The sequence below is a fragment of the Micromonospora thermarum genome (assembly GCF_012034245.1).
Classification (GTDB): domain Bacteria; phylum Actinomycetota; class Actinomycetes; order Mycobacteriales; family Micromonosporaceae; genus Micromonospora; species Micromonospora thermarum.
Genome location: NZ_JAATEO010000022.1, coordinates 1 through 56344, shown reverse-complemented (window position 1 = coordinate 56344; position 56344 = coordinate 1). Strand labels below are relative to the sequence as shown.

Here is a 56344-nt window from a genome sequence, read left to right as displayed (position 1 = left end):
CGGATCGGAGGGGCGCAGGAGGCGGCTCACCACCCCGCCCAACCAGGGGGCGTACGCGTACGGGTCGACGTCGAGATCGGCCTCCAGCTCGACGGGGTCCACCCAGCGCAACTCGGCGACCTCGTCCGGGTCCGGCCGCAGTGGGGTGTCCGGCGGGAGGACACCGCGCAGGACGTGGTCGTACTCGAACTCGACCCGGCCGGTGACCGGATCCTCGGCGTAGTAGACGTACACCCCGATCTCGGTCAGCTCGACCGGGCCGACGCCCAACTCCTCGGCGAGCCGGCGGTTGGCGGCCACGCTCAGCGACTCGCCCGGCCCCGGGTGGCCGCAGCAGGAGTTGCCCCACCGCAGGGGGAAGCGGGTCTTCACCGCCGCACGGCGCTGGAGCAGCACCCGGCCCGCCGGGTCGACCAGCAGCACCGAGAACGCCCGGTGCAGCTTCCCCGGCGGTTGGTGCGCGGCGGACACGGTGGTCTGGCCGGTCGTCCGGCCGGCGTCGTCCACCAGTTCGACCTGGTGGGCTTCGCGGGCGGTCACCGGCGGCCCTCCGTCACGCGGGCGGCAGCGAGCTTGCCGGAGATCAGCACCATCGGCACGCCGACGCCGGGTTGGGTGCCGGAGCCGACGAAGACCACGTTCCCCAGGCCACGGTGCAGGTTGGACGGGCGGAACGGGCCGGTCTGGAAGAGGCTGTGCGCGGAGGCGAACGGCGTGCCGGCCGCCATGCCCTGCTCCGCCCATTCGGCGGGTGTGATCGTCCGTAGCACCTCGATGCCGTCCGCGAAGCCCACGTAGCCGCGCTCCTCCAGCGTCTCCACCAGCCGGCCGGCGTATCGGTCGGCGAGGCCGCCCCGCCAGTCGTACGGCCCCCGGTCGAGGTTGGGCACCGGGGCCAGCACGTAGTAGGTGTGCCGCCCGGCCGGCGCCACCGACGGGTCGGTCCGGCTCGGGTTGGTGACCAGCAGCGACGGGTCGCTCATCAGGTCACCGCGCCGGATGACCTCGTCGAAGGTGCCCCGCCACGACCGCCCGAAATGGATGTTGTGGTGAGCGATCTTGCCATAACCCCGCGTCGAACCGACATGCAGAACCACGCAGGACGGCGAGTAGGTCAGCCGGCGTGGCCGGGCCGGCGGGAGCAGGTCCCGGTACGCGACCGGCAGGTCGGGGTTGAGCACCACCACGTCCGCCGGGACGAACTCGCCCTCCGCGGTCCGCACGCCGGTGGCGCGGTCACCGGCGGTCTCCACCCGGGTCACCGTGGTCCCGTACCGGATCTGCACGCCGTGCTTCTCGGCGGCGCCGGCCATCGCGCGCGAGACCGCGTGGACGCCGCCGCGCGGGAAGTACACGCCGGCCACGGAGTCGAGGTACGCGATGACCGCGTAGATGGCCAGCGCGTCGTGCGGGGCGAGCCCGGCGTACATGGCCTGGAAGGAGAAGATCCGTTGGGTGCGCGGATCCCGGAAGAACTGGTTGATCTTCGTCTGGAGCCGGCGGAACGCGCCGTTGGCGAGCAGCTTCAGCAGGTTGCCGGTGAGCAGGTCGGTCGGCGCGTCGAGGTTGCGCTCGATGAAGTCGGCCCGCTCCAGCCGCCACAGGTCGCGCGCGTAGTCCACGAAGCGCAGGTAGCCGTCGGCCTCGCGGGGCCCGCAGACCTTCGCGATCTCGACGGCCATCCGGGTTGTGTCGGTGATGACGTCGAGGGTCGAGCCGTCCGGGTAGTACGCCCGGTACGCGGGGTCGAGCGGTGTCAGGTCCAGCCAGTCGTCCAGTTCCTCACCGACCGCGCCGAGCGCCTCGGCGATCAGGTCGGGCATGGTGAGCACGGTGGGGCCGGTGTCGAACTCGTACCCGTCGACGCTGAGCCGACCGGCCCGGCCACCGGGCACCGGCTCGCGTTCCAGCACCGTCACCTGCCGGCCGCTGCCGGCCAGGTGCAGCGCGCAGGCCAGCCCGCCGAGCCCGGCCCCGACGACCACGACCCGGTCCGTACGCCCGTTCACGGTGCGCACGCGCGACCACCTCCTTGTGCGAAGTTGCCCATCATGCCCGCCGGTTCGTCGTGGCGACGGCGAGACCCGTCAGCGCGGTGCGCGCGGTCCCGTCGATCGACGGGGCGTCGAGGGCGGCCAGCGCCTCGGCCACCCGGTCGGAGATCATCCGTTCCACGCGGTCGACCGCACCGGTGTCGGCGACCAGCTCGGCCAGCCGCGCGATCTCCCGGTCGCCGGCGTCGGCGCCGATCCGGTCGAGCGCGCGGCGCTGCGCCGGGCCGGCCAGTTGACGGGCCAGCATGAGCAGCGCGGTCGGCTTTCCGGTGCGCAGGTCGTCGCCGGCCGGCTTCCCGGTGGTCGCCGGGTCGCCGTAGACGCCGAGCAGGTCGTCGCAGAGCTGGAACGCCTCGCCGACGGCCAGCCCGTAGCGGGTGTACGCGGCGACCAGCGGCCCGTCGACGTCGCCACCCGCCAAGGCGGCGCCGAAGAGCAGCGGCCGCTGGACCGTGTAGCTCGCGGTCTTGTACCGGGCGACGCGCAACGCCCGGTCCACCGACCAGTTCGCCGGGTCGTTCTCGCCGAGGACGTCCAGGTACTGCCCGGCGACCGTCTCCACCCGCATCTGGTCGTAGCAGCGCCGGACGTCGAGCAGGCGCGCCGGTGGCAGGGCGGTGTGGGAGAGCAGCCGGTCGGCCCAGACCATGCAGAGGTCGCCGATCAGCACCGCGACCGCCTCGCCGAACCGGCGGGAGTCGCCGCGGTGGCCGGCGGCGGCGTGCTGGGCGGCGGCCGCCACGTGCGCGGCGGGCCGGCCGCGCCGGGTCGCGGAGGCGTCCATCACGTCGTCGTGGACCAGCGCGAACGTGTGCAGCAGCTCCAGCGCGGCGAGCGGCGGCAGCACCGGTGCCATCGGCTCGGCGCCGCCGACCACGCCGCGCCAGCCCCAGTACGCGAACGTCGGACGTACCCGCTTGCCACCGGCCAGGACGCAGTCGCGCGCGGTCGCGGCGAACCCGCCCATCGCCGCGTCGATCTCGGTCAGCGTGTCGACCTCGGCGGCGAGGAAGGCGGTGAGCGTGTCGTCCACCCCCGTGACCAGGTCCTTCGTGTACGCGGCCAGGACCGCGCGGACCGGGTCGTCCCCGACCGCCGGGCGTGCCGGTGGTGCGCGGAGTGCGTCGCCCGCAACTGCGTCGTTGGCCATGTCGGCGAGCGTACCCTAGAGTTACGAGTTGCGTCGATTGGTGCGTCGATAAGAGGGAGGGCCGGTGGACACGGATCTCACCGCTGCCTATGACCGTTGCCGTGACCTGCACCGGCGTCACGGTCGTACCTACTATCTCGCCACCCGGTTGCTGCCCGCCTGGAAACGGCGGCACGTCCACGCCCTGTACGGATTCACGCGGTACGCGGACGAGATCGTCGACCGCACCGAGGACCTGCCCCCGGCCGAGCGGGCCGCCCGCCTCGACGACTGGGGCGGCCGGTTCGTCGCCGGCCTGCACGGCGAGCCGGTCGACGACCCGCTGCTCCCCGCCGTCCTGCACACGATCGCCGTCTTCGATCTCGACCGGGACGACTTCGCGTCGTTTCTGAAGAGCATGGCGATGGACCTGACCGTCCACTCGTACCGCACCTACGACCACCTGCTCGACTACATGGAGGGTTCGGCGGCGGTCATCGGCACGATGATGCTGCCGATCCTGGGCAGCTCCGACCCGCTGGCGGCCCGGGAGCCGGCCCGCCAGCTCGGGTTCGCCTTCCAGTTGACGAACTTCATCCGGGACGTCGCCGAGGATCTCGACCGCGGCCGCACGTACCTGCCCGACGAGGACATGGCGCGCTTCGGGGTCACCCGCGACAACCTGCTCGCCGCCCGCGCGGCCGGACGCTCCACCGGGGCGATCCGCGACCTCGTCCGGTACGAGGTCGCCCGCGCCCAGGCGCACTACGCCGCCGCCGCTGCGGGCGTCACGATGCTCGCGCCCGCCTCGCAGGCCTGCATACGCACCGCGTACGCGCTCTACGGCGGGATCCTCGGCGAGGTGGCCGCCCAGGACTTCGACGTCTTCGTCCGCCGGGCCGTCGTGCCGCAGCGACGCCGGATGGCGGTGGCCGCCCGCGCCCTGCTCACCCCGGCCGGCACCCCGGTCACGGTGCCCGGCCCGCCGGTCCGGTGAGTCTGTGAGTGACCCGAGTCCGGCTGCGCCGACCGCGTCACCCCGCCCAGACGGTGACCTTGAGGATCAGGCCGCCGTCGCCGACCGTGTTGACCGCCTGCACCCAGCCGGGGTGCCCCTCCGAGGTGGTGAAGCAGTACTGCTGGTTGCCGCCACCGATGTACTTGTGCGGGAAGGTGTCCCGCTCCGCCTCCCGGTACGTCCGGCAGCGGGCGTCGGCGCCCTCCTCCGGGCCCTGGTAGCTGTCGTCGTACATGGCGCTGTGCCGCGCGCTGGAGTAGAGGATGTAGCCCCAGTCCAGGTAGAGGTCGACGGTGGCGTCCTGGGCGTACCGCCGGACGGCCCGCCCGCCGTCCAGGTCGACCCCGGTCTTCTTGTCCAGCTGCACCACGTCGCTGAAGACGGTGCCGGCGGCCGTGGCCGCCGGGGTGCCGGACACGTCGACGGCGGGGTTGGTCGGCGCGGTCCCGGCCGAGGTCGGGCCGCCGGGCACCGGTGCGCCGCTCGTCGGGGCTCCGGACGACGGTACGGCGCCGGTCGCCGGGGCGTCGGACGGCGGCGCGACGCCGGTCGCACCGACCGCGGCCGGCGTTCCGCTCTGCCGATCCTCGGGGCGGGTGACGGCCAGCAGCACGCCACCCCCGCCGAGGAGCAGCAGCGCGGCGAGGCTCACCGCCGCCGCCCGCCACCGCCGCTGCCGCAGCCGGTACGCCAGCACGCCGGCGAGGGTCAGGCCGCCCGCCGCGACCCACAGTGGCCACCACGAGTCGGCCCGGAGGGCCTGGACCACACTGATGAGCCCCGCCGCGACGGTGAGCAGGTTGCCCATCAGCATGGACCGGTCCCGGAGGCGCTCCTGCGGGGCGGGCTCGCCGGTACCCGGTGTGTCGTTCTCCACGAGCACGAGAGCCTACGCAGCGCACGGCCCCGGTTACAGGTCCGCCACCGTCCGGTTTCCGTCAGCCGGGCCGCACTAACGTCAGCGGGGCCGCACAAATTACGGAAACGGGAATTCCCCTTGGGATGCTGGTTCGGCGGCAGCCGGTGCGGAATGCTGGCGGGATGGCGGAGCCGCAGATCGTGGACGTGGTCGTTGTCGGGCTCGGCGTCGGCGGGGAGGAAGTCGCCGGCCGGCTCGCCGAGGCCGGGCTGAGCGTCGTCGGCGTCGAGCGGAACCTGGTCGGCGGCGAGTGCCCGTACTGGGGGTGCATCCCCAGCAAGATGATGATCCGGGCGGCGAACGCGATCGCCGAAGCGCGGCGGATCGACGGCCTCGCCGGGACGGCGCAGGTCCGCCCCGACTGGGCGCCGGTGGCGAAGCGGATCCGCGAGGAGGCCACCGACACCTGGGACGACCGCGTGGCCGTGGATCGGCTCGTCGGCAAGGGCGGCCGGTTCGTCCGTGGCAGCGGGCGGTTCGACGGTCCGGGCCGGATCCGCGTCGACGACCAGGTCTTCCAGGCCCGGCACGGGATCGTGCTCGGCACCGGCACCCGCCCGTCCGTCCCACCGGTCGACGGGCTGGCGGACACCCCGTACTGGACGAACCACCAGGCGATCGAGGTCGAGGAGCTGCCCGAGTCGCTGCTGGTGCTCGGTGGCGGCGCGATCGGGCTGGAGTTGGCGCAGGTCTTCGCCCGGTTCGGCGTCCGCGTCACGGTCGTCGAGGCACTGGACCGGGTGCTCGCGGTCGAGGAGCCGGAGGCGTCCGAGGTGGCCGCCGCCGCGCTGCGGGCCGATGGCGTGGAGATCCACACCGGAGTGACCGCCGAACGCGTCGACCACGACGGGCGGCGGTTCACGCTGCACGCGGGCGGGACCGCGTACACCGCCGAGCGGCTGCTGGTGGTGACCGGCCGCCGGGCGCACCTCGACGAACTGGGCCTGGAGAGCGTCGGCGTCCGCGCCGACCAGCGCTACCTCCCGGTCGACGACCGCCTGCGGGTCACCGACGGGATCTGGGCGGTCGGCGACGTCACCGGCGAGGGCGCCTTCACCCACGTCGCCATGTACCAGGCCGGCATCGTCGTCGCCGACCTGCTCGACCACGTCCGGCGTGCCGGCAGCGGGCCGGACGCCAGCGGCACCGCCAGCGTGACGGGCGGTGCGATGGACGCGGCGAGCACCCTCGCCGTGAGCGGTTCGAGCGGCTCGGCCGGGACGGTCCCGCGAGCCGACTACCGGGCGCTGCCCCGGGTCACCTTCACCGACCCGGAGGTCGGCGCGGTCGGGCTCACCGAGCGGCAGGCCCGGCAGCGGGGGTTCAACGTCCAGGTCGGAACGGCGCAGCTCGGCTCGTCGACGCGCGGCTGGATCCACCGCGCCGACGGCTTCATCAAGCTGATCGCGGACGCGGACCAGGGCGTGCTGGTGGGCGGCACGTCGGTTGGGCCGGCCGGCGGTGAGGTGCTGTCCGGGCTGGCCGTCGCCGTGCACGCGGCGGTGCCGATCGCCCAGCTCCGCCACATGATCTACGCGTACCCGACCTTCCACCGCGCCATCTCCGAGGCGCTGCGCGGCCTCGGCTAGGGACTCGACGCCGGCCCTAGGCGGGTGCTCCGTGCCGGCCCGCTCCGGCGGCGAACCGGGCCGCCCCCGGCAGCGCGTCGGTGGCCAGCGAGTCCATGCCGTACCGCAGCTCGGCCGCCAGGGCTTTGGGCTCCGGAAGCGCCGCGGTGGCCAGCACCGACGCCCGGTCGTTTCGCAGGCAGGTCTGCGGGTGTCGGGCGATCTCCGCCGCGAGCCGCTCGGCCGCCGCCCGTGCCTCACCCGGCGCGACCAGCCGGTTCACCAACCCCATCGCGTACGCCTCGTCCGCCGGCACCGGTCGGCCGGTGAGGATCAGATCCATCGCCCGGCTCTCGCCGATCAGCCGCGGCAGCCGGACCGTGCCGCCGTCGATGAGCGGTACGCCCCACCGCCGGCAGAAGACACCGAGTACCGCGTCGGCCTCGGCGACCCGCAGGTCGCACCAGAGCGCCAGTTCGAGGCCGCCGGCGACCGCGTACCCGGAGATCGCCGCGATCACCGGCTTGGACAGCGCCATCCGGGTCGGGCCCATCGGGCCGTCGCCGTCCGGCTCGACGCGGTTGCCGCGCGGGGTGCCGATCGCCTTCAGGTCGGCCCCGGCGCAGAACGTGCCGCCGGCGCCCCACAGCACGGCCACCGCCGCCTCCGGGTCGGCGTCGAAGGCGCGGAACGCGTCGGCCAGGGCCCGCGCGGTGGGGCCGTCCACCGCGTTGCGCGCGTCCGGCCGGTCCAGAATCACCGTGGTCACCGCTCCGGCGTGCTCGACGCGTACACCCATCGGCACAGCATGCCCGCGGCGGTGCCGGCGCGCCAGACGGCGTCCTGGTGCATGATCTTGCGAAGTGTCCCGCGACCGCGGGCGAGCGTAGTGGAGCCTGCCCATGGACCTGTACGACGTCATCCACCGCCGCCGGGACGTGCGGGCGCAGTTCACCGGGGCTCCGGTGCCCGACGAGACGCTGCACCGCGTGCTCACGGCGGCGCACGCCGCGCCGAGCGTCGGCTACTCGCAGCCGTGGGACTTCGTCGTCGTGCGCGACCCGGAGCTGCGCCGGCGCTTCCACGAGCACGTCAGCGCCGAGCGGGAGGTGTTCGCGGCGATGCTGGACGGGGAGGCGGCCGAGCGGTTCGCCCGCATCAAGATCGACGGGGTGCTGGAGTCCAGCCTCTCGGTGGTGGTGACCTACGACCACTCGCGGGGTGGGCCGGCGGTGCTCGGCCGGCACGCCATCGCCGACACCGGGCTCTACTCGGCCTGCCTCGCCATCCAGAACCTGTGGCTCGCCGCGACCGCCGAAGGGCTCGGCGTCGGCTGGGTCTCGTTCTACCGGGAGGAGTGGCTCGCCGGCCTGCTCGGCATCCCGGCGGGGATCCGGCCGGTGGCCTGGCTCTGCCTCGGCCCGGTCACCCACTTCGAGACGGTGCCCGATTTGGAACGCCACGGCTGGCGGCGGAAGCGTCCCCTCGCCGAGGCCGTCCACACCGACCGCTGGCGCGCGACGGACGGCTGATAGCGACCGTCCTGCCCGGCGTCTGCCCGTTGCGGACCGAACGGCACCGGATCCGGGTTTGCGACCGCAATCGCCGGGAAGTCGGTACTCGTGCGAGCGCTACTGACCAAGATCGAGCAGGCGTCCCGGCTGGACCGGATCGGGGACCCGCTCCAGCGGGCGGTCCAGGCCACTCTCCGCCCGCAACGCGTCCGCGACTTCCTGCACGGCGTCTGGCTGGGCCACCCGCTGCACCCGGCGATGGTGCAGGTGCCGGTGGGTGCCTGGATCAGCACCGCCGTGCTGGACCTGATGCCCGGTCAGCGGCGCGCGGCCACCACGCTGTGTGCCGTCGGGACGGTCAGCGCCGTGCCGGCCGCCGTGGCCGGGCTCAACGACTGGGCGGCCCTCTCCCGGGACCAGCGGCGGATCGGCCTCGTGCACGCCGCCTCCAACACGATCGGTCTGGCCTGCTACGCCGGGTCGGTGGCGGCGCGGCTCGCCGGCAACCACCGCCTCGGCCGTACGCTCGGCTGGCTCGGCCTCACCGCGGCGAGCACCGGCGCGTACCTGGGCGGGCACCTCGCGTACAAGCAGGGTGCCCAGGTCAACCAGAGCATCTCCGAGCTGCACCGGATGAGCGAGGGCTGGCACTCGATCGCCGACATGGCCGCGCTGCCGCAGCGCAAGCTGGTGACCCGTGAGATCGACGACGTGTCGGTGATCCTGTACCGGCACGGTGACGACGTCACCGTGATGCTGGAGCGCTGCCCGCACCAGAGCGGCCCGCTCGGCAAGGGCGAGGTGCAGGAGATCGACGGCCACGCGTGCGTCGTGTGCCCCTGGCACGGCAGCACGTTCCGCCTCAACGGCGGCGAGGTCGTGCACGGCCCGTCCGGTAACGACCAGGTAGTCCTCCCCACCCGCGTCGTCGACGGCGTCCTGGAGGCCCGCCTCCCGTGAGCGCTGCTGCCGCCCGTGATCGGATACGCCTCAGCGACTCGACCCGCCGATCTGACCGTCCCTGAGCCGTATCTGATCTTGCGCTGCGCGGAGTGGACGCGGACGAGCGGTCCCGCCGGCGCCGTCAGTCCCGCCGGTGCCGTCCGCTGGGGAGCTCCCGCTGGTGTCGCGCGGCTGTCGCGCCCCGGCTCGTCCCGACCCGGACGGTGGCCGGGCGGCGGCGCAGGCCGAGGACCGCGCCGATCTGCGCGCCGACGATGCTCGACACGGCCAGGATCGCCGACACGGCGAGCGGCCGGTTCACCCGGTCGGGGTCGCCCGGTCGGGCCGCACCCACGGTCACGGCCGGCCCGCCCTTCGGGGTCGTCGCAGCCGACTCGTCCGGCATCGTCGGATCCGGGGCCGGCACTGGCGCCGCCGGTCGCTGCGGGACCGGCCGGGCCACCAGCCGGCCGGTGGCGTGCGGGCGGGCACCCCGGTCCTCGGCCTGGACGGGCAGTCGCAGCAGCTGCCCCGGGTGGATCCGGTCCGGGTCGGCCAGCCGGTTCATCCGGGCGAGCGTCCGGTACTCGCCGAAGCTGTCCAGGTACCGCTCGGCGATCGACCCGAGGTGGTCGCCCTTCGCCACCCGGTAGACCGGCGCGCGCCGGGCCGGGTCGGCGGGCGCGGTCCGGCCGGCGGTCGGCGTGGCTCCCGTCGACGACCCGCCGAGCGCCTCCCGGGTGATCCCCGTCGGCGTGACGCGTGTCGGGCCGGTGACCCCCGTCGCGGCCTGCGGCGCGCCGATTGCCGAGCTGGCGAGCGCAGCCGGGGCGGCGAGCGCTGGCCTGGCCGCTGCGCTCGGGGCGGCGAGCACCGGGCCGGTTGTCCCGTGGGGGGAGGCGAGCGCGGCGCTGTCGAGCCCGCCCGCGGTGCCGAGGGCGAGGCGGGCCGACCCGGTCGCGGGCTGAGTCAGGGCGGTGGCCGGTGAGCCGGCCGCGACCGCCGCCGCGCTCGCCGCCGCCGGGCTGGCGGCCAGGACCAGCGCGACGGACCCGACCAGCGCGGCGGCGGCCCGCTGCTGCCGGCTCATCCCGGGCAGCCGGGGCGCCGGCCGGCGCAGCGCCAGCGCGCCCAGCTCGACCAGGACCGACAGGGCGAAGGTGGCCCAGCCCGCCCAGCCGGCCAGCGCGAGCGCCCGCAGGAGCAGGTGCCCGTCGTCGCGGCTGGTCAGCACCGCGCCGACCTCGGCGAGCGTGGGCACCTGCTCCGGCAGCGGGTTGCCGGCCAGGGCGAGCAGCGCCACCGGCGCGCCGACCAGCAGCGCGCAGAGCAGGACGAGCGCCCCGAAGCCGGTGAGGACCCGTCCGACGGTACGAGCCGGTGTGGCCATGGCTGCCTTCCTTCCTACGGCGCGCCGGTGAGCGCCCGGGCGGTGGCCTCGCCGGAGACGGTGACGGTGTCGTCGAAGCCGACGAGGCCGAGCAGGGACCTCTGGTACGTGACGGTGACGCGGACCCGGACGACGGTCTCCCCGCCGACCACGGGGAAGCTGACCGTGTGGCTGGTGGCGCCGGCGGCGGCCAGGTAGGCGGCCACGGCACGCCGCGCCTGCGGCTGGTCGATGCGCTTCGGCCCGCCCTCGATCGCGGTGGCCCGGTCGATCGACTGCCCGCCGGCGCGCGCGGCCTCGGCGGCGAGGTTGTCGGCCCGCTGCAACGAGCGCAGCTGCCCGGCCCCGTCGAAGGCGAGCGCGACGACCGTCAGGACGCCGACCGCGGTCACCGCGAGGAACACGCTGACCCGGCCCGCGTCGTCCCGGAGGTGTCGTACGGCCGGGGCATGCTCGATGGCGCCGGTGGACGTCCGGTCCGCCGGAGGAAGGGGGGCGTCATGGCGTTCGGATACGTGGGCTCGATGCGGGCCAGGCCGGGACACCGCGCGGAGGTGGTGGCGATCCTGCTCGAGGCTGCCGACCAGATCGCCTCGGCCGGGTGCTCCCTGTACGTGGTGGGCGTCTCCGAGACCGACCCGGATCTGATCGTCGTCAGCGAGATCTGGCAGTCCCGGGAGCACCATGCCGCGTCCCTCCGGCTTCCGGAGACCCGCGCCGCCATCGAGCGGGCGATGCCGATGCTGACCGGTGAGTTCACCGGCCAGGAGCTGAGCTTGGTGGGCGGCCTCGGCGTCCCGGCGACCCTGTCCTGAGGCGGCGCTCATGCCCGGCTCCGGTAGCGGTCCAGCGGCGACGTGAAGCTCGCCGTCACCCGCTTGCCGGTGGGCATCCCGGGCACCACCGACAGCTGCAAATCGGACAGGTCGACGGTGCACGAGATCCGTACGGTGACCGAGGCGTCCTGGCCGACCGGGCTGCGGAACGCCGCGTCGAAGCTGGTCGGCCGACCGTTCACGGTGCCGCTGAAGGCGAGTGTGGGCGTACCGGCGCAGTTGAGCCGGCGCCAGTCGAGCAGCCGGACGGCCGCCTCCCGGGCCTCCCGCCGGGCGGTGCCGGCGTCCCGCGAGATGGACGCGGCGCGCGCGGCGTCATGGGCGGCGGCGTCGACGGCCTCGGCCGCCACGGCGGTACGCCCGGCGACGCCGGCCAGCACCAGCAGCGCGATGAAGGCCGGCGCGAGGATCGCCACCTCGACCGAGACGGAACCACGCTCACGGCTCACGGCGTCGTCCACCGTTCCACGGTTCCGTGCGCGCTCTGGCGCACCGGGAAATCCACGCCGGGGACGACGGAGAGCGAGCGGCCGCGGACGGTGCAGGTCACGTCGGCCGCGGTGGTCACGCAGCTCGGGCCGGGCGAGTCCCAGCCGACCAGCCAGCCGCCGGCCGCCGTCAGGAACCGCCGCGCGCGGGCCTCGCCGGCACCCGGTGGGGCCTGGTGCACGCGCTGCGCGTTGACCGCGCTCTGCGCGGCGTTCAGCGCGGTGGACCGGGCGACGAACCAGGCGGCGACCTGGATCGACCCGAAGAGCAGCACGAAGATCACGGGCATCACCACGGCCAGCTCGACCGGATTCGCGCCCCGGTCGGTGCCGCCGAGTCGCTCGCGCAGGCCGGGTGGCCGGACGGGCTCGCCCGCCCGGCGACCGGCGATCGGTCCCCGCTGCCGCATCAGGGCGCGGTCGGGACGGCGTTCATCCAGTTCTGCGCGCGGGCCGCGACCAGCGCGGTGACGGTGAGCGCGGCGGCGACCAGGCCAAAGATGATCACCGCAGTGGGGACCGGGCTGTCGCCCCGCTCGCCGTCCCGGCGCAGCTCGGCGAGCCGCGCGACCAGCGCGACGTGCAGGTACGTGATCAGAGTCATCGGTTGCTCCTTGTCGGGGTGGCCGTCAGAGACGGGCGATGAACGGGTAGGTCGCGAAACCGAGCAGGACGAAGACGAGCAGGGCGCCGGGGATGTCGAGCCGACTGGTCACCCCCTCCGCCCGGGCCAGGTTGTCGGTGCGGATCTGGTCGCGTAGGGAGTCGGCCCGGCTGCGCAGGGTCTCGTGCACCTGCGCGCCGTCGCTGCCGGAGGAGCGCATGATCGCGCCCACGTCGCCGAGTTCGAGGATGCCGATGCGGTCTGCGAGTTCCCGCAGCTCGTCCCAGGGGGAGTGCATCTGGAGCTGGGCGATCCGGAGCGACTCCCGGATCCGGTCGAAGACCCAGCCGTCGCACACCTCCGCCGCCCGCTCCAGGGACTGCACCGGGCCGTGCGCCGCGGAGAGCTGCAACGCCACCAGGTCGAGGTACGTGCAGACGGCCGCCCGGAACTCGTCGCGGGCCGCGTCGGCCTTCGCGAGCACCGCGCGGTGCGCGAGCAGCGCGCACACCAGGGCCAGGCCCAGGCTGCCCAGCACCGGTACGGCCACCGGCAGCCGTACGCCCAGGGTGGCGAGCGCGACGCTCAGCAGGCTCGGTGCGGCGAGCCCGATCAGGGCGGAGAGCAGCAGCGACAGGGCGTACTGCTCCGGTGTCCGGTCGAGCAGGGCGAGCTGCTGGTGCGGCGGCCGCAGCCAGCGGGCGAGACCGGACAGCCAGTCCAACTGCCGGTCGGCCGGCGTGACCACGCGGGCGCCGGGCGGCTGGTGCAGCCGCCGCAGCGCGGGCCCGAGCGCCGGGGTCGCCGGCACGAGTTCCCGGATCACCAGGAAGACGCCGAGCCCGACCGCCGCCCCGGCGGCCACCGCGACGACGAGCTGCCAGTTGCCGATCACGCGACCACCTCGTGCGGGTCGGGGGCGGGCAGGAAGCGGGCCGGCCGTTGCGGCTGGCTCATTGCGCGTACCCAGGCCAGCAGGGCGATGAAGGCCGCGCCGAGCACCGCCATGACGAGCTGCCCGACCGGGGTGCCGTACGGGCGGATGTACTCGGTGTTGAGCAGCCCGTACGCGATCGTGGCCAGCGTCATGCCGGTGAGGAACCGGACCGCGAACCGGGGCTGGGTGCGCTTGGCCTCGACCTCCCGACGCGTGGCGACCTCGGCGGCGGCGGCCGACGCGATCGAGCCGAGCACGTCGCCGAGGCGGTCGCCCCGGTCGGTCAGGTGCAGGATGAGCGCCGCCACCACCTGGTCGCACACCGGGTCGGCGATCTCGTCGGCGAACGCCAGCAGGGCGGGACGGGCCAGCCAGCCGGCCTGGAGGCGGGCGGCGAGCAGCCGTACCTCCTCCTGGATCTCCTCCGGGGCGGTGGCGACGGTGCCGGTGATCGCGGCCTGGAGGCCCTGGCCGGTGGCGGAGACGTCCTTGAGCCGGCGGGTCCACTCGCCGACCGCCTCGATCCGGGCGATGGCCCGCTGCTCGGCCCGCCCGACGGAGAACAGCCAGGGGGTGCCCGGCACCGCCACGGCGACCAGCAGGCCGATCACCGGCAGCCCGGTGACCAGGAAGGCCAGCGCGCCGGCCAGCACCGCGCCGACGAGCAGTGCCTGGTGGGCCCGTTGCTCGCGGGGTGTGGCCCCGGGGCCGCGCCAGAGCCGGGCGAGTCCCGGCCCGGCGCCCGGGCGTGGTCCCGCCGGCCGCCGGGTGCCGACGATCGCGACGACGGCCAGCAGCAGCCCGGCCACGCAGGCGGCGCCGGAGGCGACCGCGACGAGTTCGATGTCGACCACGGGAGTCACCGCCGGCCCAGCCTGGTCTGCCGGGGTCGCCGCCACGCGCCGGTGCCGGCCTCGATCCACCGGCTCAGCAGCCGGGCGTCGTAGCCGACCCGGAGGAGCTGGGTGCGGATCCGTTCCGGCAGGTGCCGCGGTACCGCCCGCCCGTCCGGTCCCGGTCCGAAGATCGTGGTGGTGCTGATCCGGTTGCCGTCACCGACGCCGATGACCTCCTCGACGTGGGAGACGAAGCGGTGCTTGCGTCCGCCGATCGCCGTCTCGTCCTCGACGGTGACGTAGACGATCAGGTCGAGCGCGTTGCCGGCCATCCGCCGGGCCTGGTCGACCGTCATCTCCCGGCCGTGCGCCAGCGCCAGCTCGATGATCCGCTCACCGACACCGGCCGGCGTCCGGGCGTGGATCGTGCACATCGAGCCCCGGCTGGTCGTCATCGCCTGGAGCATCGGCACGATCTCCCGGGACCGGACCTCGCCGACGATGATCCGCAGCACGCCCATCCGCAGTGAGACCGGGATCAGGTCGGCGATGCTGACCTCACCGGCCGGGCGGCCGTCCGGTCCCCGCTCTCCGTGGCCCTCCCGGGCCTCGAAGCTCATCACCGCCCGGTGTCGGGGCCCGCGACGGGCGGGCAGCAGCTCGCGGCTCTCCTCCAGCAGCACGTACGGCTCGTCCGGCGGGATCTCGTTCATCAGCGCCCGGATGACCGTGGTCTTCCCGGCCCCGGCCAGGCCGGCGACCATGATGTTCAGCCCGGCGCGCATGGCCGAGCGGAAGAAGTCGCGCAGCAGCGGGTCGATCATCTCGTCCAGGTCGCCCCGGCCGGCGGCGATGTCGTCCAGGCTCACGTCGAGCGTGTTGTGTTTGCGGATCACCGCGTACGGGCGGTGGCTGACCAGGAACACCGCGGCGAGCCGGCTGCCGTCGGGCAGTTGCAGGTCGAGAGTGGGCTTCGACGTCGACAGGGAGCGTTCGGTGGCGCCCGCCCGCCGGGCCGCCGCCTGGAGGATCTCCACCAGCTCGTCGTCGCTGTCGGCGATCGGCTCGGCCCAGTCGACGCCGCCGCCGTGGCGGGTGATGCGCACCTGGTCGCTGCCGAGGATGTGCACCTCCTCGATGGTGTCGTCGACCAGCAGCGTCTGGAGCCGGCCGAGCCCGGCCAGCTCGGCGGTGACCTGGTCCAGCAGGAGACGCTCCTCGCCGGCGGGCATCGGGGTGCCGGCCCGGCGGACCGCGTCCGCGTACTCGGAGACGACCGCGACCGCCAGCCGGGCGCGCTCGGTGTCCTCGGCGTCGGCGTCGAACTCCCGGCCGCGCTGCCAGAGGGTGAGCCGTTCGCTGAGTTCCCGGCGCAGCTCCCGGACCACCTGGAAGTCCACGCGGGGGCGCGGGGGTGCCTCCGGTGGCGGTGGGGCGACCGGCGCCGGGTGGTGGCGGCCGTTCGGCGGCGGCAGGGGCGGCGCGATCGACGTGGCGGTGGGCGCGTGCCGGCGGGGGTCGGCGGAGACCGGTTCAAACCGCATCCGGCACCCCCTGCGGCACCGGCCAGGCCAGGCGGGCCCGCCGCCGGTCCACCAGCGCCCCGACCGGCACCTCCAGCGCGCTCGTCGCACGCATCAGCGGCCGTCCGGCCCGCACGGTGCCGCCCAGGGCCAGCACCTCGGCGGTACGCGGGTCGTGCGGCAGCCGTGCGATGACCGGCAGCCGCAGGGCCTTGCTGACCTCACTGCGCCCGTGCCCGCCGCCGACCAGCAGCAGCCGCAGCGTGCCCGGGGGCACCCGGTGCTCGGTGAAGTCCCGCTCGATCGCCTGGACCAGGGCCCGGGTGGCGGACAGGTCCGGCAGCCGGGCGCCGGTGACCACCAGCACCACCGAGGCGGCGCGCAGGATCGGCCAGGGCGGACCGGCCACGTGCAACCGTCCACAGTCGACGAGCACGTCGTACGGGGGGTCGCCGCGTTCCAGCCCGGTGAAGAAGTCGGCGAACCGCTGCCACAGCGGGACGACGCTGCCCGCCTGGGCGGGATCGACCACGCCCGGCAGCAGCAGCCGTTCCCGCTTCGGGGCGTCCAGGTCGACCAGCTGCGACCAGAACGCCGTCTCCAGGTTGCCGTCGCGCAGCTCGCCGACGGCCAGCTCGCCGATGCCCCGGGGCCCGTCGAGCGCGCCGCCGAGGTAGCCGGCGAGCACCGACCCGCCGGCCGGATCGCATTCGGCCAGCACCAGCCGGCGGTGCCAGGTCAGCGCACAGGCCAGTGCGGAGGTGGTGACGCCCGGCGAGCCCTTGGCGGCGACCAGTGCGATGATCGCCATGCTCAGGCCGCCTCGGTGAGGGCGACGGCGAGGCGGTCCTGCGCCTCCAGCGCCGCCACCGCCGGTACGTCCCGGACGGCGAGCGCCACGTAGACCACGACCTCGTCGTCGTTCTCGTTGGTCGTCGTGTCGATGACGGTGGCCTCGAAGCGGGTGACACCGACCGCCGGCCGGTCGTCGTTCCCGGCCGGCGTGCTGACCAGCAGCACCCGGTCGCCGGGGTGCAGCGTGCGGGCCGGCACCTGGGACGGTTCGAGACCCAGCGAGAGCTGCTGCTGCCCGGGGCCGAGCAGGGGTTGGTCGGTGAGCTGGTCCATGGTCAGCAGCGTCCCGGGGACGAGGGACACCTTGGCCCGCTTGCCGACCACGTCGTCCCGGCGGCCCACCGGCACCGGGGAGAGCCCCTGGCCACCGGCCACCTGCACGGTCACCAGGTCGTCCGCGCCGATCGTCCGGCCGACCTCGACCGGGCGGGCGATCGCCAGGTAGCTGCCGGTGGCGCGGACCGAGGTGACGGCGAACGCCGCCCCGAGCCCGCCGAGGGCGATCAGCAGGACGGCCAGGCCCAGCAGGCCGGGGCGCATCCGGCGCTGCCGGACCACCTTGGGCGGGGTGACCGGGGCGTCCACCGGTCCGGTTCCGTTGCGCGTCGCGAGGCTCACTCCGCCACCACCTGTAGTTCGTCGATCTGGATCGGGACCGTGCCGCTCGTCCGGGTGACCGGGATGACGCCGCTCTCGCCGCCACCGCGCCAGGTCACCGACCAGTACGTGGTGGCGCCGACCCGGTACGTCCCGGCCTTCGGGTAGCCGCTGTGGTAGCCGCAGTCGGGGGAGCGCTTCCCGGCGTGCGCTCCGGTGGAGCTGTAGGGCGTGCCGGGACCGGTGCAGGTCACCCGCACCCCGTTGCCCATGTCCCAGACGATCCGGTCGACCCGCGCCTCGATGGAGACGGTCAGCCCCCGGTCGGAGGCGGACGCGCGCAGCGGGCCGAAGTAGCTGTCACCCCGGCTGGCCCACATCCACACCGGCAGCCCGACGAGTCCGGGGCCGATCTGCCGGCGGGGCGCGATCGCAACGCGCGGCGGGAGCAGCCGGATCGAGGCGAGCGCCCGCCGCGCCAGTTCCTCGGGGTCGGGTGGGGCGCCGAAACCGGGTGGCGGGGAGTCGCGCAGCTCCAGCCGCTGGGAGCCGAGATCGCCGCCGTTGCAGGTCAGCACGTACCACTGGTGGCCGGCGGGGGTGTTGGCCGGTTGCGGCTCGGCGAGCTTGTAGTAGCAGCCGTCGCCGTTGTTGAACCAGCCGAGCACCGGGTCGTAGCAGGGGATGACGCGGCCGTTCCACTGGCACTTCCCGCCACCGCCGCCGTCACCGCCCCCGCCGTCGCCGCCGCCCGGCCCGCCGGTCCCGCCGCCCGGCGTCCCCGGGTCGTCGTCCCAGACGTTGCAGTCGTGCTGCCCGGGCGGGCATTCCGCGCCCGGCGGGTCGGCCCAGCTCACCGCCGGCACGGTGGCCGCCGCGACCGCGGCGGCCAGGGCCAGCCCGCCGAGCACCGTGCGGCGCGACCGCGCGCCCCGGGTCAGCACGGCTGGTCCTCGTGCGAGGCGCCGGCGCTGATCAGCCAGCGGCCGTCGGGGTAGCGGGTCGCGGTCGCCGTGGCGAGGTGGCGCGTGCCCCGGCTGCCCGGCACCACCCGCTTGTCGCGGGCGTAGACCAGCCGCCAGCCGGTCGCGTCCAGACAGTCCTGGATCTCCACGGTGGGCGGGACGGCGTCCAGGTCGACCGAGGTCACGGCCGGGTCCGAGCCCAGCGTTCCGACGCGTACGGCGCCGTGCTCCTTGGCCGTCCGAATGGCGAGGCGTACCCGGGTCAACAACGGATCAGCGAGGAATGTGGACAGTTCCGGATGCTGCGGATCACTGCGCCCACTCGCCTTCCGGGACGCGGCGAGATATCCGGAATACGCGGCGAGCGCCGCTTTCCGGGCGGTCTGTTCGTCGGCACCGGACCGCGCCCGGGCGGGTGCCGCGTCATCGGCCGCCGTCGCGGTGGTCGCTCCCCGGTCGGTGCCGCAGCCCGCCGCAGCGCCGAGCACCGCGACCGTCACCAGGTACGCCACAACGCCCCTGAGCTGCCGTTCTCGCACTGTCGCGCCTCCTCGTCGGCATCCCGGCGGCCGGTGTCCCAGCGGATCCGGGCGTGCGGAAGCGCGGCCGAATGACCACATCCGGACCTGTGGAAAAACGCATCCGCATTTACCGTGTCTGATCTTTACAAATGCAAATCCCTATACCGTCCCGGTCGAATGATCGAGGGTTGCATCGCACCCAAGGGGCGAGCATAGGCTGACGTCCGCCGATGCAACAGAGGCAATTCAAGCGAATACTCTGCGTGATGAGGGGTGGTGGCAGCCGGTGGTGGCGGTCAGGTTGCCGGCCGGTGGCCGGTGCGCGGGTGCCGGCGTCGGGTCCGGGCGGCGTCGCGGCCGCCGGCCGGGGTGCCGTTCGGGTCGGCTGGGTGGGAGGGCTGGGGGTGAACGATCGCTCGCGTCCGCTTTGTCCCCCGGGTCGCGCGGCCCGGCCGTCGTCCGCCGGCCGTCGACGCCGGGGTCGGCCGCCGGTTCGGGCGGCGGTCCGGTCCGATGTGGAGGTAAGCACCGAAGGCGGAGCGCCCGTTACAGTAAGGCGAGCCTACGACTACACCGCGTGTTCGTGCCGGCAGGTTCGCCATGACGGTGAGGACTCCCCACCGCGCCGGTCGGGCATCGCTGCTCGCCGTCCTCGCGGTCACTCCACTCCTCCGCCTCGCGGTGCTGCGGCACGCCGTACCTCCGGGGTCGGTGCCCCGGCGCGGGTGTGACGCCTGCGGTGCCCCGGTCGACCTGGACCGCCCGTGGCCGGCACTCGGGCCGCGTGCGCGGTGCGGACGGTGCGCGGCCCGGGTGGGTCCGCCCCCCGGCACGGTGGAGGCCGCCACGGGCGCGGCCGCCGCGGTGCTCCTGCTGGTCGGGCCGCCCGTCACCGAGCTGGCCGCGGTGGCCTGGTGGCTCGGCTGGGCGGTGCCACTCGTTTTCGTGGACGCGGCGGTGCACCGGCTGCCCGACCGGCTGACCGGGCCCGCCGCGCTCGGCACGTGGCTCCTGCTGGGGCTGGCCGCGGCCCTCGGCGCCGGGTACGACCCGTGGCTGCGCGCCACCGCCGCCGGGCTGGGGCTCGGTCTGCTGTTCGCCGCCACCACCCTCCTGCTCGGCCGGCGCGGCCCCGGCCTCGGGGACGCCAAGCTGGCGGTGAGCGCCGGCCTGCTCCTCGGCTGGCACGGATGGACGGTCCCGGTGCTGGGCCTGCTCCTCGCGTTCGCCCTGTCCGCCGCAGCGGCCCTGCTGCTACTGGCAACCGGCCGAATCCGCTGGTCCAGCCACCTCCCCTTCGGCCCCTTCCTGGTCCTCGGCACGGTGACCACGCTGCTCCTCCTGCCCTAACCCAAACACCCCCTCCTCCCGCGATCTTGCACTTCTGGCCCTGACAAAGGGCGCGAACACCCCCAGATCAAGGGCCGAAAGTGCAAGATCGTGGAGAGTGGGTGGGGTTTGGCCGGGGACTGGGGGTGGAAACACTGACGGTTCCTGGTCTGCGCAGCCATGGGAGGTGTCGTGCCGCACATCGCCGACCGGCCGCCGACCGTGCCGGGGACGAAGGGCGACGAGCGCTGGCGGGTCCGGCGCACCGCGGAGGACGCCGACCGGCTCGCCGAGACCGAATCGGTCTTCGCGTTGTCGAACGGGTGGATCGGCTGGCGCGGCACCCTCGACGAGGGCGAGCCGTACGGGATGCCGGGCACCTACCTCAACGGGTTCCACGAACGGCGGGAGCTGAGCTACCCCGAGGAGGGGTACGCCTTCCCGCAGCTCAGCGACACGGTGATCAGCGCACCGAACGCGACCCTGATCCGCCTCTGGGTCGGCGGCGAGCGGCTGGACCTGCGCACCGGCACGATCCGCGTGCACGACCGCGTCCTCGACCTGCGGGCCGGTGTGGTCGAGCGGCACACCGGGTGGGAGTCCCCGGGCGGGCCCGCCGTACGCGTCCACAGCGTCCGGCTGGTGGCGTTGCCCCGCCGTGCGGTGGCCGCCGTCCGGTGGACCGTCGAGGCGCTGGACGCGCCGGTCGACGTGCGGATCTGCTCCGACGCGCTCGCCAACGAGCGGGTGCCGGAGCGCTCCGACGACCCCCGGGCCGCCTCGGTGATCCACGACCCGCTCACCGCCGAGTACCGCCGCGTCGACGGCCCCGACGGGGTGCTGGTGCACCGCACCGAGCGCAGCGCGCAACGGGTCGCCGTGGCGGTGGCCCACGAGGTCGAGACCCCGGACGGGTTCGCGTCGGCGGTCGACGAGACCCCCGACCGGCTGCGCCTCGCACTGGACGGCACGCTCCGCCCGGGCGACCGGGTCCGGGTGACGAAGTTCGCCGCGTACGAGTGCGAACCGGTCGACGGCAGCGACCCCACCCCGCTCGCGGACCTGGTCGTCGCGGAGGCGCGGGACGCCCGTGCGGAGGGCTTCGACGCGCTGCTCGCCGCCCAGCGCGCGGCTGTCGACGCCGCCTGGGCCGTCGCCGACGTCGAGCTGGACGGTGACGACGAGCTGCAACAGGCCATCCGCTTCGCGGTGTTCCACCTGATCCAGGCCGGCCGCCCGGACGGCGACCGGACCATCCCGGCCAAGGGGCTGACCGGCAACGGGTACGACGGCCACATGCTCTGGGACACCGAGGGCTACGTGCTGCCGGTGCTCACGTACCTCGCCCCGGACGTGGCCCGCTCGGCGCTGCGCTGGCGGCACGCGCACCTGACCGAGGCGCGGGAGCGCGCGGCGGAGCTGCGGCTGACCGGCGCCACCTCCCCGTGGCGGACCATCGGCGGCCGGGAGTGCTCCGGCTACTGGCCGGCCGCCACCGCCGGCCTGCACGTCAACGCCGACATCGCCGACGCGGTCCTGCGGTACGTCGCGGCCACCGGCGACGAGGGGTTCCTCGCCGAGACCGGGCTCGAGCTGCTGGTGGAGACCGCCCGGCTCTGGCGCGGCTACGGGCACTTCGGCGACGACGGCGACTTCCACCTGCACGGGGTCACCGGCCCGGACGAGTACACCGCGCTGGTCGACGACAACGTCTTCACGAACCTGGTGGCCCGGCGCAACCTGCGCGGCGCCGCCGACGCGGCCGAGCGGCACCCGGAGGTGGCGGCCCGGCTCGGCGTCGACCCGGCCGAGGTCGCCGGCTGGCGGGCCGCCGCGGGCGCGGTGCACGTCCCGTACGACGGCAAGCGAGGCGTGCACCAGCAGTCGGCCGGGTTCACCGGCCTGCCCGAGTGGGACTTCGCGAACACCTCGGACGACGACTACCCGTTGCTGCTGCACTTCCCGTACCTGGAGCTGTACCGCAAGCAGGTGGTGAAGCAGGCGGACCTGGTGCTGGCCATGCAGCGCTGTCCCGGCGAGTTCACCGCCGACGAGAAGGCGCGCAACGTCGCGTACTACGAGGCCCGGACCGTCCGGGACTCGTCGCTGTCGGCCTCACCGCAGGCGGTGCTCGCCGCCGAGGTCGGGCACCTCGACCTGGCCTACGACCTGTTCGCCGAGTCCGTGTTGCAGGACCTCGCGGACCTGGGTGACAAGACCGCCGACGGGCTGCACCTGGCGTCGCTGGCCGGTGCGTGGCTGGCCCTGGTGCAGGGCTTCGGCGGCCTGCGCGACGACCGAGGTGTGCTCTCCTTCGACCCGCGGCTGCCCACGGCGATCCGGCGGCTCGCGTTCTGCCTGCGCTGGCACGGCCACCGGCTGTCGGTGACGCTGACCGCCGGCGAGGCCCGGTACGAGCTGCCGGACGCGGGCCCGGACGCGACCGTGGAGCTGTGGCACCACGGCGAACACATTTACCTGGATGGCGGGAGCGCGGTGACCCGCCCGATGCCCGCGATCCCCGACCCGGGCCCCGAACCACCCAGCCCACCCGGCCGCCGCGCCGGCCGGCGTCCTTGATCGCGAAGTTGGCTATGGTGAGCCGTGCCCGACCTCCAGCGGCTCGCCGCCCACCACGCCGACCCGCTGCTCGCGTTCGAGCGGGAGAACCGCTCCTGGTTCGCGCGGTCGATCCCGGACCGCGGGGACGACTACTTCGCCGAATTCCCGGCCCGGCACGCCGCCCTCCTCGCCGAGCAGGCCACCGGCGCGTGTCACTTCCACGTCCTGGTCGACGACGACGGCCAGGTCCTCGGCCGCTTCAACCTGGTCGACGTCGCCGACGGGGAGGCCGAGCTGGGCTACCGGGTCGCGCAGCGGGCCGCCGGGCGCGGGCTGGCGACCGACGGCGTCCGCCGGGTGTGCGCGCTCGCCCGGGAGGCGTACGGGTTGCGCCGGCTGACCGCCGCGACCACCCTGGACAACCCCGCCTCGCTGGCGGTGCTCCGGCGCACCGGGTTCACGCCCGTCGGCGAGGTGTCACTCGGCGGACGCCCCGGGTTGCGGCACCGCCGCGAGCTGACCCTCGACGGCTGAACCGCCGGCCATCTGCCGGCGTACCTCCTCCAGCGCCTCGAAGGCGTACGCCCAGTTGTGGCACTTGAAGCTGCGCAGCCCCTCGATCGGGGTACGGCAGTCGGCGCAGCGCACCCCGGCGATCCCGTCCGGGATCTCGGTGTTGACGAACTTGCGCTCGCCGAGGATGACCGTCGCGATCATCATGCGGTCGTGCACCCCGGCCAGCGCCGAGTTGACGATGTCGTACCAGTTGATCCGGCGAGCGCACTTCGGGCAGTCCGGCTCGTCGCCACTGACCCACAGCGGCGCGCCGATGCTGCGCGGCGGCATGCCGAGGAGCTTCTCGATCCGGCGTACGTCGGACTCGCCGGTCGTCCAGCGGTGCCGGCCCGGCAGTGACGCCGGCGAGTCGTAGACGGCGCGGAACAGGACCGGGTCGACCTCCACGGTCTCGCGCTGACGGGTCATCGGCGTCCCTCCTCGGCAGTCGGTGCCCCACCGTCGTCCCAGGTGACGGGCAGGGTCAACCGGATCAACGACAGGGGACCGCCGACGTTCGACCGACCGGCGAGAGGACGGCGCGCCGGTGTCTTCTCCGGAGCTGAATCGACGTCGTGGGCGGGACAAGGGACAGCGTACGAGAGCTCGGGCTGACATCATGAAGGCCGCTCGCGGCCGGGTCCGGCCGGCATCTCGGCCCTCGGCCCATCGTCCATCACGCACGGGGGATTCGCATGCGTACCCCCTGCTACAGCGGCGGTGAGAAGCTGCCGGACAGGCCGATCCGCGTCGAGTGCGACGTGCCGGGCGGCGAGCTCCAGCCCGGGGAGCGGCGGGCCTTCACCGTCGACTTCGAGGTCCTGACCGCCATCCAGCCGTACGCCATGAAGGCCGAGAACGGGCGCCTCGCGGTCGAGGTCGGCGGCCGGGAGATTGCCGACGAGCCGTTCCGGACCCGGTTCCGCTCGTCGGACGGCTCCCTGCGCGACCCGAAGCCGTACGTCCGGGACACGCAGCCGGAGGCCGGCATCTCCGCCGGTGACCTGACGCTGGTCCGGCAGCCGGACGGCGCCTTTGAAGGGCGCCTGCCGCTGGCGGTGCGGTACGACAGCGACGCTCCGCACAGCAACCTCTGCCTGATTACCAAGGGCCTGCCGGCCGGCGTCTACGAGACGTCCACCGTCCCGTCCGACGGCTGCGCCCACTTCTGCGTGCCGGGCGGCCAGTTCATGGAGGGCGAGGAGCGCACCTTCGACCTGGTCTTCTTCGCGGCGGCCGGGACGCCGTCGCCCCGCCCGGCACGACCGGGCGGGGCGACGTGCGCGTGAGCCCGCGTCGCGCCGAACCGGCCGGCCCGGGCATGCCGGGTCAGGGGGAGCCGGCCGCACCCCGGCGGACGGCCTCGGCGGCCAGCCGCGAGCGCCGGCGGTCGTCGTTGCCGGTCAGGCCGAACTTGTCGTACAGCCGGGAGAGGTGCTTCTTCACCGCGCTCTCGGTGATGTGCAGGGCGGCGGCGACCGCCCGCACCGAGGGCGGCTCGGGGAACGGTGTCCCGCCCACCACGTACGGCCGGCAGAGCACTGTCACCACCTCCTGCTCGCGAGGCGTCAGCACCGGCGGCGGGGGCGGTGGCTCCACCCCGACCGTACGCGTGCCGCCGTGCCCCTCGGGCGAGTGGAACACCAGCCGGGCCGGCCCGATCTCCACCCGGTCCCCGTCCCGCAGGGTCTGCGCCGGGCGCAGGGGAAAGCCGTTGACGAACGTGCCGTTCGTGCTGCCCAGGTCCCGGATGGACCAGCCGGCGGGGAAGCGCTCGACCAGGGCGTGCAGCCGGGACACGAGATTGCTGTCGATGGTCACCTCGTTGCCCGGCGCGCGGCCGATGGTCAGCGCGTCCGCCGTCAGTGGGACCAGGCGTACCGACCCGGCGACGTGGACCTCAAAGTACCCGCCCATCCTCACCCGCACCACGGCTCGGTCGTCGCCGTCATCGACTCGCCGGTGCGCCGGTGCGTCACCGTGGCTGTCGCCACCGTGCAGCCACCGCCGACCGTGAACGGCGCGGTCCACAACTCGTGCGGCTGCCCCTGCGCCCGCTGCCGTGCGCCGCCGTCCCCGGCGGCCGGGCGGATCGCCAGGTCCACGAGCCAGGTGCCACCGCCGAGCATCGCGTTGTCGCGGTACTGCTTCCACACCCACACGTACCCCATCGCCGCCCGGCACGTCGGCGACCAGTACTGCTTGACGGAGAGCGTGCGCAGCCCGCCCGCGTACCCGTAGGCGGAGGGGACGATCTGGACGGCGTCGTCGTAGCAGCGGCCGGGCGGCGCGGCGTCCCTGCTGGCCGGGCGGAGTCGCCCGGCTCCCTGCACCCGGACGGTCAGCGGTGCCGTGCGCCCCGCCACGGTCACCGCCAGCAGCGGCGTACGCGGGCCCGGACCCTGCGGCGTGAAGACCACCCGCACCTCGCACCGCTGCCCGGGCGCCAGGGCGTGCGCGGTGCAGCCGTCGCCGGTCACCCGCAGGTCACCGCCGTGCGGGCCGACCGGCGTCACCGCGCTCAGCCGGACCTCCCGGCCACCCCCGTTGCGGACGGCCACCGCGTGCTCGTCCGAGCTGGCGTGGACCTCCTGTTCGCCCACCGCCAGCGTGGCCGGCACCGCCAGCCGGTCCGCGGCGGGCGGCGCCGCCGACCCGGCGGTGGCCAGCATCGACCCCACGGCGACGAGCACCCCGACGGTCCGGGCCCACGCGGGAATCCGGGACCGCCGCGTCCGGTGGACGGTTGCCGTGAGGTCCGCACCGAGGGCCGCCCGGCGGGCGGTCAGCGAGAAGCGGGGCCGGGCCGGCTCGTCCGCCGGCACCACCTTGGCCACCTCGCCGAGCACGAAGGGTGTCACCGGCTGACCCGCCGCCCGCTGGGCCGCCCGCAGCTCCTCCGCGAACGCCGCGACGGTGGGGTGCCGGCGGGCGGGATCCTTCGCCGTGGCCCGTTCCAGCGCCGCGCACACCCTGTCGGGCACGCCCTCGGGTCGAAGGTCGGGGACGGGATCGACGGCGATCCGCCGGAGCAGCTCGGCTTCGGTGTCAGCGGCGAACGCGGGCGCCCCGCGGATCCAGTGCAGCACCGTCGAGGCGAGCGCGTAGACGTCGGAGGCCACCGATGCCGGCTCGCCGCGCAGCACCTCCGGCGCGGCGTGCGGCAGGCTGGCGGTGATCCGGCCCGCGTCCGGCGTCTCCGTGAACGGCCGGGCGAGGCCGAAGTCGGCCAGCTTCGGTTCCCCGTACCGCGAGATCAGGATGTTCCCGGGCTTCACGTCGCGGTGCAGCACGCCGGCCCGGTGCGCGGTCTCCAGTGCGCCGGCCACGGCGATCCCGCCGGCCACCGCCGCCACCCACGGGGGCTCCGCGACCTCCGTGCCGGGTTCGGCCGCCGGACGCCCGGCGGCCAGCCGGTCCGCCAGCGAGCCGTTCTCCTCGTACGCCATGAGCAGGTACGGGTTGCCGGCGGCGGTGCGGCCGGCCTGGTGGAGCGTGACGATGTTCGGGTGGTCCGACAGCCGGCCCAGCGTCTTCAGTTCCCGCTCGAAGCGCGCCCGGGACGGGCCGTGCCAGTCCGCCGCGAGGACCTTGACCGCCACCCAGCGGTGGAAATCCGGCTGCCAGGCCCGGTAGACGACACCGAAGCCGCCCCGCCCGACCACCACCGCGCCGGTGCACCCGGCGATGCCGAGGTCCAGCCCCGGACCGGCGGCCTCCCCGGACCGGTGGGGTGCCGTCTGCTGCGAGTGGACCATCGCCGGACATTATGCCCGAGGAGTACGGCGACCTCCGACGCGCTGTGATCAGGACGGCACGCGGCCCGGCGGACCCCCCTTCTGTCCGCCGGGCCGCGTGGGCACCCCAGGTGGCGCTTTCCGCCAACGCGGATCAGCCGCATTTCAGCAAACCGCCGATGCGTGAATTCCGGTAGGTGACTGAAGGGGGAGCTTTTCCTCCCCATCCATTCGGCACTATTGCCGGGGCCTGTCCGAAACGGCACCATGTGGTGGCCCGGCCGCTCAGCAGGCCCCGCACGAAGTCCACTGCGTGTTCTGGCAATGCTCCATTCTGCCTCGACTTTGTCGGCGCGGTGGCCTTCCTTGTCCAAAAGGAAATGTCATGTCACTTGATCCGGTCACGACCAGATCCAGCCGCAGATCGTTCCTCCGGAATGTCGCGCTCGTCGGCGCCGGGGCGAGCGCCACGAGCGTCCTGGGTTCGCTGTCGGCGACGGAGGCGCACGCCGCGGTCTTCGCCCACCCCGGCCTGCTGCACACCGCGGCCGGCTTCACGGACCTCAAGGCCAAGAGCGCCGCCACCACGGCTCCCTGGTCCTCCGGCTGGACCGCGGTGAAGGCGAACGCCCGCTCCCAGTCCGGTTGGGCGGCCAAGCCGGTGGCGGCGCTGAACACCGGTGGCTCCGGTGAGAACTACATCCAGTTGCTGGACGACGCGCACGCCGCCTACCAGAACGCGTTGCGCTGGAAGCTCACCGGCGTCACCGCGCACGCCGACACGGCTCGCGACATCCTCAACGCCTGGTCGCAGACCCTCACGTCGGTCTCCGGCACGCCGTTCCTCGGGCAGACGTCCGGCATCTACGGCTTCCTGCTGGCCAACGCCGCCGAGATCGTCCGCGACCACGCGGGCTTCGACCAGGCGCGCCTCGCCGCGCTGTTGACGAACGTCCTCTACCCGGCGAGCAACACGTTCCTGACCGCGCCGCTCGACTCGTGCGCGCCGTCGTACAAGGCCAACTGGGAGCTGTCGCACATCGCCTCGGTCCTGGCGACCGGCATCTTCTGCGACGACATCGCCAAGGTCGACCAGGCGACGGCGCTCGTCACCGGCACGCCGCGGCTGATGAACTCCATCCCGTACATCTGGAACGGCGGAGACTCCGACCGGTACTCGGTCACCGGGCTGAGCCTGCTCGCGGCCATCTGCGAGATGGCCTGGAGCCAGGGCCGCGACCTGTACGCGAGCCACGGCAACCGGCTGCTCGCCGCCGCCGAGGAGCTCGCGCTGGTCCAGCCCGAGCCGTCGGAGGCCCCGGCGCTCGGCACCTGGGGGACCTCGGCGACCAGCCCCGCGTGGGCGCTCATCCACAACCACTACGTCACCCGCAAGGGCCTGTCGGCACCCAACACGGCTGTCCTGGCGAACAAGGCACGTACCGAAGGTGGCGGTTTCGACCAGCTCGGATTCGGGGGCCTCGCCTACTCCCTGTAGAGCGCGCTCCCGATATCCGCCGGCCACCGACCAGAGAGAAGTTTCCGCGATGAAATTCGTCACCCGAGCGATGTGGGGCGCCCGCCCGATGGGCGAGAACGACGATCCCCCGATCACGTCCACCCGTGGCGTGAAAATCCATTACCTGGGGTCGCTCTATGCGATCCAGCTGCACCAGGAGTGCGCGGCGAAGGTCCGCGAGGTGCAGTTGATGCACCAGAACGACGGGTACGCCGACATCGCCTACAGCCTGGCGGTCTGCCGGCACGGCTACGTCTACGAGGGCCGCGGAAAGAACCGCCAGTGCGCCGCGAACGGCAACCAGACCCTGAACCGCGACCACTACGCCATCCTGGCCCTGGTCGGCACCGGCTACGAGTGGTACGGCACGTCCGGCTGGGGCATCTGGAACACCGCCGCCACCGGCGAGATGAAGCAGGGCATCCGCGACGCCATCGCCTACCTCCGCTACTACGGGGGCGCGGGCAACGAGATCCTGGGCCACCGGGACGGCTACGCCACCGCGTGCCCCGGCACCCACATGTACAACCTGGTCCGGAGCGGCGAGCTCGATCCCGGCGCCAACAGCGGCCCCATCGAGTACATCACCGGGCCCGGCGACACCCTCGGATCGGTGGCGGCCAAGTTCAACGTCCCCTGGTCCGCCCTGGCCGCCTTGAACGGCCTGCCCATGGTGGTCATGCCGAATTACGCGTTCGGGATCGGCGTCAAGCTCCTCATCCCGGCCCACAGCTCGGAGCTGGACCCGCAGGGCGGGACCAGCGGCCCCATCGGGGACTACGTCCCGTTCCCCGGCACGGAGTGGTTCAAGGGCCGGCCGAACAGCCGGATCGTCATGGCCATGGGCGTGCGGCTGGTCCAGGAGGGCTGCAACCCCTACCGCGTCGGTCCCGGTTCGCAGTGGTCCGACGTGGACCGGGACGCGTACGCGATGTGGCAGCGCAAGCTCGGCTTCACCGGCGCGGCCGCGGACGGCTGGCCCGGCAAGACGTCCTGGGACCGGCTCATGGTCCCCGCCGACGGCGTCTCGCCCGGCGCCACCGGCTACCAGCCGTACCCGGGCGCGTCCTTCTTCACGGTGGGCACCAACAGCTCGATCATCACCGCGATGGGCGTGCGCCTGGTCGCCGAGGGCTGCGGTGCCTACCTGTCCGGCCCGGGACCGCGCTGGAGTGAGGCCGACCGCCGGTCGTACGCGAACTGGCAGCGCAAGCTCGGCTACACCGGTGCCGACGCCGACGGCATCCCCGGCCCGACGACGTGGGCGCAGCTGCGGGTGCCCCACCAGGGCGGCGGCTCCTACGAGCAGGGCGGTGCGACCGGCAGCGGCACCTACGAGCCGTACCCGGGCGCGGCCTGGTTCCAGTCGAACCCGAACAGCCCGATCATCACCGAGATGGGACGCCGCCTGATCGCCGAGGGCTGCGGCAGGTACACGTCCGGCCCCGGCCCCCAGTGGACCGACGTCGACCGCCAGTCCTACGCCGCCTGGCAGCAGAAGCTCGGCTACACCGGCGCCGCCGCCGACGGCTGGCCCGGCAAGAGCTCCTGGGACCAGCTGCGGGTGCCCCGCTACTCCAACCAGTACGAGCCCTACCCGGGCGCGGAGTGGTTCAAGGCCAACCCGAACAGCGTCATCGTGACGAACATGGGTCGCCGGCTCGTCGCCGAGGGTTGTGGCCTCTACCGGGTCGGGCCCGGCCCGCAGTGGTCCGACGCCGACCGCCAGTCGTACGCCAAGTGGCAGCAGAAGCTCGGCTACAGCGGCGCCGACGCCGACGGCTGGCCCGGCAAGTCCACCTGGGACCAACTCCGGGTCCCGAAGAGCTGACGGTCGCGCGACGGCCTGAGCATCGAGAGGGGGAGACCGCGGGCGACCGCGGCTCCCCCTCACCGCCTGTTCGCCCGGGGGTTGCGGACGTAACGAGCCAGCGGCCTTCGTCGCCTATCAATGGTGGAAGGCGGAACGCCGGCTTCCGTGACCGGGCGGGACGCCACCCGACCCCCCCGCAGGCCCGCCCGGTCCACCACCAGCGACCGAGCATGACGCCTTCGGAGGTAGCTCACGATGGCCAAGTCGGAACCGGGCAGCCCTCCCCCGCTGTGGCCGGACCGCCGTCATGTCGTCGTGGTGCCGCCGGCGTGGAACCAACCGACCCAGCCCCTCCGACTGCGGCCGGGGCCCACGCCTCAGTGGTGGCCCTACGTCGTGTTCGGCGGAACCGTCCTGCTGGTGGGATTCATCGCCGTCGTCATGGTCGTGCTGGCTCGCTGACCGGGCGAACGGAGCGCAGCCCTGGACCGAACCTGAACCCCTGGTCATCTTCGGCCGGTGGCTGGTGACGGGGCTTCCAATGGTCGACCGGAGGCCGCTCGGGCGTCGGCCAGGGCCATGCCGATGAGTATCGTGAGGGCGCCGGTCGCCGTGATCAACGGTGTGGTGAAGGCCAACGGCAGCGCTGCGGCAGCCAAGGCCGCGATGCCGACGAGCCTGCGTCGGGAGAGCCGGTTGAAGACCACGCGTTCCAATCCCATGCGGCCGACGACATAGACGATCGGCCCGCCGAGGGTCACGACCAGCCAGGCCGGGCGCACGGGGCCGCCCGGGTCGGTCATGACGATCTCGTAGCCGATCGCCACGAGCACGATGCCCAGGACCATCAGCACGTGGGCGCGTCCGACGTTCCGGCCGGCTCTGACCTGCTCTCCGGCCAGGTCGACGGCTTCGGGGAGCACCTGCCCCGCACGGTAGTAGTAGATCCGCCACAGGAGCACTGTGGTGGCGAAGCCGACCACCAGAGCCAGCGTCGTGGCCAGCGACACCGGCGTGTCGGTGTAGGTGATGCCCAGTGACAGCACGCTCTCGCCGAGGGCGATCAGCAGGAGTTGCTCGTACCGGTCGGCGAGGTGATGGGTCTTGGTGGGTTCCCAGGCGCTGTCCAGTTGCCGTCTCATGCCGGGCACCGGCCACGAGAAGCGGGCCGCCACGAGGTCGATCGTGATGGCCAGCGCCCACAGACCTACCCGGGCCCAGTCCTCAACCAGGACGCCTGCCAGCCACGGCACGGCCGACACGGTGAACCAGATCGCCGACCTCACGTAGAGCGCCCGTTGCTTACGGTCCCGCACGAGCCTGATGAGGACCAGAGGTCGTCCCATCTGAAGGACCACGTACGGTACGGCGAACGCGTAGCCGCGCTCGAAGAACGCGTACGGCAACGACGACGCCATGAACACCACGCCGAATGCGGTGAGCAGCACCATCACCTGCACTGCCGGCCGGCGCGGGTCACAGCGGCTCGTGATGTGGGAGGTGGTCGTCCACAGCCACATCATCGGCAGGACCAGCACGAGGACATACAGCAGCCCGAACCACCGCCGGGCGAGGTTGTCGGCGGACACGTCCTGCACGACCCGCGAGACGACTCCCGAGAGGGCAAAGACCAGCATCAGATCGAAGAACAACTCCAGGAAGTTGGCCCGGCGGTTGTCTCCTGCGGTGCTCCCCGCCTTTATCACCTTCTGGCCAGGCGGTTCCCGATCCGCCCGTCCACGTCCGGTCCGCCGACCCCCGGTCCCACCCTCGATCACCGTCCCAGTCTTCAACCCACCAGGCCCGGAAACGGCAAAAAGCGCGAAACGCGCCCCGGTGCCGCCGCCAGCCCTGCCACGCCCGTCGCTGCGGCTCGCTGTCCCGAGGAAGCCCACCAGGGGCCCGTTGCCAAATCCCTTTCGGTCTGACGTGCGGCGGTGTTCGATCAGATTGTGTCAATCGTGTTGAGCACGCCAGGAGTCGATGGGCTGAGCGAGGCTGTACGCGTACTGCGCGAGTGGCAGTACGACGGGGCGCCGATGCAGTTGCATCCAGGAGACCTGGGCTGGCACTGGCGGTTCGGCGCGGAGGCGACGGCCGCGGCGGTCCGCACCTGGAGCCGGGACGGGCAGGTTCTCGCCGTCGGGCTGTTGGACACTCCCGAGCTGCTACGACTGGCGATCGCGCCGGAAGTCGAACACGACGAGGAGCTTGCCCAACAGATGGTCGCCGACGTGACGCGGCCGGATCGCGGCGTCCTGCCGCCGGGGAACATCTACATCGAAGCCCGCTTTGGCGCACTGTTCCGAGGGCTGCTGTTGGATGACGGGTGGGACGCCGACGAGCCGTGGACACCGCTTCGCCGCGACCTCGCGGAGCCGGTGGAGGACTGCGGCGTGCGGATCGAGGTGACCGGTCCGGAGGCGGTGCACGTGCGGTCCGCCGTCCAGCGGGCATCGTTCGACAAGTCGACGTTCACGGACGAGCGCTGGCACGCGATGGCCGCCGGACCGCCGTACGCCGACGCCCGGTGTCTGGTCGCGTACGACGACCAGGACACCGCGGTGGCGGCCGCGACGGTGTGGTCGGCCGGTCCGGGGAAGCCCGGGTTGCTGGAACCGTTGGGCGTGCACCGCGACCATCGCGGCCACGGCTACGGCAGGGCGATCACCGTCGCCGCGGCGGCCGCCCTCCGGGAGCTGGGCTCGTCGAGCGCGATCGTCTGCGCCGGGAGCTCCAACGCCGGCGCCGTTGCCACCTACCGGTCGGCCGGCTTCCAACAACTCCCGGAGGTGCGGGACCTGCACCGGAGCGCCTAGGGGCGTGTTCCTGGCGCCGGTGGTGAGCCGGCGGAGGGCGGCGGCGAGGCAGAGTCCGGCATGGCAGTTGCGGCTCGGGAGTGGCGGCGTCTGCGACGCTGGTCGTGTGAGCAACCGCTTTCGCCGGCTGCCGCCGCGGATCGAGCCTCGGTACGAGACACAAGACGTCTCCGCCCCACCGCCGTTGCCCGAGGTGCCGGAGACGATTGGATTGACGGCCGCCGGCCAGGTCGCGGATTTCGAGCGGCTGGCCAGCGCCATCGCCCGCCGCCCCGACCGGCGTGGGCCAGCCCTCCTTGCCCACGACCCGGCGCAGCGCGGATGGCGTCGCCGGGTGCTGGTCGTCGTCTTCGGCGCTCTGGCACTCGGAATGGTTGCCGTGGCGGTGATGACCTGAATCGGTTGATCGGCCCTCCATGTCGCCGCCGCTCGGCTCTCTCGGGACCCGTACTCAAGCCGCAGGTGGCAACCCATGGGCGGCGCGGCTGGCGGTGCGGGCAGCGCCAACGCCAGCCTTTACGTAGCGGTTCGGTGCAACGCGATCGTGGTAGTGCTGCCGCAAAGTCATCTCAAGGTTGGCTGGTCCCGCTGCGCGAAGCGTTGCAAGGTTCTGCTGGCCTCGTTGAAGCCCTCCACCCGGCGGGCGTGCATCGGCACAACCTGTGGCCCGAACGCCCCGGACCGCCGCACCTGCAATGGCGCCGGGCCGGTTGGTTGCCCCGGCCCGGCCGCCTTCTCGAAGGCGAAAGTGCGAAGTGCCCTCTGTGTCGAATCGTTGAGGCCCTCGACGAGTCCCATCCCTCCGACCCAGGGGGCACCTCTCACGTACTCGGCCCGCCACCACGACGAGCCCTTATCAAGGCGCGAGGTCAGACGACGCTGTAGCCGTTGAAATAGTGCACCCCGTCGCTGGTGGTGTCGTCGGGGTTTGCCCTTCGGTTGGTGTTGAACCAGAGCTTGTCCCCGTTGGCGATGCCGAGCCCCTCGATCTCGAAGAGGTCGGAATATGCGCTGGAGGTGATTCGGAAGGACAGGTCGTTGTCCGCGTATATCGTCCCCGAGGCGGTCGAGATATTCCGATAGACAAGCACGATGCTGACGTTCTCGTAGGTCAAGGGGTAATACAACGTGTTGTTGTGATAGCCAATCCCCTGGGTTACGTACGAGGTGATGTTGGAGACGGTGCTGCCGTTGACTAGGGCGTTTTCGATATCCACATAGAAGGCGTAGGTCGCGTTGATCGTGCCGCTGGTTGCGGTCAACGGCAGTGAGCCTCGGTAGAAGGTCCGGCCGCTCTTGAAGAGGAAGTAGATGTTGCTCGCGTCCTTGCCGGTGATCTTTACTCCGGACATCGCTTTGTCCGCGCCACCGTAGGCGATGGTGTAGCTGCCCACCTTGTAGTAGGTGGTCCCCACATATTTCAACTTCACGAGACTTGTGCTGCCGGCTTCCATCGTGACGACGAACATGTAGTAGTTTCCGTCGTTCGAGTGCAGCGCAACGTCGTTGGCGTGGCCAAGATGGCTCGTGTAGGTGGACCCGTTGTCACCGTTGTTCATGAGCGTCGTGGTCCCGTCACTCATGTTGGTCCGGTAGATGACAGCCTTGGTGTTGTCGCTGTTGACTTTCACGGAGTAGGCGTAGGTGGACCCTACGCCGAATCCCTGCGTGGAGTAGCAACTATTCGCGTTACCGAGCGTCGCGACTGTGCTGTAAGTATTGTAGTACGCGGCACTGGCCGCGGTCGGTGCCGCCACCACCCCGCCAGATAGCGCGAGTACGAACAAGGCGGTACGCGCCACACTTCTTGTGAACATGCCCCTCGGCACAAACACCCCCATGATAATGAATGTCGCAGGTGGCGTTGACATTTCACTGCAGGCCCATCCAACTGTAGCTATTCGACTGTTGTCAAGGGCCCGTGTCGATTTCCGTATCCGGGTCAGTGCCGGGGGAGCGAGGGCACGGGCGCGGGTACGGCCACCCCACCTTGTCGCCCAGTCGCGGTACGCGATTGCCGGGACGCGCGCCATCAGGCGGGCGGTCTGGTCGATCAGATCCAGGTGGACCATGGCGTCGACGCCTCGATAGTCATCGACGAGACGAGCGGTGGCCGACAGCAGGTTGGCGGAGATCAACGCCGTTGCCGCGAGCACGGGGCGACGACCCCGCGCTGGACAGCCTTCTGCTGCGGCCGTACACCGAGACGGCGTGCCGCCGGGGCGGTGCGCTGGCCCTGCGGCCGGTCGACCTGGACCCGGACCAGTGCCTCATCCTGCTACGGGAGAAGGGCGACACGGTGCGATGGCAACCGGTGTCACCAACGCTCATGAGGCATCTGCAGCAGCATGCCGAAGAACGCCAGGCGACGGGAACGGGCCAAGTTGTGCCCGATGTCTTTGGTCGGCGTTATCGCAGCTCAGCGGCGGTGAAGAGTGGGCGGCCAGGGACTCGAACCCTGAACCTATGGATTAAAAGTGCCCAGGAGCGGACAAACGCGCGCTCAGTGTCGCGCGGTGTTGACGGTCTGGACTCCGCGCGCGTCGTCCGGCCGGGTTCGCGCTGGTCCGCGCCCAACCTGCGTGCGTGATGTTGCGGTGGTCGTCCAACGAGGGCACGAATCCGGGGACGGCGTGGTGAATCCGACTGATGCGGGGCGTCGTCCGAGCACCCGTAGAGCACCCACGAGCCGGCGCGGTCCGGCATCGGTGATTCCATCTGGTGGGCCGCAAGCGCCTGGGTCAGCTACCTGCTCTGCCTGGTCGGCTCACCATTCCCGGTTGGCGATCAGTCGCTCACTGTCCGCGTCGGTGAACCGCAATACCCGCCCTCGCGAGCTGCGGTACCGGCTCTGGCCTACCCGCCGTCCTGCGCCTGCTGTTGCCTGCTCAGCTCGCTGAGCAACTCTGCCGCCACCTGCTCCGGCTCGGCCAGGCAGCGCCAGGCAGGCACCCGGTGGACAGGCGTGGAACCACCGATGATGTCGAGTTGGGCGAGGACCTTACGCAGCGCCCGGCCGGCGGGATCACCCGCTGGATCGTCGACGACGACAGTCAGCTCGACATCGTCACGTCGTACCACCAGATCGACAGCGCGCCCGGCCACGGCGACGTCGCGCCGCACGGTGAGGCCGGGGCTTCGAAGGGCACGGTGCAATCGGTCCACCGCCCCGGTCGCGGAGTCCAGCGGAGCGTCGGCGACCTCACGGATCGACGCCAGGGCGGTCAGCAGTCCGCGTTGACCCGACCACCATGACCGGTCACCGATCACGACGAGCTGCGACCGCGCCCTGGTGATGGCGACGTTCCACAAGTTGGTCTCGTGTATCAGCCAACTGCGGGTACGGTCCGGAATGCCGTGTGCCCCCGCCGGTGAGACGACCATGATGTCCCGTTCGCTGCCCTGAAATTTGTGGATCGTGGCGCAGAGCAGGTTGTCGGTGAGGCCGGCGCTGCGAAGGGCTGCCGCCAGCCGACGTTGATGCACGGCCAGTGGCGTGACCACCCCGATCGAGACATCGGGGTACGCGCTGCGCAAGGCCGTAACCTCGGCGACGACCGCGTCGATCTCGGCCTCATTGAACCCAGATCCGGTGACCCCGGGGCTGAACGCCCCAGGCACGTCGCGCCAGCGGAGGGCGGGATCAGCCGCAGCGGCCATTCGGGCCGGATCCGTGAGTACGGTGAGCCGGCCCTGGTAGACCTCCTGGTTGGGTACCTCGATGATGTCCGGGTGGCACCGGTAGTGCTCATCGAGGAGAAGTGCGGTGCCCGACGCGGCGGCGAAAGCGTCGTACGCGGAATGGGCGGTGTAGGTCAGCCGCCGGTTGGTGAGCCAACCGGTGCTCAGACCGGCGCGGGCCCGCTCGGTGACGTCGTCAGGTTCGGGCAGGTCCACGACGGGCGCGAGCTGACGCGGGTCCCCGATGAGCAGGGCGCGCTTCGCCCGATAGAGCATGGGCAGGATCGCGGGGATGGTGCACTGCGCCGCCTCGTCGATCACCACGAGGTCGTACATGGCGGGGCTTCTCTTCAGGCGTCGGGCGGAGAGGGCGGTCACTGCCCAGCCCGGCAGCACCCGCAGCAGTTCCGGGAAGTAGACCCAGCTGTCCGACTGCGGCCTGGACATCTCATCGGCTCGATCCTGGAGCAGGCGTGTGCCCGCAGCTACCCGCCGAGCGATCTGGGCCCGCAACAGGTCGATGCTGAGAGCGGGTCGCTCGGTGCTGATCAGGTCGACCAGTCGCCGCCAGGAACCGTCAGCGTGGGGTAGCTTGGCGAGGCGCTGCTGGCGCTCTCGCCAGCGCAGCTCGATCACCGCCCGCTCGGCGAGCGCCTCGATAGCGTTCCGGCCGACGAGCTGGTACGACCGCAGCCGCCACCGGTACCACCAGCCGAACCACCTGCTGGCGAGCGCTCGATCGGTCAGCTGGACAAGATGCTCCAGCGCGGTGTTGTCGGTCGGCAGCGCGGCCCCACCGGCGTCTGAGTCAGCGTCACGCTCGACGGCGAGGTCCGCGAGGTCGCGTTCGAGCAGCCGCCGCTCGTCCAACTCGGCACGGAGGTCGGCAATCTCGTCAGCGAGCAGTCGCAACTCATGCAGTGGGGTCCGGTCGTCCTGCGTGGCGGGCCGGTCCGTCGGTGGATACGCGGCCAGGATGTCGGCGACGTGTGTGGGCTCCTGCGAACGGTGTTCCTTGTTGCCGGTACGCAGCAGCAGGCCCGGGCCGATCAGGTCAGTCACCCGGTCAAGCACCGAGTCGACGGCCTGGTTGCTCGTGGAGCCGATCAGCACGCTCTGACCGGCTGCGGTGGCGGTGGCGAGCAGGGCGGTGACGAGCTGACTCTTGCCGGTACCCGGCGGCCCCTGGGCCACCGTCAACGGCTGGGACATCGCCGCCTGGATGATCTCTTCCTGCGCCTCGTTCGTCGCGCTCATCGCCACCGTCACGACCGGCGTCGCGGTCGCCTCGTCGGCTCGCCGCGCCAGAGCGCCCAGTGCCGTCCGGTCGATGAGCCGAGGGTTCTTGATCATGCCGCGTAGGTCGTCGACGAGCTGCCGCTGCGGCGACTCGGCGGCGTCGACGGTGTACATGATCGCCGCGTTCTGCACCCCGTTCACCGGTCCCGGCCGGATGGTGCTTGCCAGCATCTTCGGGTCCAGTTCCGTCACCGGGTTCAGCCCGAACGTCTTCACCAGCACCTCGACGGTGGCGGTGAGGGAGGTGGGGTCACCCGGCGCGAATGCCTGTTCGATCCGTTGCAGCAGTTCGTCGCTCTCCACCTCGGAGAGCTGAAACAGGTCGACGAGCGCGGCGCTGGGGCGGGGTGGGAAGGAGGCGTGCAGAACGTCGTCCACGCCGACGGTGACGTCACAAACCAGCAGTGGGGCGAGCCGCACTGGCTTCTGCCGGGCCGGTCGAACGGCGACGACCGGATAGCCGTACTGCAGCTCCTTGCCGCCATCACGGGCCCTGGCGGCGAGTTCGGCTGCCGAACCACTCAGCTTGACGGGCGTCTCCGAGGTGAAGACCGCCTCTGACCCTGGTGGCGCGGCGACATACGACCGGGTCTCGCGAGGATCGATGAGCGACTGCAGCACGGTCGACCGCTGCATACAGTTGATGTAGTAGGTCACGAGGCGGCGCCACTGGTCCGCGTCGAACGGCGCCTCGTCGGCAGGGCTCGACGTGACGGCCGCGACCTGTCTCGCTGCGGCGGCGGATCCTGGTGCCGTCGCCAGTCTGATCGGCTCGGTGACGCCCTCACTCGACTCGACCGGTGTGTGCTGGCGGCGCCGCGCCATCTCGGTCAGGGTGTATCGGGAGAGGTCGTTGCTGGTGATCCAACCGTCGTCGGACGGCCCTTCGGCCGCACCGCGCAGACCCTCGAGGAGCACCTCGGTGAAGACCGACGGGCGATCCGGTCCCTGCGCCTTCGACGCCTTCATGTGCGTGCTTGACGTCAGGATGAAGGTGCCACGTTGACGCTTAAGGCGGCGCGGCTCTTCACGCACCCCACCGCGGAATCGGTTCCGTGCCGTGAACGCGCCGGAGAAGCAGCAGTCGAGGAGGACTACCTTCTGGCTGGCCTTGGTGTCGTTGAGCAGATGGCGCAGGGTGCCGTCGGTGTCCAGCGCGGATGCGTGCAAACTTCCACTGACCGTGTCCGTCGCGGCGAGGAACAGTGATTGCCCGTCGCCGTGTAGCACTCCGTGGCCGGAGTAGTAGAGCAGGGCCAGGTCGTCTCTGCGGCGCGCGCCGTAGAACTCCTCGACGGACTGGCGCAGGTGTTCCGCCGGCAGGTCGAGTTCAGCGCGTACGGTGTCGAACTCGCCGGCACCGTCCAGCAACGTCTTGAGCTGCGCTACGTCGTGATGTACCGACGGAAGGGGCGCGAGCTCACGGTCGACGTGGTAAGTGGCCGTGCCAAGCAGCAGGGCATGCCGTCCCATCAGGGGCGGGCCCGCTCGATCGCGGCCCGTACCGTACTGATCAGTTCATCAATCTGGCCGTGAGTGGGCCGGTCGATCGTCAGCTCGATGTCGCCGATCCGCAGGTGTACCCGGCGCCCGTCGTGGCGTCGGAGGAAGGCCAGAACCACCTCGACCAACGCCTGCACGTAGCCGGGGTCCGTGCCCACCAGCACGGTCACCACACCGATCGCCAGCTCTGCGACGCCTTTGGCATTTGGCTCGACAACCGGGCGTTCGACGCGCTCCACCTCGCCGATCTCGCGGAGTTCGTCCGTCAGATCGTCGGTCAGTTCGCCGAGAACGAACTCGTCGTCGTCGGCAAGCGGTGTGAAATCGATCCGAACGCGGACGCGGGACATCCATCCTCCTGCATGAGCGGTGCTCACCAAACTACGGAAGAAGGTAGACATTGGGTCGCATCTGTCGGCTTGCCGATCGAACACTCCCGCTGTTCGGCCGTTGCTCATGCAAGCGCCATTCTCGCGCGGAGTGCTCGATCCATCAGGGGCGCCTGCGAAGAGGCACGCTGATGGTGGGGAGGTGGCGCTACCGTGCGGGCATGTCCAACGACCTGACCGAGTGCCTGAAGTGCGGGGCGATGGTCGACAACACGTGCGGGGCGATGGTCGACAACACAGCGAAGCACAAGCGGTGGCATGCGGCCTTGGAGCGGATGCTCCCTGGGCTGGAGGCCGAGGCGAAGAAGCCGGTGGCGCCGACGCGGACAAGCCCGCCCCCGCCGAGAGGCGCGCCGAATCGGCAGCCAGGGCTGGGAGGTTTCTAAGCCTCGGGACACCGAACGACCCACCAGGATCGATCCTGGTGGGTCGTTGTTGTGCCTGGAACACCAGCCCGTGTAGGCCCGGAACTAGCCGATCCGCTGACGGTACTGGTGCTTGCACGGCTCAGCCGTGTAAACCAGCTCGTCAACGTCACGGTAGAGGTGGACCGGGCCACCGTAACGAGGCTTCACCGACTGGAGCTCCGGTCCGGAGACGTCGGTGACGATCTGCTTGCATCCGTCCTCTGGGCACTGCTGGCCCGGAACCGGCTTTTCGTTCACATGTATCCCTTCGGCCATGGGTGGGCCGCACCGAGCGTATCTCGGGGCCACCGTGGCGGCGGTCGGGTGAGACCGGCGTAGCGCGCCAGCTCGGCCGGAACGCTGGCGGGCAGCCGACCGGCTACGGTCGGCACCCATGCAGAACGCATCGCTTGTCGTCGCCATCTGCGGCCTGGTGCTCGCCTGCCTGTCTCTCGGCTGGCAGGCCGCGAACTTCGTGCTCGCCGGTGGACGGGTGAAGGTCGAACTCCGGGTCGGGGCCACGGGCAGCCAGGCGATGCTCACCGCAGAGCCAAACAGCTTCAAGCCGGACTGGCTGACCGAGCTGGCTCAGCAGGGCTACCGACAGCCGATCGCCGCCGTCAGGGTGGCGAACGTGGGCCGGCAGCCGGTCACAGTCGAACGGTGGGGCTTCCGGCATCCTGCTGCCGGCACCCTGTTTCCGATGGCCGACTTCATCGGAAAGCCACTGCCGCACCGCCTGGAGGTGGGCCAGTCGGAGACCTGGGCGATGGACCTGGGGCCAGTTGCTCAAGGCCGGAAACGAGATCGCGGCTAAGCGGACGGCGTGGAGAACGCTCTTCGCGCAAGCGGTTGCCTCGGCCGGGTCGCCCGGGATTGTGGCTGTGGTAGTCCAGGTCGCCCATGGACAGCTCCTGCGCCGCCTCGGCCTCGCCCAGGTCGATCAGGTGCTCGATCAGCATGCCGAACGGTGTGCCCCAGTCGACCAGGTGGTTGGCCCGGAGCACCCGGTGCCCGAGCCACTTCAGCAGCCGGGCCGCCGCGTCGCCGATCACCGTCGACCGCAGGTGCCCGACGTGCATCTCCTTCGCCACGTTCGGCGCCGAGTAGTCGACCACAATGGTCTCCGGCTCGGCGGCCACCGGCACCCCGAGCCGCGGGTCGGTGGCCAGCGCGGCAACCAGCCCGGCCAAAGCCTCGTCGGCGACGGTCAGGTTGAGAAAGCCCGGCCCGGAGACCTCCGCCGCGGTGCACAGGTCGGCCAGGTCCGCGCGATCCAGCACCTCGGCGGCGATCGCGCGCGGCGGCCGGCCGAGCCGCCGGGCCAGCGCCAGCGCGGCGTCGGACTGGAAGTCCGCGCGGTGCGAGCGCCGCACGACCGGGTCCACCGGTACGCCGGCCACCGTCTCGAATGCTGGCGCCAGCCTGTCGGTCAGCAGTTGCTCCAGATCCCTGGGTACGCCGATCTCGCTCGGATCCACTTCGCGCGGATCTCCGGACGTTGGATGCGGGCGGACCGAGGACGTTCGGCGGTGACCGGCGGCTCGATCCGCCGGTCGCAGAGAGGAATGCTCAGCGCAGGCGGTCGCGGGACCGCCGGCGTCGCAGCGCCGAACTGGACGTCGGGGGACGTCGTCGGGTACGCGTGCGAGCTGGTCATGGCAGCAGCCTAGCCGGCCGGCCCGGGGGCGCCGCAAGGCCGTTCCCCGGACCGACCGTCATCCAGCCCGGTGTTGCCCACCGCGCGTCTCACGTCGTCAGCGTGGCTCGCCAGGCGGTGACCAGTGTCGTCACGGCGGGGTGTCGATCTCCGGGTGTCGCGCGGGTGGCGTGGGCCACGAGCTGAGCTTGCGCGGGGGAGCCCCGCGAGCCGTGTGGGGAGTCGAGCAGGTGGTGGATGGTGCGGCCGAGGGTGTACACGGTGGTGCGCTGGTCGATGACGGCGCCGCGGACGACCTCTTCCGGGGCCATGTAGCGGTGGGATCCGGGGAGGCGGTCGGCGTCGAGGACGAAGGGGCCGGGTCGGTACTCGTCCAGGTCGATCAGCCACATCTGACGTCTGTCGAAGTCGTAGAGGAAGCAGCCGTCGTACAGGTCGACCGCGACGTAGCCGGCTGCCGTGATGGCCAGGTGCGCGTCGAGGATCCTGGTGATGGCCGCCTCGACGTCCGGGAGGGGTAGCTGCTGGAACCGGACCAGTGCGGTGCGGTCCGAGCCGTGTCTGGTGGCGTGGTTGAGAACTGTGCCGTCGTGCCATGGGTAGACCAGCACTGGCCCGTCGGGGCCGTCGAGGACCTGCTCGGGGCGGATGATCGCCGGATGCTGGACTGCGGTGTGAAACTCGGCGGCCCGGATCAGCGAGAGGCGGGCCTGCGGGGTGGTGGCCTTCTTGACGAACCAGCGGCGCCCGGCATCTTCGACGCCGTAGGACAGGCATCCCGAGTCTTGGGCGTCGAAGACCGTGAACGTGGACGCGAGTGGCAGGTCGGTGTTATCCCTTACCACGGGATGAGGTGATCCACGCCGTGGTGGGCCCACCACTGCGGTCGGTGCTTGCGTAGCGTCCCGTCGACGCGGGTGAGTAACAGCCAGTTGCCGTTGAGCACCAGCGCCGCGTCCTCGGTTCGGTCGGTCAGTACCGGGCCACCGTGGTCACCATGTTCGGCACCCCCTTGTCGGCCATGTCGTCGGTGCGCATGTCGAAGCCGATGTCGACGTACACCTCGGGCTCCCATTCCGCACCCCGACGATCATGAGCACGTAGAGCTCGTCGTCTGCGGCACGGTGGACGGGCAGCAGCCCCGGCCGCGCCGAATCGGCCCAGTGCGCGTGACCCTTGGCGCAGGTCACCCAACCGTCCCGCGTCATGGCGGGCAGGGCCAGCCCTGCGGGCCCGCCCTGCCCGCCTCGTCAGTCGGCTGCTCGCTCACCGCAGTCCCCCGCTCGATGGCGTTACCAGTCCTGTAATTGAGCGCTGTCTCTAGGCCAGTCCGCTTTGACGGGTCAGGTGTCGTGGAGGAAGGACTCGGCCTGGCGTTGGAGGGCCAGGGGAGCGGCAGACCATGCTGGGCTGCGCATCACCTCGCGTAGCTTGACCGCCTTCACGTCTTTGGGGGCGTTCTTACGCAGGCCAACGTGCGGCCAGAGTTGGTTCAGATCGTCGTAGGGGAGGTCCCAGGAGGGGCCGATAGTCGGCTCGGCAGTGCCGCCCGGTTCCTGAGGCGGGACATGAACTTCGTCGGCGGTGGTGGCAGGGGTGACCTCGATGAGGGTGAGACCGAGCCGCTCGACGGTGTCGCGGAGCAGTGTCCGGTGGCCTTCGACGGTGTCGATCGAGGGCGGTTCCCCGTCGAAGAACAGGGTGAACACCCAGCCGGACTCACCGGTGCGCGCGAGGTCCAGGACGAGGCGGGTGCCGGTGTCATCGGCAAAGGAACTGTGCGCCATGCTTTTCACCGCTCCGGGCCCCTCGGTACGAGGGACATCTTCAAGCTGAAGCATGCCGAGCAGTCGCTGTAGCTGGTCGGATGTCAGCTCTCCCCGAGAGAGCACCTGGAGCGCGGGCCAGAGCATGACACGATTCCCTTCTCGGGCTTGACAGCCAGTCACCGGGACAGCACGACAGTACCGTGCAGTTTCAAGATCCGGGTTACGCCTTGGTGGAGGGGCTGCAGCCTGGTCCCAGGTAGATCGGGTTGCTCCAGGCGCGCCGCCCGTGGGTGTCCTCGACCGTGACTCGGCACCATCCACGTCTGAACATCGCCACGGGCAGGGAGCACTCCCTCAGTGCCTCGCCCTGGACCACCTGCGCACCCGGGTCACCTCCGGTGATCAGCACTTTGCGTACGGGTGAGCACCGCACCGTGGTGAAGTCGTCATCGAGCTGGATGTCGTGCAGTTCGGGGCCGGTACTCGAGTAGTAGTGATCGGCTTTGAGGGCGGCGAGGAGCGCCTCCGGGGCGAGGGATTCGGCCCGCAGATTGTCGGTCGTGACGACGGCGCCGGCGGAGGCGTATCGACGGATCATGGCTGGGCGCTTCCCGAGTGAACCGCCCCGGCTCCGGTAGAAACTGTGAATTCCGTATGGCTTCGAGCGCGAGATTGTGGCTGGGCATACGGGGACTCTTGGTAGAGGTGGCCTGAGGACTGGGGTGCCTCGCGAGTCCAAGCCGAGGATGTCGTCTGTCAGACGTGGAGGATGTTGTTGTAGTCCGCGTCGTACCACTCGTCCGCGTTGTGCTTGTGGATGGTCCCCGCGACGCGGGTCAGCATCAGAAAGTCGCCGTTGAAGGTCAGCGCCGCGTCCTCGGTCCGGGCGGCCAGGATCCGGGCGACCGTTGCCAGCATGTGGGGCTTTCCCTTGTCGGTGAGGGTGTCTTTGCGCATGTGGAAGGTAACGTCGACGTAGGCCTCCGGTTCCCACTGCCACAAGGAACCACCGTCATCCTCGGCGCAGTAGTAGCCGTGCCTGCCGCCGGTGATGTCAACGACGTATCCGTAGGCTTCGTTCAGGTCAGCGCTGAGCATCCTGCCGCCGGACAGCGTCGACGTCTCGGTAGATCCGGGGGCAGCCAGGTCCGCTACCTGCTCCAGTGGGATGTCGCCCGCGAGTGTCAGCCGGTACTCGATAGCCATCTGCACTCTCCATCAGTCTCGCCGGACGATCTGAATGATGGCACCGTTGCGCGTTACCGCCGCCAGTTCCTTCAGCCCTGCTATGGGCCAGTCGTCGAACTGCTTGCGCAGGGCGGCGAGGTCTCCTCGCCAGTCGTGGAGGTTCAGTATCACGCGTTGGGTCTGCTCCGTGTCGATCTTCCTAGACACCGCGCTCCAGACAGCGCGGACTGGCACAGGAGGGGTGGGAGCGAAGCAGTCAAAGACGTGCCCCTCGATGAGGAAGTCGGGTGCCTTCTCCGGCTTCCCGCCGTCCCCGGTATCGAGTCGAGCGTCCGCGACCTCCTGTTTCGTGGGGTTCTGGTGGACCCGGTAGCCCTTGGCGGCGACCCTGTCGGCACACTCGTTCTCCAGCTCCAGAGCACGCCGTTCCCGTGGCTTCTCGTTCGGGGAGATGCGGGTCCGCGGTCCGGTAGGCGACCCGCCTGGGACCCCGGTGGGACGCCTGGTCCACGGGGTTCCTGCGTCGTCGTTGTCGGTGAAGGCGGTGCCGTCAAGGGTGGGGGCCAGCGGGGGCGGGCCGCCGGTCGTAGCAGGGGCGGGGCTGGCCGGTGTGGGACCGCCAGCCCCGGTCAGTTTCCCGACGACCCCAACTGTCGTGCTTCGGCGATCGCCGCTTCGACGAGCTGCCGGGCGGTGGCGGAGCGCTGAACGACCAGCACCAGGACCTGCTTGATGCTCTCCAGGGCCTGCAGCAGGGGCCCGGGTTGCCCACCCTGCAGAGCCATGGTGACGAGCTGCTGCGCCTCACCGACCTGAGTGATAGCCCCGACCGTCGCGTCGCGGGCGCTGTCCACGGTGTGCTGCACGGGCGCCAGCCCGGCGATTGTTTCCTGCGGGGTGGCTTCCTGGGGCACCGCCGCGGTGGCCTTCGCCGCCTCACCGATCGCACCAGCGACACCGCGCAGGCTGCCCTGGATCCCCGTGATCGCATTCCGCACCGGGGCCACACCCGCTGCCACGGCCGTGAAGCCAGCACCGGCGGCGCGGAGCGCAACCGCCTGCGCCTGACCGTCGGCAGCGGCTGCCAGCCCCTGAGCGCGTTCGACGCCAGCCGCCAGCGCACGGAGTTCACCGGTGATCTTGCCGATGTGCGACACGCCGCAGCGCCCTCCTACCGGTGGCGGGTGAGGATTGACAAGGTACCCGACGAGCTTCGATGCCTGCGGAGCCACGACTCCTGAACAAGCCTCACCCTGCGATCCGGCGCCGGCAATGACCGCTCCGATAGACCGCTCGATGCACGATGCCCGGCCCCGTCGCGATCGGCTCCGCCTGGGGCCGCGTCCCCGAGTTGACGCGCGGTGGTCCCAGGGCGGTGACCCTGGACGGCGAGAAGGACGTTTTCGGGTTGTGGCCCGGCACCGATGGTGAGGGCGCGAAGTTCTGGATCAGGGGACGGGCTCCTTCCCTGGTTGAGGCTGGCATGACGGCATGCCTTCCCACTCGGAGACGAGTACATCGTCAACAGACGAGTCGCAGTAGGTGCTTCGCGCACCCCCAGGAGAGTGTGAACCCGGCTCCGCCGTGGCCGTAGTTGTGAATCAGCGTGCCGCCATCAAGCCGCTCCCCTTCGACGCGGACGTAAGGTCGTGTGGGGCGGAGGCCGACGCGGTGCTCGATGACGCGGGCGTTTCGGAGGCGGGGCTCTACACTGGCGCAGCGGGCGATGATCGCGGCAGCAACGTTCGGATCGGGCTCTCGGCTCCAGTCGCCGGGCTGGGCGGTACCGCCAAGAACGACCGTCTCGCCGTGCGGGTAGAAGTGCACTAGGTCAGGGGATAGCCCGGTGTCTTCGGAAAAGAATTCGGTGATGCCGGGGTTCTCGACGACGACGAGCTGCCCGCGGATCGGAGTCAGTTCGGGGTCGGGAACGAGACCCTGCGCTCCCATACCCGCGCAGTTGACGACGACCGCTGCGATGCCGGCGGCTTGGTCGAGTGAGTCGATTAGCCGGATCTCGACTTGGCCGCTGGCCGCCGAGAAACGTCGTTCCAGGTAGCCGAGGTAGGTCGGCATGTCGGCCAGCGGCGCGGTGTAGCGCCAACCTGTGGCGAAGCCGTCCGGTAACTCGTCCACGTCGCACATGCGGAACCCGTCGAGTTGGTTGCCCCACTCCGGCGGATCGACAGGCTTGCGGGATGCTTCAACGCCGGGGACGAGGCGCACGCCGGTCTGCGGATCGGTAGCGAGTTCAAGCAACACATCGAGGGTCTGGGCGCTCCAGACGCGTACCCGGTCGACGGGTTCGACGAGGTACGGCCCCCACATCGCGCCGGCGGCGTACGAGGTGGTCTGCTCGGGTGGCTCGGCTGCCCAGATTTTGACCCGTAGTCCGGCTTCGGCGAGGCAGACGGCGGTGGCGAGGCCGGATACGCCGGCGCCGATGACCAGGGCGTCAAGATCGGTGCGGGTCATCGTTTGACCGTAGTGTCAGGCCGGTTGACGCGCGAGCGCGTCGGGTTGCTCCAGGCGCCCGCCCGCCCCGCTCCCTCGACGCAGCCCGTCTCGGTTGGTTGGCCACTGACCTGGCTACGAGCTATCGAGCAGTGCCATCGTGTCGGTGGCCAACTCGAGTTGCTCGTCGTCGTGGACGGCGAAGGGTGCTCCGAACGAGCAGATGACCTGCTCGACGCCGGTGTCGTCCCATCGGCGGAGCTGCTGGGCCACTTCTGTCGGTGTGCCGACCAGGCGGGGCTGCGACCACTGGCGTAGCGAGATAGTGGTCAGCGCGTCTCCGGGTGCCCAGCGCTGCAGCCTGCGCCATCGTCTCTCAAGGTCGTCGTTGTCGCGTCCGATGAGTGTGGTCAGGCCGAGGGACCGGCGGACTGTCGCGGGATCGCGCCCGCCTCGGTGACAGGCTTGCCGCAAGAGCGCATCCCGGTGCTGGTACTCGGCCATCGTGGTGTCCCAGGCTGTGTTCCAGCCGTCCGCCGTCGCGGCCACCTCGAGCAGCTTGGGGCGTTTTCCGGCAACCCAGACTGGCACACCGGGCGCCTGCTGTTGGAGGAGGTGGACAGTGTCCGCGAGCGACGCCAGTCGCTGCCCTGCCGGCGGGAAGGCAAGGCCGTTCGCTCGGTATTCCGATTCATTCCATCCGGCTCCGAGGGCGACGTCGAGCCGTCCGGCCGCGAACCCGTGCACCGTCGCCGCCATACGTGCGAGCAGGTTGGGATTCCGGAACCCGACAGGTGTCGCCAGCGAGCCGATGCGGACGCGGGTCGTCGTCGCCGCTATCGCTGCCAGCAGGGTCCAACACTCGGCCGGCTGTTGTCTTTGCTCCAGTCGACCTGCGGCCGCGACATCGACCCAGAAGTGGTCCGAGACCCACACCTGCTGAAAGCCCGCGTCCTCGGCGAGTCTGGCGTACTCGATCGCGCGGCGGGCGATGGAGGGCTGTGGCGTCGGGAACGAGAACGGGTAGTGCGGCAAGGCCAGTCCGAGTCGCATCACGCCGCCGCCCGTATCGACGAGGCGAGCAACCGCATGGCTGGATGACGTGCGTGATCGCCCATGGTGAGCCGGACGCACTCGCCGAGCAGCGGTGCGATGAGATGACGCCGCCCGGTCAGCGCCGCACGCGGGATCTCCCGGAGAAGAAGGAGCGCGACGTACCGGGCCACGTCGCTGAGATCTTGCTCCGCTTGGGCAGGCGTCGTCATCTGCCGGAACGCTTCGGCCGCCGGATCCGCAAACTGGCGCAACCGGGGCGTTCCACCGATGACGTAGTCCAGCAGGACCCCGTCGGGTGTCGCTGTGGCTGTGCCGGAGGCGTGGTCCATGAGGTCGCGGACGTACCAGCCGCCCAGCAGGTGGCTGATCATCATGCGCCAGTCGTGGTGGTCGCCGGACCATTCCCAGTCCACGAGGTACCACGTCCCGTCGGCGGCGACCAGCACGTTGCCGGCGTGCGGATCGCCGTGACAGGTGACGCGGAAGTCGGGTCTGCCTACGCCGAGGAGTCGTCCGAAAGCACGGGACCACGACATCGAGTCGCGTCTGTTGATCACGAGATTCGACCACTGTGACGGTGGTCCGAGTTCTCCGGTGAGCGCGTCTTCCAGACCTTGATGGCCGCGCCTGCACCGCAGATCGTGCTTGCGGGTGGCGTTGGCGGGATCGAAGCCGGGCTGTGCGGTTGACCGCCACACCGTGACGAGAGCAGCGACTACGTCCCGCCAGACGGCATGAAGCCCCGGTGTCGGCCCGAGGCGGTCGATGGCTTCGTCGAGGCTCCACACGGCGGGCGCCGCTGTGACGATGACGTCGAGCCCGGCCTCGGTGGCGGTGCCGAGCACCACCGGGGTGTGCGAGGCGAAGTGCTGCGCTACGAGGTCGTGCCGCTTGACCTGGACGGTGGAGCTGACCCGTGGGTTACGGGTGACCTTCGTGGCGACAGTCGTGCCGCCGGGTTGCCGCAGGAGGAACACCGCGGCGCCCGAGGTTCCCGACCTGATCGTGCGCAGCAGGAAGCTGCCGGCCTGCCGGCCGGCTTCGTGGCGACTCATGAGGGTCCTCTTCTACGCGGTACTGGCTGCGGGTTTCCGGGACCGTTCCGCCTTACGGCGAATCTGCGTGTAGACACCGGTGAGACCCATCGCCTTGCGCGCCTCGAACACGGTCTGCTGCACCACCCGCCGGGTGCGTTCTGTGCCTTCCACGATCAGTTCGTCGACCAGGCCCTTGTCGGCCTCGAAGCGGGCGCGCCGCTCGCGCATGGGATCGAGGAACGCGTTCAACGCGGCGGCGAGATTCTCCTTGACCTCGACGTCACCGACCTTGCCCTCTCGGTAGCGGCTCTTGAGGTCGTCGACCTCGGCCCGGTTCGGGTTGAAGACGTCGTGGTACATGAACACCGGGTTGCCCTCGACCGTGCCGGGCACGTCCGCGCGGATCCGGTTCGGGTCGGTGTACATGCCCATCACCTTGCGGCGGACTTCGGCTGGCTCGTCGGACAGGGCGATGGCGTTGCCGAGGCTCTTGCTCATCTTGGCCCGGCCGTCGGTACCGACCAGGGTGGGCGTCTCGGCGCTGACCAGTTCGGGGACGGGGAAGACGTCGCCGTAGAGGTGGTTGAAGCGGCGGGCGATCTCCCTGGTGACCTCGACGTGTGCGGCGTTGTCCTTGCCTACGGGGACCATGTGGGCCTTGACGCAGAGGATGTCGGCGGCCTGCAGGACCGGGTAGCCGAGCAGCCCGTACGGCATCTCCTCCTTGCCGGCATCGCGGGCCATGTCCTTGAGCGAGGGCACCCGCTCCAGGCGCGGCACCGTGACGAGGTTCTGGAAGAGGGTGTTGAGGTCTCCGACCTCCTGGATCGCCGACTGCAGGTAGAAGGTGGCGCTGTCGGGGTCGATCCCGGCGGCGAGGGAGTCGACGACCATGTCGCGGGCGTTCTGGGTGGCCTTGGCGATGTCGTCGCGGGTGTTCTTGGTGGTCAGCATGTGCAGGTCGGCGAGGATGAAGTAGCTCTCATACTTTCGGTGCAGCTTCACCCGGTTGGCGATGCTGCCGACATAGTGGCCGAGGTGCAGTTTCCCGGTGGGACGGTCACCGGTGAGCATCCGCTGAGCGGTCATGACGAAGAGGGCCTTTCACGGGTGTGACGGGTCAACGAAGGTCGCGCAGGGCGCGCACCAACGAGGCGACGGTCGCCTCGTCGATGAGATGGACCTGGATCATCGTTGGAAGTCGCCATCGTGAGCCGTCACGGAACCGCAGCCCGCAGGCACGTAGCAGGGCGAGGACCTGGTCGCGCCGGCCCCCGAGCTCGATCAGAAGGAAGCTCGCGTCCGACTGGGCGTACCCGATGCGCAGTCGGTCGAGTTCGGCGGTCAGCGTCGCGTAGGCCCGCCGGTTGGCGGCGATGGTGCGCCGAAGATTCCGGTCATCGCGCAGGGACGCGTGTGCTGCCGTGGCGGCCAGCGCGCTGACGGCGTACGGAAGCCGGTGACGACGCAGCCGGTCGGCGTAGCCGGAGTTGGTGATCGCGTAGCCGACTCGGGCACCGAGCAGGCAATGCGCCTTGGACAGTGACCGGCACACCACCAGCTCGTCGCGCTCCTCGAGGAGCCGCGGCGTCAGCGCGAGGGGACGTGCCATGAACTCACCGTAGACGTTGTCGATGATCAGCTTCGCCCCGCCGGGCAGTCGAGGGACGACTGCGGCGAGTAAGTCCGACAACGGTACCGAGATGCCGGAGACGGTGTGCGGGATATCCACCACCATCGCGGCGTGGTCACTCGTCAGTGTGGCTCCCAGTGCGGCGAGGTCATGTCGCAGAGAGTCGCCGTCCCACTCGACCTCGTCGAAGCGCAATCCGTTTCTGGCGGCGAGCTGTGCGTACAGCTCGAATGTGGGGGTCGTCGCGAGCACGGCCCGGCCGGCTGGGGCCTGCTCGCGCATGATCCAGTCGAGGATTTCGGTCGTGCCGTGACCGACCACGACCTGTTTCGGCGCGACCCCGGCGTACCTGGCAATTTCGGCCTCCAGGTCCATCGGCTCCCGGCTCGGTGGCCGGTACAAGGTGGGAGCGACGTTGGCGACCGCCGCCGACACGGCGGGACTCGTGCCAACGCGAGTGAGCGCGGCCTGTCGAGCGTCGCCTTGAATGCTCGAGATCACCTCATCGAGGTGCTCGGCCTTGCACTGCCCGCACAGCACCTCGCCGGCTCGGCATCGACGCGCCGTGGCGGTCGCCCGTTCGGGTGCGGACAGCAACTCGATGACCTCGAAGGTCGGGCAGTCGTCGGGATTGCCACCATATTGACGTTGCTCCTCGGCGCAGGCCCGGCCGCCGGTTACCGCTGCCATGAACTTGTCCCGGACCGTGTCCGAACGATCGCCGAGAAGGATCGTGGAGGCCGGTTCGTGGATGCTGGCCCTGCCACCGCGGCGCCGCAGGTTCGGAATCAGTCGTCGGTAGGCCACGTACGGCGTCGGTGCCGCCAGGCGGCGCGCCACCGTCCTCATCAGCGCCGTGTGCGTCATCTGACCGGCGTCGACCAGCGCGACCGACCCTCCCAGCCTCAGCTCGTATAGGAAGAAGCTCATCATCGTGATCGCGTCCCGCAGCAGGCTCAGCCTCGTATCGCCGGACCAGCCATAGAGCTGCCGCATCCGGCGCAACACCAGCCCGGACAGCACATCGTCCTCAAAGGCCCGAACCTCGGCCGTGTCGAGGTCGATGAAGCGAGCGGGCTCGTGTCCGCCGAATTGCCTCACACGTTTCGCCAAGAGCTCGACAATCGCTGCGGAGGCCGTCGTGCGGGTTCGCCGGCCGATGAAGGTCACGGAGTGGCCCTTCTCCTGCAGCCAGGCGATGTCCCGCGCGAGACTGAGATGGCCGAGGTGCAGTCGACTTCCGGCGATGCCAACGCGCACGTCCGCCCGGTCGTCACCAACCACGCTCAAGGCCCGGCTTGCCGGCTGCCAGGCCCAGATGGTCCGGCCCGCTAAATTGCCGATCACCGGTGGCAGGCCCTCGGAAGCAGGAATGAGCAACTGGAGCCCGAAGCGTCGTGCCCTGTCGGCGTGCTCGGCTGCCACCAGGGCATTGCGGGTTGCGTGCCACTCGGTGAGCAACGCGCTCATCGGACGGCCCGCCCACGGGAGATCCGCTGAAGCGACTCGTACACCCGCTGCCGCTGTCCAACCGTGGCGTGTTGACGTGCTTTGTCCCGGTAGAGGTCGGGGAAACGGAAGTCGCTGCCGTGGCAGACCGCGCCGAACGCCCAGAAGCGGGCCGCCGCGATGGCTCGTTCATGCCGGAGGTCCCCGATCGTCGCCTGCCCGGAGTAGGTGTACCGGCCATCTGACGCGCAATCAATCATTCGCGCCTGTTCGTAGGCGTCGACGACCACCTGCGCCTGCCGTCGCCACAGCGGTGACGCCAGCACGGGCCCCGCCAGGACTCGGGCGACGTAGCTGTCGAAGTCCGGATAGAGGTCGAGGAACGCCAGGTAGGAGTCGGCGAGGATTTGGTGGCGGGTCCTGGTGATCGCGTCGATCCTGCCGGCCACGTCGGCGGCCAGTGGAGCCAAGAATCGCGCCACGCTCGTCAACAGTTCCGTAGCGTAGTCAGCCGGGGTGCAGACGAACGGACTGAACAGCTTCAACGCGAAGTAGCCGCCGTACGCGCGGTCCTGGCCATCGCGGCATAAGGCGGACCGCGACAGGGAGTAGACGGTCACTGGCGCGTCACGGTAGGTGGCGTCAACGCGGGTCGGTGGAACCTCGTCGTGGCGGTGGAGCATCAATACGTCGAAGTCGCTGGTCGCGGTCGTAACCCCGGTGACCCGGCTGCCGTAGAAGACCCAGACCCGATCCTCGGCCGGGACGCTGTCCGTCGCTGCGCTCAGAGTGTCGATGAGTCGAGGGATCTCGTCGAGGAAGCTTCCCGCCGCGAGATCACGGTATGGTCCGCTCACCGGGCCCTCCGCGTTTGCGCCGCGAGCCACCCATCGACGGTGGCGGTCCAGGAGCCGGACGGGTCGGCCTGCACGCCGTCGACCCCCAAGTTCCTGAACGCCTCGACGTTGACCTTCTTGTCATCGACATACAGGAGACAGTCACCGGGTGACGCCTGCTCGAGAATCTGGATGTAGGCCGAGGGATTCGGCTTGACCGCACCGGTCTGACTGGAGATGAAGATCCGATGGGTGAGACGGTGAAGACCGGCCGCCTGCAACGCGGGTACCAGCCATTCGTGACGGTGGTTGGACAACAGCCAGATCTGCGCCGACCTTGACCAACTGGGTAGGCGGGAGACGGCTGGCAAGGGCGCCATCGCCGAACGCAACAGCACAGGCCAGGTCGGCGACGGCTGCCCGACGCCGCACGCTGCGGCGAACGCCGGCCAGAACGCGGACTCGTCGAGTCGGCCGGACCACAACGCGTCCCGGAAGTAGTGGCGAAAGAGTGCTTCGACTCGGTCGGAGGAGGTGCCCGCTTCCTCGGCGACGGCCCGGAACAGGGGTGCCGTCGGCTCCGCCAGCAGAACTCCGCAGACGTCCAGGACCAGGACGGGCCGTGGCCGGAAATCCTCGTAGTCCACGGTCGGCCCGTACCTCTGGCTGTTCGCGCAGCGCGTGTCCTCCTGCAACTGAGAGGCACCGAGGCGGGCGGGTTCGGCTCCGCAGGCCGGGGGAAAGGTCCGCGTGCTCTCCGGCACCCGCCCCGGTGCCGGCTTCGGTGTCGCCGCCATCGATGCGGATTGCTGTGCGGCATCGAGCTTGGTCGGTACGGTGTGTGCGTCGGAAGCCACAGCGCGTAGGCCCACGGTGGCCTACGCCGGGGCACTGGTCAGGGGGACCGGGTGGACGGTGAGACTTTCGGGCAGGTGTTGCGCAGGCTCCGCCAGGAGCGACGCTTGTCGCTCCGGAAGATGCAGCTGCTGACCAGTTATGACTTCACGTACCTCGGGCAGGTCGAGCGAGGTGAGAAGCCGGGTTCGATGGAACTCGCTGAAGTGTGCGACCGCGCACTCGGCGTGGACGGCCTGCTCGTGAAGGCATACGGTCGGGTGTCAGCGGCCCGACCTGGGAACCAGGAGGATGAGATGCGCCGGCGGACTGCGATCAAGGCGATGGCGGCTTCCCCGCTCGCGTTCGTCGATCAGACTGGAGCGGTCCCGGAGCTTCAGGTCAGCCGACTCGAACGCAGCGCGGAGATATACCGGCACCTCTATCACGGGTCGGGGAAACCTGGCGATCTGCTCAGCCTGGCGCGCGATCACCTCGACGCTGCGGTCGACGTCATGCGGCAACTGCCCGACGGAAGCCTCAAGCGCCGGGTCCTGCGCACCCGCAGTGAAGTCGCCACGCTTGCCGGCCGACTGACGTTTTTCGACCTGCAGCGGGCGGCCGACGCGCGGGGCTACTTCGGGCTTGCCCACGAAGCGGCCATCCAGGTGGGGGACGACCTCCTCGCCGCCGCCGCGCTCGGCCATCTCGCCTTCGTGCCGGCGGCCGAGCACAACACGTCAGCCGCCATCAGCTATCTCGCCGGCGCCGCTGATCACGCCCGACGCAGTGGGGTGCCGCTCATCGAGTCATGGATCGCGGCGGTGGAGTCCGAGGTGCTGGGACCGGCGAACGCGGCCGGAACGCTGCGTGCTCTGGACCAAGCCACCGCACTGCTGTCGCGACCCGCTGACGCGGCACCGCCGGCCTGGTTCGACTACTACTCGGCGGACCGCCTCGACGGATTCCGCGGTCGGGCGTTCCTCCAACTCGGTCGGCCCGAGGAGGCCCGATTCGCCCTGGCAGGAGCACTACGTGGACTCGGTCCCGGGGCGGTCAAGCAGAAGGCGGTGTTCCTCATCGACATAGCGAGCTCTTATCTCGACGACCAGCCGCAGCTGGACCAGGCATGTGACCTCGCCGGGGACGCCGCCGCAACGCTGGCGATGGCCGGATACGCAACCGCGAGCACCCGCCTTCAGGAGTTCCGTGCCCGGCTAAGGCCGTGGGACGATGCGACCGTCGTAGCTGACCTTGACGAGCGATTGGGTGCGTTGACCGCATGACCGTCCAGAACTCTGTCTCACGGCGAATTCGCGCTGTCTACTTCGATGTGGGCGAGACGCTGATCGACGAGTCCACCGAGTACGGCACCTGGGCGGACTGGCTGGGTGTCCCCCGGCACACGTTCTCAGCGGTCTTCGGGCAGGTCATCGCGCAGGGACGCGACTACCGGGAGGTCTTCCAGCACTTCCAGCCCGGATTCGACCTCACGCTGGAGCGGCAACGCCGGGCCGAAGCCGGATTGGCGGAGCACTTCAACGGCCGCGACCTCTACCCGGACGTCCGGGAATGCCTCACCAACCTGAAGGCCGACGGCTACTTCGTCGGCGTGGCGGGCAACCAGACCGCCCGTGCCGGCCGGCTGCTGCGCGAGCTGAACCTGGGTGTGGATCTGGTTGCGACGTCGGACGACTGGGGTGCGGAAAAGCCAACCCCTGAATTCTTCGCCAAGCTGATCGAGTCGGCGGGGTGCGCGCCCGAGGAGATCGCGTACGTCGGCGACCGCCTCGACAACGATATTCTTCCTGCGCTTGACGCTGGCCTGACGACCGTATTCATCCGGCGTGGCCCGTGGGGTTACTTCTACGCCACCCGTCCAGAAGTAAGGCGAGCGCACATCCGCATCAATAGTCTCCAGGAGCTTCCGCAGCGGCTTCTTGACATTTAGCGAGCCCCGGGGTGAGTTGGCGGTGACCGCCGAGGAGTCAGCAGAGCGTCCGCGTTGACGCGGCCGGCCGGAGCGGATGGCGCGGCACACGGACGACCGGGCGGCAGCACTGTCGCGGCGGGTAAGGGCCAAAGTGCCGGCTCAGCCGCGCCGCTGCGGTTGGCCTAA

53 protein-coding genes and 2 pseudogenes (1 of these 55 cut by a window edge) are annotated in these 56344 nt (G+C 71.2%); 16 read left to right on the top strand and 39 right to left on the bottom strand.

Annotated features, from left to right (window positions below; translation table 11 throughout):
- The 3 genes in view from idi to HCJ94_RS20025 are tightly spaced (at most 31 nt apart) and all read right to left on the bottom strand, a layout consistent with a single transcriptional unit that may run on beyond the window.
- On the bottom strand, nucleotides 1-540 hold the 5' portion of the coding sequence (gene idi / locus HCJ94_RS20035) for an isopentenyl-diphosphate Delta-isomerase (RefSeq protein ID WP_168002566.1). Its footprint begins 63 nt before the window's first position; only the first 540 of its 603 coding nucleotides appear in the window; the start codon lies at nucleotides 538-540; its stop codon lies beyond the left edge, outside the window.
- Nucleotides 537-2018, bottom strand: coding sequence for a phytoene desaturase family protein (crtI, locus tag HCJ94_RS20030; RefSeq protein ID WP_168002565.1), 1482 nt, complete (start codon nucleotides 2016-2018; stop codon nucleotides 537-539). The genes idi and crtI overlap by 4 nt, the downstream gene beginning before the upstream one ends.
- A 31-nt stretch (nucleotides 2019-2049) precedes the next feature.
- A complete protein-coding gene (locus tag HCJ94_RS20025) occupies nucleotides 2050-3204 on the bottom strand; it encodes a polyprenyl synthetase family protein (protein ID WP_168002564.1) in 1155 nt (384 codons plus the stop codon).
- 64 nt (nucleotides 3205-3268) lie between these two features.
- Between HCJ94_RS20025 and HCJ94_RS20020 the strand changes: the two genes are divergently transcribed.
- On the top strand, nucleotides 3269-4180 hold the full coding sequence (locus HCJ94_RS20020) for a phytoene/squalene synthase family protein (RefSeq protein ID WP_168002563.1): 912 nt from the start codon (nucleotides 3269-3271) through the stop codon (nucleotides 4178-4180).
- A 37-nt stretch (nucleotides 4181-4217) separates the two neighbouring features.
- On the opposite strand, the gene HCJ94_RS20015 is transcribed toward HCJ94_RS20020, so the two are convergent.
- Nucleotides 4218-5078, bottom strand: coding sequence for a hypothetical protein (locus tag HCJ94_RS20015; protein WP_168002562.1), 861 nt, complete (start codon nucleotides 5076-5078; stop codon nucleotides 4218-4220).
- Between the two features lie 164 nt (nucleotides 5079-5242).
- On the opposite strand from HCJ94_RS20015, the gene HCJ94_RS20010 reads away from it, so the two are divergent.
- Nucleotides 5243-6709 (top strand): dihydrolipoyl dehydrogenase family protein, encoded by a 1467-nt coding sequence (locus tag HCJ94_RS20010; protein WP_168002561.1) that lies wholly within the window; start codon nucleotides 5243-5245, stop codon nucleotides 6707-6709.
- A gap of 16 nt (nucleotides 6710-6725) precedes the next feature.
- Here HCJ94_RS20010 and HCJ94_RS20005 read toward each other — a convergent pair whose 3' ends face one another.
- Entirely contained in the window at nucleotides 6726-7487 is a 762-nt protein-coding gene (locus tag HCJ94_RS20005; protein ID WP_168002560.1) for a crotonase/enoyl-CoA hydratase family protein, read from the bottom strand.
- A gap of 103 nt (nucleotides 7488-7590) precedes the next feature.
- Between HCJ94_RS20005 and bluB the strand changes: the two genes are divergently transcribed.
- Together bluB and HCJ94_RS19995 are read left to right on the top strand one after the other, a co-directional pair.
- The gene (gene bluB, locus HCJ94_RS20000) at nucleotides 7591-8220 is read left to right on the top strand and encodes a 5,6-dimethylbenzimidazole synthase (RefSeq protein WP_168002559.1); all 630 of its coding nucleotides are present in this window, start codon (nucleotides 7591-7593) and stop codon (nucleotides 8218-8220) included.
- Nucleotides 8221-8310: 90 nt separating this feature from the next.
- Nucleotides 8311-9162, top strand: a complete 852-nt coding sequence (locus HCJ94_RS19995; RefSeq protein WP_168002558.1) for a Rieske (2Fe-2S) protein — start codon at nucleotides 8311-8313, stop codon at nucleotides 9160-9162.
- 124 nt (nucleotides 9163-9286) lie between these two features.
- On the opposite strand, the gene HCJ94_RS19990 is transcribed toward HCJ94_RS19995, so the two are convergent.
- A complete protein-coding gene (locus HCJ94_RS19990) occupies nucleotides 9287-10534 on the bottom strand; it encodes a LysM peptidoglycan-binding domain-containing protein (RefSeq protein ID WP_168002557.1) in 1248 nt (415 codons plus the stop codon).
- A gap of 14 nt (nucleotides 10535-10548) precedes the next feature.
- Nucleotides 10549-10992, bottom strand: coding sequence for a hypothetical protein (locus HCJ94_RS19985; protein WP_168002621.1), 444 nt, complete (start codon nucleotides 10990-10992; stop codon nucleotides 10549-10551).
- A 42-nt stretch (nucleotides 10993-11034) separates the two neighbouring features.
- Between HCJ94_RS19985 and HCJ94_RS19980 the strand changes: the two genes are divergently transcribed.
- Entirely contained in the window at nucleotides 11035-11349 is a 315-nt protein-coding gene (locus HCJ94_RS19980) for a putative quinol monooxygenase (RefSeq protein ID WP_168002556.1), read from the top strand.
- A gap of 8 nt (nucleotides 11350-11357) precedes the next feature.
- On the opposite strand, the gene HCJ94_RS19975 is transcribed toward HCJ94_RS19980, so the two are convergent.
- From HCJ94_RS19975 to HCJ94_RS19930, 10 genes are read right to left on the bottom strand one after another with little or no spacing between them, the layout of a single operon-like run.
- Nucleotides 11358-11831: a TadE/TadG family type IV pilus assembly protein gene (locus tag HCJ94_RS19975; protein WP_168002555.1), complete on the bottom strand. Its 474-nt coding sequence runs from the start codon at nucleotides 11829-11831 to the stop codon at nucleotides 11358-11360.
- A complete protein-coding gene (locus tag HCJ94_RS19970; RefSeq protein WP_168002554.1) occupies nucleotides 11816-12268 on the bottom strand; it encodes a TadE/TadG family type IV pilus assembly protein in 453 nt (150 codons plus the stop codon). The genes HCJ94_RS19975 and HCJ94_RS19970 overlap by 16 nt, the downstream gene beginning before the upstream one ends.
- On the bottom strand, nucleotides 12268-12462 hold the full coding sequence (locus HCJ94_RS19965; RefSeq protein WP_168002553.1) for a hypothetical protein: 195 nt from the start codon (nucleotides 12460-12462) through the stop codon (nucleotides 12268-12270). Before HCJ94_RS19965 ends, HCJ94_RS19970 begins: the two co-directional genes overlap by 1 nt.
- 25 nt (nucleotides 12463-12487) lie before the next feature.
- Nucleotides 12488-13354, bottom strand: coding sequence for a type II secretion system F family protein (locus HCJ94_RS19960; RefSeq protein ID WP_168002620.1), 867 nt, complete (start codon nucleotides 13352-13354; stop codon nucleotides 12488-12490).
- The gene (locus HCJ94_RS19955; RefSeq protein ID WP_168002552.1) at nucleotides 13354-14298 is read right to left on the bottom strand and encodes a type II secretion system F family protein; all 945 of its coding nucleotides are present in this window, start codon (nucleotides 14296-14298) and stop codon (nucleotides 13354-13356) included. The genes HCJ94_RS19960 and HCJ94_RS19955 overlap by 1 nt, the downstream gene beginning before the upstream one ends.
- Nucleotides 14259-15779, bottom strand: a complete 1521-nt coding sequence (locus tag HCJ94_RS19950) for a TadA family conjugal transfer-associated ATPase (protein WP_168002551.1) — start codon at nucleotides 15777-15779, stop codon at nucleotides 14259-14261. Before HCJ94_RS19950 ends, HCJ94_RS19955 begins: the two co-directional genes overlap by 40 nt.
- Complete coding sequence (locus tag HCJ94_RS19945; RefSeq protein WP_168002550.1) at nucleotides 15769-16569, bottom strand: CpaE/TadZ family protein; 801 nt, start codon at nucleotides 16567-16569, stop codon at nucleotides 15769-15771. The genes HCJ94_RS19950 and HCJ94_RS19945 overlap by 11 nt, the downstream gene beginning before the upstream one ends.
- Nucleotides 16570-16571: 2 nt before the next feature.
- Nucleotides 16572-17231 carry an SAF domain-containing protein gene (locus HCJ94_RS19940; protein ID WP_168002549.1) on the bottom strand — a complete coding sequence of 220 codons (660 nt, stop codon included), beginning with the start codon at nucleotides 17229-17231 and terminating at the stop codon, nucleotides 16572-16574.
- Nucleotides 17228-18154, bottom strand: coding sequence for a hypothetical protein (locus HCJ94_RS19935; protein WP_168002548.1), 927 nt, complete (start codon nucleotides 18152-18154; stop codon nucleotides 17228-17230). Before HCJ94_RS19935 ends, HCJ94_RS19940 begins: the two co-directional genes overlap by 4 nt.
- Complete coding sequence (locus tag HCJ94_RS19930; protein ID WP_168002547.1) at nucleotides 18148-18714, bottom strand: hypothetical protein; 567 nt, start codon at nucleotides 18712-18714, stop codon at nucleotides 18148-18150. The genes HCJ94_RS19935 and HCJ94_RS19930 overlap by 7 nt, the downstream gene beginning before the upstream one ends.
- Before the next feature lie 582 nt (nucleotides 18715-19296).
- On the opposite strand from HCJ94_RS19930, the gene HCJ94_RS19925 reads away from it, so the two are divergent.
- The 3 genes from HCJ94_RS19925 (at nucleotide 19297) to HCJ94_RS19915 (ending at nucleotide 23121) form a co-directional block, all read left to right on the top strand.
- A complete protein-coding gene (locus HCJ94_RS19925; protein WP_168002546.1) occupies nucleotides 19297-20046 on the top strand; it encodes a prepilin peptidase in 750 nt (249 codons plus the stop codon).
- Between the two features lie 171 nt (nucleotides 20047-20217).
- Nucleotides 20218-22605, top strand: coding sequence for a glycoside hydrolase family 65 protein (locus HCJ94_RS19920; RefSeq protein WP_309227349.1), 2388 nt, complete (start codon nucleotides 20218-20220; stop codon nucleotides 22603-22605).
- Nucleotides 22606-22629: 24 nt separating this feature from the next.
- On the top strand, nucleotides 22630-23121 hold the full coding sequence (locus HCJ94_RS19915; RefSeq protein ID WP_168002544.1) for a GNAT family N-acetyltransferase: 492 nt from the start codon (nucleotides 22630-22632) through the stop codon (nucleotides 23119-23121).
- Here the strand turns inward: HCJ94_RS19915 and HCJ94_RS19910 are convergent.
- Nucleotides 23065-23571 carry a DUF8243 domain-containing protein gene (locus tag HCJ94_RS19910; protein WP_168002543.1) on the bottom strand — a complete coding sequence of 169 codons (507 nt, stop codon included), beginning with the start codon at nucleotides 23569-23571 and terminating at the stop codon, nucleotides 23065-23067. The two genes, HCJ94_RS19915 and HCJ94_RS19910, sit on opposite strands and share 57 nt — an antisense overlap.
- A 266-nt stretch (nucleotides 23572-23837) precedes the next feature.
- Between HCJ94_RS19910 and HCJ94_RS19905 the strand changes: the two genes are divergently transcribed.
- Nucleotides 23838-24431: a hypothetical protein gene (locus tag HCJ94_RS19905; RefSeq protein ID WP_168002542.1), complete on the top strand. Its 594-nt coding sequence runs from the start codon at nucleotides 23838-23840 to the stop codon at nucleotides 24429-24431.
- A 40-nt stretch (nucleotides 24432-24471) separates the two neighbouring features.
- Here HCJ94_RS19905 and HCJ94_RS19900 read toward each other — a convergent pair whose 3' ends face one another.
- Both HCJ94_RS19900 and HCJ94_RS19895 read right to left on the bottom strand, forming a co-directional pair.
- Entirely contained in the window at nucleotides 24472-25059 is a 588-nt protein-coding gene (locus tag HCJ94_RS19900) for an FHA domain-containing protein (RefSeq protein ID WP_168002541.1), read from the bottom strand.
- Between the two features lie 2 nt (nucleotides 25060-25061).
- Complete coding sequence (locus tag HCJ94_RS19895) at nucleotides 25062-26900, bottom strand: serine/threonine-protein kinase (protein ID WP_168002540.1); 1839 nt, start codon at nucleotides 26898-26900, stop codon at nucleotides 25062-25064.
- 364 nt (nucleotides 26901-27264) lie between these two features.
- On the opposite strand from HCJ94_RS19895, the gene HCJ94_RS19890 reads away from it, so the two are divergent.
- Nucleotides 27265-28377, top strand: coding sequence for an alginate lyase family protein (locus HCJ94_RS19890; RefSeq protein ID WP_168002539.1), 1113 nt, complete (start codon nucleotides 27265-27267; stop codon nucleotides 28375-28377).
- 49 nt (nucleotides 28378-28426) lie between these two features.
- The gene (locus HCJ94_RS19885; protein ID WP_168002538.1) at nucleotides 28427-30229 is read left to right on the top strand and encodes a peptidoglycan-binding protein; all 1803 of its coding nucleotides are present in this window, start codon (nucleotides 28427-28429) and stop codon (nucleotides 30227-30229) included.
- Nucleotides 30230-30717: 488 nt separating this feature from the next.
- Here HCJ94_RS19885 and HCJ94_RS19880 read toward each other — a convergent pair whose 3' ends face one another.
- Entirely contained in the window at nucleotides 30718-32106 is a 1389-nt protein-coding gene (locus HCJ94_RS19880; protein ID WP_168002537.1) for a low temperature requirement protein A, read from the bottom strand.
- Between the two features lie 57 nt (nucleotides 32107-32163).
- Here HCJ94_RS19880 and HCJ94_RS19875 point away from each other — a divergent pair, with 57 nt between their 5' ends.
- On the top strand, nucleotides 32164-33030 hold the full coding sequence (locus tag HCJ94_RS19875) for a GNAT family N-acetyltransferase (protein WP_168002536.1): 867 nt from the start codon (nucleotides 32164-32166) through the stop codon (nucleotides 33028-33030).
- Between the two features lie 106 nt (nucleotides 33031-33136).
- The gene (locus HCJ94_RS19870) at nucleotides 33137-33427 is read left to right on the top strand and encodes a hypothetical protein (RefSeq protein WP_168002535.1); all 291 of its coding nucleotides are present in this window, start codon (nucleotides 33137-33139) and stop codon (nucleotides 33425-33427) included.
- Between the two features lie 472 nt (nucleotides 33428-33899).
- On the opposite strand, the gene HCJ94_RS19865 is transcribed toward HCJ94_RS19870, so the two are convergent.
- From HCJ94_RS19865 to HCJ94_RS19850, 3 genes are all read right to left on the bottom strand, one after another.
- Nucleotides 33900-35186: a hypothetical protein gene (locus tag HCJ94_RS19865; RefSeq protein WP_240944353.1), complete on the bottom strand. Its 1287-nt coding sequence runs from the start codon at nucleotides 35184-35186 to the stop codon at nucleotides 33900-33902.
- A gap of 700 nt (nucleotides 35187-35886) precedes the next feature.
- Nucleotides 35887-39483, bottom strand: coding sequence for a caspase, EACC1-associated type (locus HCJ94_RS19855; RefSeq protein WP_168002534.1), 3597 nt, complete (start codon nucleotides 39481-39483; stop codon nucleotides 35887-35889).
- Entirely contained in the window at nucleotides 39483-39863 is a 381-nt protein-coding gene (locus tag HCJ94_RS19850; RefSeq protein WP_168002533.1) for a hypothetical protein, read from the bottom strand. Before HCJ94_RS19850 ends, HCJ94_RS19855 begins: the two co-directional genes overlap by 1 nt.
- 840 nt (nucleotides 39864-40703) lie before the next feature.
- On the opposite strand from HCJ94_RS19850, the gene HCJ94_RS19845 reads away from it, so the two are divergent.
- On the top strand, nucleotides 40704-41126 hold the full coding sequence (locus tag HCJ94_RS19845) for a hypothetical protein (protein WP_168002532.1): 423 nt from the start codon (nucleotides 40704-40706) through the stop codon (nucleotides 41124-41126).
- A gap of 73 nt (nucleotides 41127-41199) precedes the next feature.
- Here the strand turns inward: HCJ94_RS19845 and argS are convergent.
- From argS to HCJ94_RS19770, 15 genes and pseudogenes are all read right to left on the bottom strand, one after another.
- Nucleotides 41200-41775 (bottom strand): annotated as a pseudogene (gene argS / locus HCJ94_RS19840) (arginine--tRNA ligase domain-containing protein); the annotation flags it as partial.
- 283 nt (nucleotides 41776-42058) lie between these two features.
- Complete coding sequence (locus HCJ94_RS19835) at nucleotides 42059-42814, bottom strand: protein kinase family protein (RefSeq protein ID WP_168002531.1); 756 nt, start codon at nucleotides 42812-42814, stop codon at nucleotides 42059-42061.
- A pseudogene (locus tag HCJ94_RS19830) lies at nucleotides 42808-43052 on the bottom strand (SitI3 family protein); the annotation flags it as partial. The pseudogene HCJ94_RS19830 and the gene HCJ94_RS19835, both read right to left, overlap by 7 nt.
- Before the next feature lie 260 nt (nucleotides 43053-43312).
- Complete coding sequence (locus HCJ94_RS19825) at nucleotides 43313-43882, bottom strand: hypothetical protein (protein WP_240944352.1); 570 nt, start codon at nucleotides 43880-43882, stop codon at nucleotides 43313-43315.
- Between the two features lie 76 nt (nucleotides 43883-43958).
- Nucleotides 43959-44336, bottom strand: coding sequence for a hypothetical protein (locus HCJ94_RS19820; RefSeq protein WP_240944351.1), 378 nt, complete (start codon nucleotides 44334-44336; stop codon nucleotides 43959-43961).
- Nucleotides 44337-44494: 158 nt separating this feature from the next.
- Nucleotides 44495-44944 carry a SitI3 family protein gene (locus HCJ94_RS19815; RefSeq protein WP_168002530.1) on the bottom strand — a complete coding sequence of 150 codons (450 nt, stop codon included), beginning with the start codon at nucleotides 44942-44944 and terminating at the stop codon, nucleotides 44495-44497.
- A gap of 12 nt (nucleotides 44945-44956) precedes the next feature.
- Nucleotides 44957-45379, bottom strand: a complete 423-nt coding sequence (locus HCJ94_RS19810) for a CdiA C-terminal domain-containing protein (protein WP_168002617.1) — start codon at nucleotides 45377-45379, stop codon at nucleotides 44957-44959.
- Nucleotides 45380-45555: 176 nt separating this feature from the next.
- Nucleotides 45556-46083: a DUF6244 family protein gene (locus tag HCJ94_RS19805; RefSeq protein WP_168002529.1), complete on the bottom strand. Its 528-nt coding sequence runs from the start codon at nucleotides 46081-46083 to the stop codon at nucleotides 45556-45558.
- 364 nt (nucleotides 46084-46447) lie between these two features.
- Nucleotides 46448-47401, bottom strand: coding sequence for an FAD-dependent oxidoreductase (locus HCJ94_RS19800; RefSeq protein WP_168002528.1), 954 nt, complete (start codon nucleotides 47399-47401; stop codon nucleotides 46448-46450).
- Nucleotides 47402-47515: 114 nt separating this feature from the next.
- Nucleotides 47516-48433 carry an LLM class flavin-dependent oxidoreductase gene (locus HCJ94_RS19795; protein ID WP_168002527.1) on the bottom strand — a complete coding sequence of 306 codons (918 nt, stop codon included), beginning with the start codon at nucleotides 48431-48433 and terminating at the stop codon, nucleotides 47516-47518.
- Nucleotides 48433-49491 (bottom strand): phosphotransferase, encoded by a 1059-nt coding sequence (locus HCJ94_RS19790; protein WP_255481106.1) that lies wholly within the window; start codon nucleotides 49489-49491, stop codon nucleotides 48433-48435. Before HCJ94_RS19790 ends, HCJ94_RS19795 begins: the two co-directional genes overlap by 1 nt.
- Before the next feature lie 12 nt (nucleotides 49492-49503).
- Complete coding sequence (gene trpS / locus HCJ94_RS19785) at nucleotides 49504-50562, bottom strand: tryptophan--tRNA ligase (protein WP_168002525.1); 1059 nt, start codon at nucleotides 50560-50562, stop codon at nucleotides 49504-49506.
- Nucleotides 50563-50593: 31 nt separating this feature from the next.
- On the bottom strand, nucleotides 50594-51481 hold the full coding sequence (locus tag HCJ94_RS31220) for an aminotransferase class I/II-fold pyridoxal phosphate-dependent enzyme (protein ID WP_309227354.1): 888 nt from the start codon (nucleotides 51479-51481) through the stop codon (nucleotides 50594-50596).
- A gap of 1091 nt (nucleotides 51482-52572) precedes the next feature.
- Nucleotides 52573-53412 (bottom strand): nucleotidyltransferase domain-containing protein, encoded by an 840-nt coding sequence (locus HCJ94_RS19775; protein ID WP_168002523.1) that lies wholly within the window; start codon nucleotides 53410-53412, stop codon nucleotides 52573-52575.
- Nucleotides 53409-54038, bottom strand: a complete 630-nt coding sequence (locus HCJ94_RS19770) for an HAD family hydrolase (protein ID WP_168002522.1) — start codon at nucleotides 54036-54038, stop codon at nucleotides 53409-53411. The genes HCJ94_RS19775 and HCJ94_RS19770 overlap by 4 nt, the downstream gene beginning before the upstream one ends.
- A gap of 261 nt (nucleotides 54039-54299) precedes the next feature.
- Here HCJ94_RS19770 and HCJ94_RS19765 point away from each other — a divergent pair, with 261 nt between their 5' ends.
- Together HCJ94_RS19765 and HCJ94_RS19760 are read left to right on the top strand one after the other, a co-directional pair.
- Nucleotides 54300-55511: an NsdA family TPR-like regulatory protein gene (locus HCJ94_RS19765; RefSeq protein ID WP_373684361.1), complete on the top strand. Its 1212-nt coding sequence runs from the start codon at nucleotides 54300-54302 to the stop codon at nucleotides 55509-55511.
- Complete coding sequence (locus HCJ94_RS19760) at nucleotides 55508-56176, top strand: HAD family hydrolase (protein ID WP_168002520.1); 669 nt, start codon at nucleotides 55508-55510, stop codon at nucleotides 56174-56176. The genes HCJ94_RS19765 and HCJ94_RS19760 overlap by 4 nt, the downstream gene beginning before the upstream one ends.
- The last annotated feature ends 168 nt before the right edge of the window (nucleotides 56177-56344 follow it).

Excerpts from the sequence above, each read along its gene's own strand:
- HCJ94_RS20025 (WP_168002564.1), bottom strand. The coding sequence starts at position 3,204 with ATGGCCAACGACGCAGTTGCGGGCGACGCACTCCGCGCACCACCGGCA.
- HCJ94_RS20010 (WP_168002561.1), top strand. The coding sequence starts at position 5,243 with ATGGCGGAGCCGCAGATCGTGGACGTGGTCGTTGTCGGGCTCGGCGTC.
- HCJ94_RS20005 (WP_168002560.1), bottom strand. The coding sequence starts at position 7,487 with ATGGGTGTACGCGTCGAGCACGCCGGAGCGGTGACCACGGTGATTCTG.
- bluB (WP_168002559.1), top strand. The coding sequence starts at position 7,591 with ATGGACCTGTACGACGTCATCCACCGCCGCCGGGACGTGCGGGCGCAG.
- HCJ94_RS19990 (WP_168002557.1), bottom strand. The coding sequence starts at position 10,534 with ATGGCCACACCGGCTCGTACCGTCGGACGGGTCCTCACCGGCTTCGGG.
- HCJ94_RS19980 (WP_168002556.1), top strand. The coding sequence starts at position 11,035 with ATGGCGTTCGGATACGTGGGCTCGATGCGGGCCAGGCCGGGACACCGC.
- HCJ94_RS19970 (WP_168002554.1), bottom strand. The coding sequence starts at position 12,268 with ATGCGGCAGCGGGGACCGATCGCCGGTCGCCGGGCGGGCGAGCCCGTC.
- HCJ94_RS19965 (WP_168002553.1), bottom strand. The coding sequence starts at position 12,462 with ATGACTCTGATCACGTACCTGCACGTCGCGCTGGTCGCGCGGCTCGCC.
- HCJ94_RS19950 (WP_168002551.1), bottom strand. The coding sequence starts at position 15,779 with ATGCGGTTTGAACCGGTCTCCGCCGACCCCCGCCGGCACGCGCCCACC.
- HCJ94_RS19945 (WP_168002550.1), bottom strand. The coding sequence starts at position 16,569 with ATGGCGATCATCGCACTGGTCGCCGCCAAGGGCTCGCCGGGCGTCACC.
- HCJ94_RS19925 (WP_168002546.1), top strand. The coding sequence starts at position 19,297 with ATGACGGTGAGGACTCCCCACCGCGCCGGTCGGGCATCGCTGCTCGCC.
- HCJ94_RS19910 (WP_168002543.1), bottom strand. The coding sequence starts at position 23,571 with ATGACCCGTCAGCGCGAGACCGTGGAGGTCGACCCGGTCCTGTTCCGC.
- HCJ94_RS19905 (WP_168002542.1), top strand. The coding sequence starts at position 23,838 with ATGCGTACCCCCTGCTACAGCGGCGGTGAGAAGCTGCCGGACAGGCCG.
- HCJ94_RS19900 (WP_168002541.1), bottom strand. The coding sequence starts at position 25,059 with ATGGGCGGGTACTTTGAGGTCCACGTCGCCGGGTCGGTACGCCTGGTC.
- HCJ94_RS19895 (WP_168002540.1), bottom strand. The coding sequence starts at position 26,900 with ATGGTCCACTCGCAGCAGACGGCACCCCACCGGTCCGGGGAGGCCGCC.
- HCJ94_RS19890 (WP_168002539.1), top strand. The coding sequence starts at position 27,265 with ATGTCACTTGATCCGGTCACGACCAGATCCAGCCGCAGATCGTTCCTC.
- HCJ94_RS19885 (WP_168002538.1), top strand. The coding sequence starts at position 28,427 with ATGAAATTCGTCACCCGAGCGATGTGGGGCGCCCGCCCGATGGGCGAG.
- HCJ94_RS19855 (WP_168002534.1), bottom strand. The coding sequence starts at position 39,483 with ATGGGACGGCATGCCCTGCTGCTTGGCACGGCCACTTACCACGTCGAC.
- HCJ94_RS19850 (WP_168002533.1), bottom strand. The coding sequence starts at position 39,863 with ATGTCCCGCGTCCGCGTTCGGATCGATTTCACACCGCTTGCCGACGAC.
- HCJ94_RS19845 (WP_168002532.1), top strand. The coding sequence starts at position 40,704 with ATGCAGAACGCATCGCTTGTCGTCGCCATCTGCGGCCTGGTGCTCGCC.
- HCJ94_RS19825 (WP_240944352.1), bottom strand. The coding sequence starts at position 43,882 with ATGCTCTGGCCCGCGCTCCAGGTGCTCTCTCGGGGAGAGCTGACATCC.
- HCJ94_RS19820 (WP_240944351.1), bottom strand. The coding sequence starts at position 44,336 with ATGATCCGTCGATACGCCTCCGCCGGCGCCGTCGTCACGACCGACAAT.
- HCJ94_RS19815 (WP_168002530.1), bottom strand. The coding sequence starts at position 44,944 with ATGGCTATCGAGTACCGGCTGACACTCGCGGGCGACATCCCACTGGAG.
- HCJ94_RS19800 (WP_168002528.1), bottom strand. The coding sequence starts at position 47,401 with ATGACCCGCACCGATCTTGACGCCCTGGTCATCGGCGCCGGCGTATCC.
- HCJ94_RS19795 (WP_168002527.1), bottom strand. The coding sequence starts at position 48,433 with ATGCGACTCGGACTGGCCTTGCCGCACTACCCGTTCTCGTTCCCGACG.
- HCJ94_RS19790 (WP_255481106.1), bottom strand. The coding sequence starts at position 49,491 with ATGAGTCGCCACGAAGCCGGCCGGCAGGCCGGCAGCTTCCTGCTGCGC.
- trpS (WP_168002525.1), bottom strand. The coding sequence starts at position 50,562 with ATGACCGCTCAGCGGATGCTCACCGGTGACCGTCCCACCGGGAAACTG.
- HCJ94_RS31220 (WP_309227354.1), bottom strand. The coding sequence starts at position 51,481 with ATGGACCTGGAGGCCGAAATTGCCAGGTACGCCGGGGTCGCGCCGAAA.
- HCJ94_RS19760 (WP_168002520.1), top strand. The coding sequence starts at position 55,508 with ATGACCGTCCAGAACTCTGTCTCACGGCGAATTCGCGCTGTCTACTTC.